The organism is Streptomyces sp. NPDC005435, assembly GCF_040703155.1.
In the GTDB taxonomy this organism is placed as follows: domain Bacteria; phylum Actinomycetota; class Actinomycetes; order Streptomycetales; family Streptomycetaceae; genus Streptomyces.
The window spans coordinates 112065-169735 of record NZ_JBEXEQ010000007.1 but is presented as its reverse complement, the minus strand read 5'-3'; the positions used below and the strand labels follow the sequence as shown (position 1 = coordinate 169735).

Annotated in this window: 43 protein-coding genes, 1 tRNA gene, 1 pseudogene and 4 riboswitches (2 of these 49 cut by a window edge); of the genes and pseudogenes, 31 read left to right on the top strand and 14 right to left on the bottom strand. The window is 73.0% G+C overall.

All coding sequences use genetic code 11. The annotated features are described in order from the left end of the window. The 11 genes from AB0898_RS11205 to AB0898_RS11155 form a co-directional block, all read left to right on the top strand. Positions 1 to 907, top strand: partial view of a permease gene (locus AB0898_RS11205; protein ID WP_366802606.1) — the 3' portion only. 110 nt of this gene lie to the left of the window's left edge; only the last 907 of its 1017 coding nucleotides appear in the window; the start codon falls outside the window, past its left edge; it ends in the stop codon at positions 905 to 907. Further along, positions 904 to 1617, top strand: a complete 714-nt coding sequence (locus AB0898_RS11200) for a TIGR03943 family putative permease subunit (RefSeq protein ID WP_366802605.1) — start codon at positions 904 to 906, stop codon at positions 1615 to 1617. The genes AB0898_RS11205 and AB0898_RS11200 overlap by 4 nt, the downstream gene beginning before the upstream one ends. 133 nt (positions 1618 to 1750) lie before the next feature. Beyond that, on the top strand, positions 1751 to 2899 hold the full coding sequence (locus AB0898_RS11195; protein WP_366802604.1) for an acyl-CoA dehydrogenase family protein: 1149 nt from the start codon (positions 1751 to 1753) through the stop codon (positions 2897 to 2899). Then, entirely contained in the window at positions 2899 to 3753 is an 855-nt protein-coding gene (locus AB0898_RS11190) for a phosphate/phosphite/phosphonate ABC transporter substrate-binding protein (RefSeq protein WP_366802603.1), read from the top strand. The genes AB0898_RS11195 and AB0898_RS11190 overlap by 1 nt, the downstream gene beginning before the upstream one ends. Continuing rightward, positions 3750 to 4955, top strand: a complete 1206-nt coding sequence (locus AB0898_RS11185; RefSeq protein WP_366802602.1) for a ferritin-like domain-containing protein — start codon at positions 3750 to 3752, stop codon at positions 4953 to 4955. Before AB0898_RS11190 ends, AB0898_RS11185 begins: the two co-directional genes overlap by 4 nt. Positions 4956 to 4965: 10 nt before the next feature. Beyond that, a complete protein-coding gene (locus AB0898_RS11180) occupies positions 4966 to 6168 on the top strand; it encodes a cysteine desulfurase family protein (RefSeq protein WP_366802601.1) in 1203 nt (400 codons plus the stop codon). Between the two features lie 88 nt (positions 6169 to 6256). After that, a complete protein-coding gene (gene fdh, locus AB0898_RS11175; protein ID WP_366802600.1) occupies positions 6257 to 9595 on the top strand; it encodes a formate dehydrogenase in 3339 nt (1112 codons plus the stop codon). Further along, positions 9592 to 10677, top strand: a complete 1086-nt coding sequence (locus AB0898_RS11170; protein WP_366802599.1) for a 4Fe-4S dicluster domain-containing protein — start codon at positions 9592 to 9594, stop codon at positions 10675 to 10677. Before fdh ends, AB0898_RS11170 begins: the two co-directional genes overlap by 4 nt. After that, positions 10674 to 11744: an NrfD/PsrC family molybdoenzyme membrane anchor subunit gene (gene nrfD, locus AB0898_RS11165; RefSeq protein WP_366802598.1), complete on the top strand. Its 1071-nt coding sequence runs from the start codon at positions 10674 to 10676 to the stop codon at positions 11742 to 11744. The genes AB0898_RS11170 and nrfD overlap by 4 nt, the downstream gene beginning before the upstream one ends. Positions 11745 to 11860: 116 nt before the next feature. Continuing rightward, positions 11861 to 13225, top strand: coding sequence for an L-seryl-tRNA(Sec) selenium transferase (gene selA, locus AB0898_RS11160; RefSeq protein WP_366802597.1), 1365 nt, complete (start codon positions 11861 to 11863; stop codon positions 13223 to 13225). A 2-nt stretch (positions 13226 to 13227) separates the two neighbouring features. Continuing rightward, positions 13228 to 15009, top strand: coding sequence for a SelB C-terminal domain-containing protein (locus tag AB0898_RS11155; RefSeq protein ID WP_366802596.1), 1782 nt, complete (start codon positions 13228 to 13230; stop codon positions 15007 to 15009). A 110-nt stretch (positions 15010 to 15119) separates the two neighbouring features. Here AB0898_RS11155 and AB0898_RS11150 read toward each other — a convergent pair. Further along, positions 15120 to 15215, bottom strand: a tRNA-Sec gene (locus AB0898_RS11150). A gap of 155 nt (positions 15216 to 15370) precedes the next feature. Here AB0898_RS11150 and selD point away from each other — a divergent pair. Continuing rightward, positions 15371 to 16387: a selenide, water dikinase SelD gene (gene selD, locus AB0898_RS11145; RefSeq protein WP_366802595.1), complete on the top strand. Its 1017-nt coding sequence runs from the start codon at positions 15371 to 15373 to the stop codon at positions 16385 to 16387. 90 nt (positions 16388 to 16477) lie between these two features. Here selD and AB0898_RS11140 read toward each other — a convergent pair whose 3' ends face one another. Next, positions 16478 to 16897 (bottom strand): TOBE domain-containing protein, encoded by a 420-nt coding sequence (locus tag AB0898_RS11140; protein ID WP_366802594.1) that lies wholly within the window; start codon positions 16895 to 16897, stop codon positions 16478 to 16480. A 598-nt stretch (positions 16898 to 17495) separates the two neighbouring features. On the opposite strand from AB0898_RS11140, the gene AB0898_RS11135 reads away from it, so the two are divergent. The 3 genes from AB0898_RS11135 (at position 17496) to AB0898_RS11125 (ending at position 21311) form a co-directional block, all read left to right on the top strand. Then, a complete protein-coding gene (locus tag AB0898_RS11135) occupies positions 17496 to 18665 on the top strand; it encodes an NAD-dependent formate dehydrogenase (protein WP_199582809.1) in 1170 nt (389 codons plus the stop codon). Between the two features lie 292 nt (positions 18666 to 18957). Then, positions 18958 to 19872 (top strand): formate/nitrite transporter family protein, encoded by a 915-nt coding sequence (locus tag AB0898_RS11130; RefSeq protein WP_366802593.1) that lies wholly within the window; start codon positions 18958 to 18960, stop codon positions 19870 to 19872. Between the two features lie 62 nt (positions 19873 to 19934). Further along, positions 19935 to 21311 carry an NAD(P)/FAD-dependent oxidoreductase gene (locus tag AB0898_RS11125; protein ID WP_366802592.1) on the top strand — a complete coding sequence of 459 codons (1377 nt, stop codon included), beginning with the start codon at positions 19935 to 19937 and terminating at the stop codon, positions 21309 to 21311. A 9-nt stretch (positions 21312 to 21320) separates the two neighbouring features. Here the strand turns inward: AB0898_RS11125 and AB0898_RS11120 are convergent, their stop codons facing one another. Further along, a complete protein-coding gene (locus AB0898_RS11120) occupies positions 21321 to 22343 on the bottom strand; it encodes a methyltransferase domain-containing protein (RefSeq protein ID WP_366802591.1) in 1023 nt (340 codons plus the stop codon). Positions 22344 to 22546: 203 nt separating this feature from the next. On the opposite strand from AB0898_RS11120, the gene AB0898_RS11115 reads away from it, so the two are divergent. Next, positions 22547 to 22966: a TOBE domain-containing protein gene (locus tag AB0898_RS11115; RefSeq protein ID WP_366802590.1), complete on the top strand. Its 420-nt coding sequence runs from the start codon at positions 22547 to 22549 to the stop codon at positions 22964 to 22966. Between the two features lie 121 nt (positions 22967 to 23087). After that, a complete protein-coding gene (locus AB0898_RS11110) occupies positions 23088 to 23711 on the top strand; it encodes a sulfite oxidase-like oxidoreductase (RefSeq protein WP_366802589.1) in 624 nt (207 codons plus the stop codon). 16 nt (positions 23712 to 23727) lie between these two features. Here the strand turns inward: AB0898_RS11110 and AB0898_RS11105 are convergent, their stop codons facing one another. Next, positions 23728 to 25191, bottom strand: coding sequence for a prenyltransferase/squalene oxidase repeat-containing protein (locus tag AB0898_RS11105; RefSeq protein ID WP_407078328.1), 1464 nt, complete (start codon positions 25189 to 25191; stop codon positions 23728 to 23730). A gap of 103 nt (positions 25192 to 25294) precedes the next feature. Further along, positions 25295 to 25420, bottom strand: a riboswitch (cobalamin riboswitch). Between the two features lie 90 nt (positions 25421 to 25510). Continuing rightward, positions 25511 to 26098: pseudogene (locus AB0898_RS11100) on the bottom strand (peptidase); the annotation flags it as partial. Between the two features lie 127 nt (positions 26099 to 26225). After that, positions 26226 to 26299: riboswitch (cobalamin riboswitch) on the bottom strand. Positions 26300 to 26412: 113 nt separating this feature from the next. Beyond that, a riboswitch (cobalamin riboswitch) is annotated at positions 26413 to 26549 on the top strand. 124 nt (positions 26550 to 26673) lie between these two features. Between AB0898_RS11100 and AB0898_RS11095 the strand changes: the two are divergent. From AB0898_RS11095 to AB0898_RS11075, 5 genes are read left to right on the top strand one after another with little or no spacing between them, the layout of a single operon-like run. Next, the gene (locus AB0898_RS11095) at positions 26674 to 27648 is read left to right on the top strand and encodes a hypothetical protein (RefSeq protein ID WP_366802588.1); all 975 of its coding nucleotides are present in this window, start codon (positions 26674 to 26676) and stop codon (positions 27646 to 27648) included. A gap of 5 nt (positions 27649 to 27653) precedes the next feature. After that, on the top strand, positions 27654 to 28814 hold the full coding sequence (locus tag AB0898_RS11090) for an energy-coupling factor transporter transmembrane component T (RefSeq protein WP_366802587.1): 1161 nt from the start codon (positions 27654 to 27656) through the stop codon (positions 28812 to 28814). Continuing rightward, positions 28811 to 30436 carry an ATP-binding cassette domain-containing protein gene (locus AB0898_RS11085; protein WP_366802586.1) on the top strand — a complete coding sequence of 542 codons (1626 nt, stop codon included), beginning with the start codon at positions 28811 to 28813 and terminating at the stop codon, positions 30434 to 30436. Before AB0898_RS11090 ends, AB0898_RS11085 begins: the two co-directional genes overlap by 4 nt. Next, on the top strand, positions 30433 to 31332 hold the full coding sequence (locus AB0898_RS11080; protein WP_366802585.1) for an ECF transporter S component: 900 nt from the start codon (positions 30433 to 30435) through the stop codon (positions 31330 to 31332). Before AB0898_RS11085 ends, AB0898_RS11080 begins: the two co-directional genes overlap by 4 nt. Next, positions 31329 to 32414 carry an enoyl-CoA hydratase/isomerase family protein gene (locus AB0898_RS11075; RefSeq protein WP_366802584.1) on the top strand — a complete coding sequence of 362 codons (1086 nt, stop codon included), beginning with the start codon at positions 31329 to 31331 and terminating at the stop codon, positions 32412 to 32414. The genes AB0898_RS11080 and AB0898_RS11075 overlap by 4 nt, the downstream gene beginning before the upstream one ends. On the opposite strand, the gene AB0898_RS11070 is transcribed toward AB0898_RS11075, so the two are convergent. From AB0898_RS11070 to AB0898_RS11055, 4 genes are all read right to left on the bottom strand, one after another. Beyond that, positions 32368 to 35355 carry a phosphatase PAP2 family protein gene (locus tag AB0898_RS11070; RefSeq protein WP_366802583.1) on the bottom strand — a complete coding sequence of 996 codons (2988 nt, stop codon included), beginning with the start codon at positions 35353 to 35355 and terminating at the stop codon, positions 32368 to 32370. The genes AB0898_RS11075 and AB0898_RS11070 overlap by 47 nt on opposite strands. 302 nt (positions 35356 to 35657) lie before the next feature. Continuing rightward, a complete protein-coding gene (gene metE, locus AB0898_RS11065) occupies positions 35658 to 37970 on the bottom strand; it encodes a 5-methyltetrahydropteroyltriglutamate--homocysteine S-methyltransferase (protein ID WP_366802582.1) in 2313 nt (770 codons plus the stop codon). A 161-nt stretch (positions 37971 to 38131) separates the two neighbouring features. Beyond that, positions 38132 to 38283, bottom strand: a riboswitch (cobalamin riboswitch). Positions 38284 to 38395: 112 nt separating this feature from the next. After that, positions 38396 to 38710, bottom strand: coding sequence for a hypothetical protein (locus tag AB0898_RS11060; RefSeq protein WP_366802715.1), 315 nt, complete (start codon positions 38708 to 38710; stop codon positions 38396 to 38398). 406 nt (positions 38711 to 39116) lie between these two features. Beyond that, entirely contained in the window at positions 39117 to 39671 is a 555-nt protein-coding gene (locus tag AB0898_RS11055) for a helix-turn-helix domain-containing protein (RefSeq protein ID WP_366802581.1), read from the bottom strand. Positions 39672 to 39742: 71 nt separating this feature from the next. Between AB0898_RS11055 and AB0898_RS11050 the strand changes: the two genes are divergently transcribed. Then, entirely contained in the window at positions 39743 to 40780 is a 1038-nt protein-coding gene (locus tag AB0898_RS11050; RefSeq protein ID WP_366802580.1) for an aldo/keto reductase, read from the top strand. Between the two features lie 16 nt (positions 40781 to 40796). On the opposite strand, the gene AB0898_RS11045 is transcribed toward AB0898_RS11050, so the two are convergent. Next, complete coding sequence (locus AB0898_RS11045; protein WP_366802579.1) at positions 40797 to 41882, bottom strand: hypothetical protein; 1086 nt, start codon at positions 41880 to 41882, stop codon at positions 40797 to 40799. Positions 41883 to 42285: 403 nt separating this feature from the next. Here AB0898_RS11045 and AB0898_RS11040 point away from each other — a divergent pair, with 403 nt between their 5' ends. After that, positions 42286 to 42786: a universal stress protein gene (locus AB0898_RS11040; protein ID WP_407078327.1), complete on the top strand. Its 501-nt coding sequence runs from the start codon at positions 42286 to 42288 to the stop codon at positions 42784 to 42786. A gap of 14 nt (positions 42787 to 42800) precedes the next feature. Here AB0898_RS11040 and AB0898_RS11035 read toward each other — a convergent pair whose 3' ends face one another. Continuing rightward, a complete protein-coding gene (locus tag AB0898_RS11035) occupies positions 42801 to 45308 on the bottom strand; it encodes a glycosyl hydrolase family 65 protein (protein WP_366802577.1) in 2508 nt (835 codons plus the stop codon). Between the two features lie 165 nt (positions 45309 to 45473). Between AB0898_RS11035 and AB0898_RS11030 the strand changes: the two genes are divergently transcribed. Next, positions 45474 to 46148 (top strand): CBS domain-containing protein, encoded by a 675-nt coding sequence (locus AB0898_RS11030; protein ID WP_366802576.1) that lies wholly within the window; start codon positions 45474 to 45476, stop codon positions 46146 to 46148. Positions 46149 to 46239: 91 nt separating this feature from the next. Next, on the top strand, positions 46240 to 47088 hold the full coding sequence (locus AB0898_RS11025; protein WP_366802575.1) for a universal stress protein: 849 nt from the start codon (positions 46240 to 46242) through the stop codon (positions 47086 to 47088). A 2-nt stretch (positions 47089 to 47090) separates the two neighbouring features. Here AB0898_RS11025 and AB0898_RS11020 read toward each other — a convergent pair whose 3' ends face one another. Further along, on the bottom strand, positions 47091 to 48071 hold the full coding sequence (locus AB0898_RS11020; protein ID WP_366802574.1) for an Acg family FMN-binding oxidoreductase: 981 nt from the start codon (positions 48069 to 48071) through the stop codon (positions 47091 to 47093). 66 nt (positions 48072 to 48137) lie between these two features. Further along, positions 48138 to 49019: a universal stress protein gene (locus AB0898_RS11015; protein ID WP_366802573.1), complete on the bottom strand. Its 882-nt coding sequence runs from the start codon at positions 49017 to 49019 to the stop codon at positions 48138 to 48140. A gap of 1456 nt (positions 49020 to 50475) precedes the next feature. Between AB0898_RS11015 and AB0898_RS11010 the strand changes: the two genes are divergently transcribed. Continuing rightward, positions 50476 to 52875, top strand: coding sequence for a SpoIIE family protein phosphatase (locus tag AB0898_RS11010; protein WP_366802713.1), 2400 nt, complete (start codon positions 50476 to 50478; stop codon positions 52873 to 52875). Between the two features lie 166 nt (positions 52876 to 53041). Here AB0898_RS11010 and AB0898_RS11005 read toward each other — a convergent pair whose 3' ends face one another. Further along, the gene (locus tag AB0898_RS11005) at positions 53042 to 55324 is read right to left on the bottom strand and encodes an FdhF/YdeP family oxidoreductase (RefSeq protein ID WP_366802712.1); all 2283 of its coding nucleotides are present in this window, start codon (positions 55322 to 55324) and stop codon (positions 53042 to 53044) included. 210 nt (positions 55325 to 55534) lie between these two features. On the opposite strand from AB0898_RS11005, the gene AB0898_RS11000 reads away from it, so the two are divergent. The 4 genes from AB0898_RS11000 to AB0898_RS10985 form a co-directional block, all read left to right on the top strand. Beyond that, positions 55535 to 55966, top strand: a complete 432-nt coding sequence (locus tag AB0898_RS11000) for a DoxX family protein (protein WP_366802572.1) — start codon at positions 55535 to 55537, stop codon at positions 55964 to 55966. Between the two features lie 207 nt (positions 55967 to 56173). Next, positions 56174 to 56854, top strand: a complete 681-nt coding sequence (locus tag AB0898_RS10995; RefSeq protein ID WP_366802571.1) for an ABC transporter permease — start codon at positions 56174 to 56176, stop codon at positions 56852 to 56854. Next, positions 56851 to 57522, top strand: a complete 672-nt coding sequence (locus AB0898_RS10990; RefSeq protein WP_366802570.1) for an ABC transporter permease — start codon at positions 56851 to 56853, stop codon at positions 57520 to 57522. The genes AB0898_RS10995 and AB0898_RS10990 overlap by 4 nt, the downstream gene beginning before the upstream one ends. Further along, positions 57519 to 57671, top strand: partial view of an ABC transporter substrate-binding protein gene (locus AB0898_RS10985; RefSeq protein WP_366802569.1) — the 5' end (the start) only. 822 nt of this gene lie beyond the right edge of the window; 153 of the gene's 975 nt are visible here — the first part of the coding sequence; the start codon lies at positions 57519 to 57521; its stop codon lies off the right edge, out of view. The genes AB0898_RS10990 and AB0898_RS10985 overlap by 4 nt, the downstream gene beginning before the upstream one ends.

Below are 57671 nucleotides of genomic sequence, written 5' to 3'. Positions count from 1 at the left end.
CGGCGCGCTGGTGTTCCTCGTCGGGCGGTGGGGCGACGCGCCGGCCGTGCAGGCGTGGCGGACCGTCGCGCTCGCCGTGGTCCTCCAGGCGACGCCGTTCATGCTGCTCGGCACCGCGCTGTCCGGCGCCATCAACGCCTTCGTCCCGGCCTCCGTCTTCACCCGGCTGCTCCCCAAACGGGCCGCCCTCGCGGTGCCGGTCGCCGGGGTCGCGGGCGTGGCGCTGCCCGGCTGCGAGTGCGCGTCGGTGCCGGTCGCCAACAGCCTGATCGGGCGCGGGGTCGAACCCGCCGCCGCGTTCGCCTTCCTGCTCTCCGCGCCGGCCGTCAACCCGGTCGTCCTGACCGCCACCGCCGTCGCCTTCCCCGGCCAGCCGGTCATGGTGGTGGCCCGGCTGGTGACCTCGCTCCTCGTCTCGGCCCTGATGGGCTGGCTGTGGCTGTGGCGGGGCAAGGCGGAGTGGCTGCGGCCCACCGCCCGGCACACCGGACACCACCACGGGCACAGCCGCTGGGCGGAGTTCCGCGCGGGCGTCCAGCACGACTTCCTGCACGCGGGCGGCTTCCTCGTCGTCGGCGCGCTCGCGGCGGCCACCTTCAACGTCGCCGTACCGCCCTCGCTGCTCGACGCGTTCACCGGCTCCGCGTGGCTGGCCGTGCCGTTCCTCGCCGGACTGGCCGTCCTGCTCGCGGTCTGCTCCGAGGCCGACGCCTTCGTGGCAGCCTCGCTCACCGGCTTCTCACCGGTCGCCCGGCTGACGTTCATGGTGGTCGGGCCCATGGTCGACCTGAAGCTCATCGCCCTTCAGGCGGGCACCTTCGGGCGGGCGTTCGCGGTCCGCTTCTCCAGTGCCACGGTCGTCGTGGCCGTCCTGTGCAGCGCGCTGATCGGGGGAGTCCTGCTGTGAAACGTCCCGTACAGGCGGCCCTGCTCCTGCTCAGCGGCCTCGGCCTGCTCCAGACCGCCCTGTTCTCCGACCTGTATCTGCGGTACGTCAAGGCGGGGATGAAACCCCTCCTGATCGCCTCCGGCGTCGTCCTGCTGATCCTCGGCGCGACGCAGGCGTGGACGGCGTACCGCAGCGCCCCGCGCGCGGGCGAACATCCGCCGCCGCGCGTCGCGTGGCTCCTCTTCCTGCCCGCCCTGAGCCTCCTCTTCTACGCCCCGCCCTCCCTCGGCGCCTACACCGCCGCCCGGGAGACCCCGCGCGCGACCGCCGCCGACGTCTCCGACGCGGCCTTCGACCCGCTCCCCGCGACCTCCCCGCTGCCCAGCACCCTCGGCGACTTCACCCACCGGGTGCGGCAGGACCGCACGAAGGCGATCGGCAAGCGCACGGTCCTGATGACCGGCTTCGCCACCCCCGCCGCCAAGGGCGCCGGCTGGGACCTGACCCGCCTCATCATCAACTGCTGCGCTGCCGACGCCCAGTCGGTCAAGGTCCGCATGTACGGCCGTCCTTCGCCGAAGCCCAACACCTGGGTCACCGTCACCGGCACCTGGCACCCCCACGGCCACCTCGGCACCTCCTCCGCCGAAGTCGCCCTGGACGTCCACACCTTGAAGAAGGTCCAGCGTCCGACCAACAGCTACATGGACGCCCTGCTCCCGGGCTGACCCCGCCCAAGGGGAACGCCCTTTCGTCACTTCACCCCTGCCGGTGAAGCCGTTTCCGTTCGCCCAGGAGCTGCTGCTTGACTGCCCGGCGACAGGGAGTATTCAGTCGCTAACCACCCAAGGTGCAGGAAACATGCAGAAGACGGAATCCCCGTACATCCGAACCGAGGACTTCGAGGCCGTGCTCCGCGAGGTCGTCGCGCCGCTCGCCGACGAGGTGGACCGCGCGGGGCGTTTCCCGGGCGAGGGCATCCGGGCGCTCGGGGAGGCCGGGCTGCTCGGGCTGCTCAGCTCGCGGGAGAGCGGCGGGGCGGGGGCGGGGCTGCGGGAGGCCGCCCAGGTGATCGAGCGCATCGCGGGCGCCTGCGGTTCGACCGCCATGGTGCTGCTCATGCACTACGCGGCCGTCACCGTTCTCGACCGGTACGCCCCCGAGGAGGTGCGCCGCGAGATCGCCGCCGGAAACCACCTGAGCAGCCTCGCCTTCTCCGAGCGCGGCTCGCGCAGCCACTTCTGGGCCCCCGTCGGCACCGCCACCCCCGAAGGCGCCGACACCGTCCTCCTGGACGCGCAGAAGTCCTGGATCACCTCGGCCGGAGAGGCCGACAGCTACGTCTGGTCCAGCAAACCGCTGGAGGCCGAGGGCGCGATGTCGCTCTGGCTGGTCCCCAGCGACAGCGGCGGACTCGACGTACGCGGCCCGTACGACGGGTTCGGGCTGCGCGGCAACGCCTCCAGCCCCGTCGCCGCCAAGTCCGTCGCCGTCCCCCGCACCGCCCTGCTCGGCACCGACGGCGAGGGCCTGGGCACCGCCCTCGAAGTGGTCCTGCCGTACTTCCTGGTGCTCAGCGCCGCCTTCTCGCTCGGCGTGACCGAGGCCCTGCTGAACCTCACCGCCACCCACCTGCGCGAGACCCGCCTCGTCCACCTGGACCAGACGCTCGCCGAACAGCCGATCGCCCGCAACCAGTACGCCGCCCTGCGGCTGCGCGCCGACGCGCTGCGCGCGATGCTGGAAGCGACCCTGACCGCCGTGGAGAACGGAAGCCCGGAGGCCACCCTGCGAGTCCTCCAGATCAAGGCCCTCGCCGCCGAGACCGCCGCCGAGGTGGCCGACGGCACCATGCGCCTGTGCGGAGGCGCCGCCTTCCGCCGCGAGACCGGTGTCGAACGCCGCTTCCGCGACGCGCTCGCCGCCCGCGTGATGGCCCCCACCACCGAGGCGCTGCACGACTTCTGCGGCCGCGCCGAGCTGGGCCTGCCGCTGTTCGAGGAGGCCTGATGACCGAGCTGCTCCTCGGCGCCGTCGCCTACGACCCCAAGGTCGTCACCATCTGGTCCGGCTTCCGGGACTGGCTGCGCGAGCAGGGCCTGCCCTTCGACTTCGTGCTCTACGCCCACTACGAACGCCAGGCACAGGACCTCGTCGACGGCCGCATCGACGCCGCCTGGCACTCCCCGCTGGCCTGGCTGCGCACCCGCCGCCTGGCCGACGCCCAGGACACCGGCGTACGCCCGCTCGTCATGCGCGACACCGACCGCGACCTGACCTCCGTCGTCGTGGTCCGCGCCGACAGCGCGATCCGCGAGCCCGCCGACCTCAAGGACAAGACCGTCGCCGTCGGCGCCGTCGACTCCCCGCAGTCCACCCTCATCCCGCTGCACCACCTGGCAGGCCTCGGCCTGGAGCCGGGCACCGACTTCGAGGTGCTGCGCCACGACACCGGGGTCGGGCTGCACGGCGACCACATCGGCGGCGAACGCGACGCGGCCCGCGCCCTGATGGCCGGGGAGGCGGACGCCGCCTGCGTGATCGACGCCAGCCACCTGCTGTTCGGCCAGGAGGGCACCCTCCCGCCCGGCGGCACCCGGATCCTCACCCAGACCGGGCCCTACGACCACTGCGTCCTGGCCGCCGGACCCTCCCTCGACCCCGAACTGGCCGACCGGTTCACGCAGTTGCTGCTCTCGATGTCGTACAGCGATCCCGAGGTGCGCCGCCTGCTCGACCTCGAAGGCCTCACCCAGTGGGTGCCCGCCCGGGAGACCGGGTTCGGGCAGCTCACCGCCGCCGTCGACGCAGGCGGTTTCTACGACCCGGGCGGCCGGATCACCGCCGCCGACTACCGGCCATGACCACCGGCACGGCCCCGGTCGACCTCGGCACCCTCGGCTTCGAGCAGGGCGCGCGGCTGCTGTTGACCCGCGTCCTGCGCCAGGTGCCGCCCGGCACCACCGTCGAGATCACCGGGACCGACCCGGCACTCGCGCTCCACCTCGCGGTCTGGTGCCGTCACGAGGGGCACGAGCTGGAGCGGGCCGACCCGCGCGAGACCCCGGTCGTCGCGCGGGTCCGCCCCGGGCCCGCCGCCACCGCCCGCCTCCACGGCGCCGAACGCGCGGGCGGCCCCGACAGCACCGGGATCGCCGACCGCGCGCCCCTGCACTGGGGCCTGGCCGCACGCGGCGCCCTGGTGGAGGCCGGCGGCCCCGAGATCCCCTTCGCGGTGGCCGACCGCGACATCGCCTGGACCGACCTCGCGCCCCGGCTCTACCGCCAGGCCACCGCCTCCCAGTGGGACCCCGAGACGGCGGTCGACTGGGACGCCGAGTTCGGGCTGCCCGACGAGATCGAGGACGCCGTCGTCCAGGTCATGACGTACCTCGTGGAGAACGAGCAGGCCGCCCTGGTCATCCCCGGACGCCTCCTCGCCCAGGTCCACCCGCACTTCCGCGAGGTGCTGCAACTGCTCGCCGTGCAGGCCGCCGACGAGGCCCGGCACGTGGAGGTCTTCACCCGGCGGGCCCTGCTCGGGGGCGGCGAGATGGGCACCTCCTCGGTCGGCGGCCGCGCCTCGCTGGCCACCCTGCTCACCGAACCCGACTTCTCCATCGCCTCCTTCCTGCTCTCCGTCCTCGGCGAGGGCAGCTTCCTCAACCTCCTGTCCTTCCTGGAACGCCACGCCCCCGACCCCGTCACCCGCCGCATCAGCCACCTGGTCCGCACCGACGAGGCCCGGCACGTCGCCTTCGGCGTCGGCCACCTCGAACACCGGGCCGGCGTCGACCCGCTGCTGCACGGACGGCTGCGCGCCGCCGTCGAGCGCCGGCACGACGCGCTGATCGGCACCGCCGGGCTCAACCAGGACGTGTTCGACTCCCTGGTGCTGCTCGCCGCCGGGTCCTGGGAGCCCGAGGACATCGCCCGGGGCTGGCAGGCGGTCCAGGAACTCCAGAAGGACATGGACGAGGGCCGCCGCCACCGGCTCTCCCGCCTCGGCTTCCCCGACGACGAGGCCGCCGCCCTGTCCGCGCTGCACACCCGCAACTTCATGTGAGGCCCCCGCCGTGAACGGACCGTACGCCGCCCCGCCCGCCCCGACCCGCGACGGCGCACGAGTCGTCTACCTCGACCACAACGCCACCACCCCCGTCGACCCCCGCGTGGTCGACGCCATGCTGCCGCTCCTCACCGGCGGCTTCGGCAACCCCTCCAGCGGCCACGCCTACGCCGCCGCACCCCGCCACGCGCTCGCCAGGGCCCGCCGCCAGGTCGCCGCGCTCGTCGGCGCCGGCCCGGCGGAGATCGTCTTCACCGGCTCCGGGTCCGAGGCCAACAACCTCGCCCTGCGCGGCGCCGTACTCGCCGCCCCCGAGGGCCGGCGACGGATCGTCACCCAGGTCACCGAGCACCCCTCCGTCCTCCAGACCTGCCAGGCCCTGCACCGCCTCGAAGGCGTCGAGGTCACGTATCTGCCCGTCGACGCGCGCGGCCTGGTCGACCCCGCCGACCTCGCCGCCGCGCTGGACGACCGCACCGCCGTCGTCTCCGTCATGGCCGCCAACAACGAGACCGGCACCCTCCAGCCCGTCGCCGACCTCGCCCGTCTCGCCCACGACCACGGTGCCCTCCTCCACTGCGACGCCGCCCAGGCCGCGGGCAAGGTCCCCCTGGACATCGGGGCGCTCGGCGCCGACCTCCTCACCGTCGTCGGCCACAAGATGTACGCCCCGAAGGGCATCGCCGCCCTCTGTGTCCGCCCCGGCGTCCGCCTGGAACCCGTGGTGTACGGCGGCGGCCAGGAGCGCGGGCTGCGCGCGGGCACCGAGAACGTCGCCCTCGCGGTCGCCCTCGGCACCGCCGCCGACCTCGCCGCCCGGGAACTCGCGGGGGGCGAGGCACGGCGCCTGGCGGAGCTGCGCGACCGGCTGCACCGGGCGCTGGAGCGGGCCCTGCCCGGCCGGGTGCGCCTCAACGGCTGCGAGCACCGGCTGCCCGGCACCCTCAACATCAGCGTCGAGGGCACCACCGGGCACGACCTGCTCGCCGCCGCCCCCGGACTCGCCGCCTCCACCGGGTCCGCCTGCCACAGCGGCACCCACACCCCCTCGCCCGTGCTCAGCGCCATGGGGTACGACGACACCCGCGCCCTCGGCGCCGTACGCCTCTCGCTCGGCCGCTGGACGAGCGCGGAGGACGTCGACCGGGCGGCCGCGATCCTGGCCGACGCCACCCACGCGCTCACCACGGCCCGGTCGGCAGCCCTCTGACCAGCGCGTTCACCAGAACTTGCGGGCCGCCCCCCAGCCGGTAGCGTCACATATGAGGCGATGCCCCTGTGCGTGAAGGAGTGGGCGGATGGTCGTCAAGCGGTTGCTGGACATGTGGCCGGTGTACCGGCAGATCACCGGAGCCGACTGGCTGGGCCGGGGCAAGGCCGTCCAGTCCAAGCGCTCCCGCACGCTCAAGCCGCGCGTCGAGGAGGCCGACCGGGTCGTGCACTCGGTCTGCCCCTACTGCGCGGTGGGCTGCGCGCAGAACGTCTTCGTGAAGGACGAGAAGGTCATCCAGATCGAGGGCAACCCGAACTCCCCGGTCAACCGGGGCCGCCTCTGCCCCAAGGGCTCCTGCAGCAAGCAGCTCGTCACCGGGCCGCAGCGCGAGAACTACGTGCTCTACCGGCCGCCGTACGGCACCGAGTGGGAGCGCATGGACCTGGACACGGCCATGGACAAGGTGGCCGACCGGGTCCTGGACGCCCGGCGCCGGGGCTGGCAGGACACCGACGAACAGGGCAGGGTGCTCCGCCGCACCCTGGGCTTCGCGGGGCTGGGCGGCGCGGCGCTGGACAACGAGGAGAACTACCTCATCAAGAAGTTGTTCACCGCCCTCGGCGCCATCCAGATCGAGAACCAGGCCCGTATTTGACACTCCGCCACCGTTCCCGGTCTGGGAACCTCGGTCGGTCGTGGCGGCGCAACCAACTACCCGGAGGACCTGACAAATTCCGACTGCATCATCCTGATGGGCTCCAACATGGCCGAGGCCCATCCGGTCGCCTTCCAGTGGGTCACCGAGGCCAAGGTGCGCGGCACGCGGATCATCCACATCGACCCGCGCTTCACCCGCACCAGCGCCCACGCCAACCAGCACGTGCGGATCAGGGTGGGCAGCGACATCGCCTTCCTCGGCGGAGTGGTCAACTACATCCTCTCCCACGACCTGCACTTCAAGGAGTACGTGCAGGCGTACACCAACGCCACGTTCATGGTGAGCGAGAACTTCCGGGACACCGAGGACCTGGACGGCCTCTTCAGCGGCTACGACCCCGAGACGGGCAGCTACGACAGCTCCAGCTGGGCGTACGAGACCGTCGAGAAGGGCGCCGACGGACGGCAGGGCAGCACCCTCATCTCCGCCACCCCCGCCCAGGCGAAGGGCGGCCACGAGGCACCCCCCGGTCAGCCCGGCACGATCGCGACCGACCCCACCATGACGCACCCGCGCTGCGTGCTCCAGATCCTCAAGCGGCACTACGCCCGGTACACCCCGGAGATGGTCGAGCGGGTCTGCGGCATCACCCGGCAGCAGTTCCTGGACGTCTGCCGCGCCTGGACCGAGAACTCGGGCCGCGAGAAGACCACCGCGCTCATCTACAGCGTGGGCTGGACCCAGCACACCGTCGGCGCCCAGTACATCCGGGCCGGTTCCATCGTCCAGATGCTGCTCGGCAACCTCGGACGCCCCGGCAGCGGCATCCTCGCCCTGCGCGGCCACGCCAGCATCCAGGGCTCCACGGACATCCCGACCCTGTACAACCTGCTGCCCGGCTACATGCCGATGCCCAACGTCACCCACCACACGCTGGAGAAGTTCGTGGAGGACGTGCGGCACGTCTACCGCAAGGGCTACTGGTGGAACGCCGACGCCTACATGGTCTCCCTGCTGAAGGAGTACTGGGGCGACGCGGCCACCGCGGAGAACGACTTCTGTTACGACTACCTGCCACGCATCGACGGCGACCACGGCACGTACCAGACGACCATGGACATGATCGCCGGCAAGGTCTACGGCTACTTCCTGATGGGGCAGAACCCCGCCGTCGGCTCGGCGAACGGACAGCTCCAGCGGCTCGGACTGGCCAATCTGGAGTGGCTGGTCGTCCGCGACCTCGCGATGATCGAGAGCGCGACCGTCTGGCGGGACTCCCCGGAGATCGAGCGCGGCGAGATCGTCACCGAGAAGTGCCCCACCGAGGTGTTCTTCTTCCCCGCCGCCTCCCACGTGGAGAAGTGCGGCACCTTCACCCAGACCCAGCGCATGATCCAGTGGCGTGACGTGGCCGTCGAACCCATCGACGACCGCCGCTCCGACCTGTGGTTCTTCTACCACCTCGGCCGGATCGTCCGGGAGAAGCTCCAGCACTCCACGGACGAGCGCGACCGCCCGGTCCTGGACATGGCCTGGGACTACGAGATGGAGGAGGGCGACGAGCCCTCGGCCGCGGACGTCCTGCGTCACATCAACGGCGTCGACCTCAAGACCGGCCGTACGCTGGACAGTTACGAGTACCTCAAGAACGACGGCTCCACGGCCTGCGGCTGCTGGATCTACACCGGCGTCTACGCGGACGACACCAACCTCGCCCGCCGGCGCAACTCCCGCTTCGAGCACCCGATCTCGGAGGGCGAGTGGGCCTTCGTCTGGCCGCTGAACCGGCGCATCCTCTACAACCGGGCCTCCGCCGACCCCGAGGGACGCCCGTGGAGCGCCCGCAAGGCCCTCGTCTGGTGGGACGCGGAGCAACAGGAGTGGATCGGCGGCGACAAGCCCGACTTCCAGCGGCACAAGCCGCCGGACTTCCGGCCCCCGCCGGGTTCGCACGGTCCGGAGGCACTCTCCGGCGACGACGCGTTCATCATGATGGGCGACGGCAAGGCGGCGCTCTACACGCCGACCGGCCTGGTGGACGGGCCGCTGCCCACCCACTACGAGCCGGAGGAGTCGCCCGTCCGCAACCCCCTGTACGGGCAGCAGTCCAACCCGACGCGGACCATCTACAAGAAGACCTTCAACCCCTACAACCCCTCGCCGCCCCAGCCGCACGAAGAGGTGTTCCCGTACGTGTTCACCGCGTCGCGGTACACCGAGCACCACACGGCCGGCGCGATGAGCCGCACCCTGCCCTACCTCTCGGAGCTGCAACCGGGTCTCACCGTCGAGGTGTCGCCTGAGCTGGCCGCCGAGCGGGGTCTGCACCACATGGGCTGGGCGCATGTGATCACCAGCCGTACCGCGGTGGAGGCCAAGGTGGTCGTCACCGACCGGCTGGCACCGCTGAGACTCGACGGCCGCACGGTGCACCAGATGTGGATGCCCATCCACTGGGGCAACCTCGGCATCACCACCGGTGACGTGACCAACGACCTGATCGGCGTCGTGCTCGACTCCAACGTGCTGATCCAGGAGAGCAAGGTCATGACCTGCGACATCCAGCCCGGCCGGCGGCCCCGTGGCCGCGAACTCCTGGCCTACGTCGAGGAGTACCGGCGCCGCGCCGGGGTCACCCTGGACACCGGCACCCACGAGCTGACGGTCGACTACCCCGAGGACGAGATGTCCCAGGGCGCGCCGGACGGCGAGCAGCCGGGCGGGGGCCGCACCGCCACCCCGGGCTACGGACCGGAGGATTCATGAGCACGGACATGGACCACACGGCCAAGGACCAGGCCGGAGGCACCGCCGGGCAGCCGGAGGAGGGCTGGGACAACAGCTTCTTCGGCCCGCTGGCCGACCCGGCCGGGGACGCCGGCTACCCCGACGACCACCCGCCGAGGATGGGGTTCTTCACCGACACCTCCATCTGTATCGGCTGCAAGGCCTGCGAGGTGGCCTGCAAGGAGTGGAACGCCGTCCCGGCCGACGGCTTCGAGCTGACCGGTATGTCGTACGACAACACCGGCTCGCTCGGCGCCAGCAGTTGGCGGCACGTCGCCTTCATCGAGCAGGACCTCCGACTCGGCGACCAGGACTCCGGTCTGGTCGGCCTGCCCACCGGACCCTCCGGCACCGAGACGGCCGCCGAGACCGTCGCGGGCGCGCTGCGCAAGGGCCACCGCGCGGGCGGCGAACTCGGCACCGAACCGGTCGACCTGGGCTTCCCCAGCTTCGACCTGCCCGGCGCCGGAAGCGGTGAGGAGACCCGGCAGGACTTCCGCTGGCTGATGTCCTCCGACGTGTGCAAACACTGCACCCACGCCGGCTGCCTGGACGTCTGCCCGACCGGCGCGCTCTTCCGCACCGAGTTCGGCACCGTCGTCGTCCAGCCCGACATCTGCAACGGCTGCGGCTACTGCGTCTCCGGCTGCCCCTACGGCGTCATCGACCGCCGCCCCGACGACGGCCGCGCCTGGAAGTGCACCCTGTGCTACGACCGGCTCAAGGGCGGCCTCGAACCCGCCTGCGCCAAGGCCTGCCCCACCGACTCCATCCAGTTCGGCGAGCTGGACGAGCTGCGCGAACGCGCCGACCAGCGGCTGGCCCAGCTCCAGGACGCGGGCGTGAAGTCCGCCCAGCTCTACGGCCGCGACCCCGAGGACGGCGTCGGCGGCGACGGCGCCTTCTTCCTGCTCCTGGACGAGCCCGAGGTCTACGGACTTCCCCCCGACCCGATCGTCACCACCCGGGACGTGGGCTCCATGTGGAAGCACGCCGGAGTGGCCGGCGCGCTCATGGTGGCCGCGACCGCCGCCGTGTTCTTCAAGGGAGGACGCCGATGACCGACGGCCATGGCGCACAGCCTGCCACCGGCAACGGCGGCCGCAAGCGGAGGAAGAAGCACGGCGGCGAGGAACCGATGGTCCCCGACGCCGACTTCAAGTCGTACTACGGCCGCCCCGTCCTCAAACCCCCGGTCTGGGAGTGGATGGTCCCCGCCTACCTCCTCACCGGCGGACTCTCGGCGGGCGCCACCCTGCTCTCCGTGGGCGCGGACCTCACCAACAGGCCCGCCCTGTGCCGCTCCTGCCGCATCGGCGGCTTCGGCGCGCTGCTCGCCTCCAGCTACCTCCTCATCGGCGACCTCGGCCGCCCCCTGCGCTTCCACCACATGATGCGCGTGGCCAAGCCGACCTCCCCGATGTCGATGGGCACCTGGATCCTCATGTCGTACGGCCCGGGCAGCTCCCTGGCCGGGATGGTCGAGTGCCTGCCGAAGTCCTGGCGCACCCACAGCCGCTACGGTCCGCTGCTGAAGTGGGTCGCCCGGCTCAGCGGCATGTCCGCCGCCGTGATCGCGCCCGCGCTCGCCTCGTACACGGCCGTCCTCCTCGCCGACACCGCCGTGCCCGCCTGGCACGGTGCCTACCGGGAGATGCCGTTCGTCTTCACCGGCTCCGCCGCCGCCAGCGCCGCGGGCCTCGCCCTCGCCACGACACCGATCGGGGAGGCGGGTCCCGCCCGCAAGCTGGCCGTCCTCGGCGCGGCGATCGAGATCACCGCCGCCCGCCTCATCGACCGCAAGCCGGACTTCGAGACCTCCACGTTCACCCACGGCGAGCCGCACCATCTGCGCCAGACCTCGGAGCGCCTCACCCTCGCCGGCACGCTCGTCGCCGTCACCCTCGCCCGGCGCAGCCGTATCGCCGCCGTGCTCGGCGGACTCGCCCTCGTCGCGGGCAGCGGCTTCCAGCGCTTCGGCACCTTCGAGGCGGGCGTGGAGTCCACCAAGGACCCCATCTACGTGGTGAAACCGCAGCGCGAACGCCTCGACGCCCGGCGCGCCGAACAGGAACGGCAGCGGCAGGAGGAAGAGGCGCGGACCCAGGGGGAGCAGGGCGGACGGTGACCCCCGGCCGGGGCGGCCCGTGAGGCGTCCCGGCCGGTGTGGCGCGGGTGCCCCGGGGCGCAGGCCGTCGTAGCGTGGCAGGTGCTTCAGCCACCCAGGCCGGAACGAGGGTGCCGATGGACCGCCGTCACGCCTCCGCCACGGACGCCGCCCCGCCCGTCGACGCACGGCGGCGGCTGCCCCGTACCGACGTCCTGCTGGCCGACCCCCGGCTCGACGCGGCCGCGACGCGCCTGGGACGCGACGTCGTCAAGGAGATCGTCGCCCGCGTCCAGGACCGGGCCCGCTCCGGCGAGGTGCCCGTCGCCGAGATCGCCGACCGCGCCGTGGCCGCCCTGCCCGCCACCGCCTCCGCGCTGCGCCCCGTCCTCAACGCCACCGGCGTCCTGCTCCACACCAACCTCGGCCGCGCCCCGCTCTCCGACGCCGCCCGCGACGCCGTCCAGGCCGCCGCCGGCACCACCGACGTCGAACTCGACCTCGCCACCGGCACCCGCTCCCGGCGCGGCCGCTCCGCGCTCGACGCCCTGCGGCGCGCCGTACCCGCCGCCGGGGACGCCCACGTCGTCAACAACGGCGCCGCCGCCCTCGTCCTGGCCGCGACCGCGCTGGCCCAGGGCCGCGAGATCGTCGTCAGCCGGGGCGAGATGGTCGAGATCGGCGACGGCTTCCGCCTGCCCGACCTGCTCGTCTCCACCGGCGCCCGGCTCCGCGAGGTCGGCACCACCAACCGCACCACCCGCGCCGACTACGAAGCCGCCATCGGCCCCGACACCGGCTTCATCCTCAAGATCCACCCCTCCAACTTCCGCGTCACCGGCTTCACCAGCGAAGCGTCCGTGAGTGAACTCGCCGGCCTCGGCGTCCCCGTGATCGCCGACATCGGCTCCGGACTGCTCACCCCCGAACCCGCCCTGCCCGACGAGCCCGACGCCACCACCTGGCTGCACGCCGGCGCCTCCCTGGTCACCGCCAGCGGCGACAAACTCCTCGGCGGCCCCCAGTGCGGACTGCTCCTCGGCGACGCCGACCTCGTACGACGCCTGGCCCGGCACCCCCTCGCCCGCGCCCTGCGCGTCGACAAACTCACCCTCGCCGCCCTGGAGGCGACCGTACGCGGACCCCTCCCCCCGACCGTCGCCGCACTGCGCGCCGACGTGGACGAGCTGCGCGAGCGCGCCCAGCGGCTCGCCGCGATGCTCCGCGCCGACGGCGTCGACAGCCGGGGCGTCGACAGCGAGGCCGTCGTCGGCGGCGGCGGCGCCCCCGGCGTCACCCTGCCCAGCGCCGCCGTCTCCCTGCCCGCCGACTACGCCGCCCGGCTGCGCCAGGCCGACCCCGCCGTCATGACCCGCGTCGAGAACGGCCGCTGCCTGCTCGACCTGCGCGCCGTACCCGAGGACGCCGACGCCCAACTCGCCGAAGCCGTACGGCAGTCCGGGCCCGCCGAGGACACCGTCACCACCGGAACGGGGAGCTGACCGTGTACGTCGTCGCCACCGCCGGACACGTCGACCACGGCAAGTCCGCCCTGCTGCGCGCCCTCACCGGCATGGAACCCGACCGCTGGGCCGAGGAACGCCGCCGGGGCATGACCCTCGACCTCGGCTTCGTCTGGACCCGGCTGCCCGGCGCGGGCGACCTCGCCTTCGTGGACGTACCCGGACACGAACGCCTCGTGGGCAACATGCTCGCCGGAGTCGGCCCCGTCCCCGCCGTCCTCTTCGTCGTCGCCGCCGACCAGGGCTGGCAGCCCCAGTCCGAGGAACACCTCGCCGTCCTCGACGCGCTCGGCGTACGGCACGGCCTGCTCGCCGTCTCCCGCAGCGACCTCGCGGACCCCGAGAAGACCCGCGCACAGGCCCTCGCCCGCATCGCCGAATCCTCCCTCGGCAAGGTCCCGAGCGTCGCCGTCAGCCCGGTCACCGGCCAGGGCCTCGACGACCTGCGCGCCGCCCTGGTCCGGCTGACCGGCGAACTGCCCGCCCCGGACCTCGGCGGCGACGTACGGCTGTGGGTGGACCGCGCCTTCACCGTGCGCGGCCACGGCACCGTCGTCACCGGCACCCTCGGCGCGGGCACCCTCCGCGTCGGAGACCGGCTCCAACTGGCCCGCAGTGGTGGACTGTTGCGGGTGCGCGGCCTGGAAAGCCTGAAGCAGACCCACCAGGAGACCGGCGCCGTCGCCCGCGTCGCCGTCAATCTCACCGGCCCCGGCGCCGGCACACTCCGCCGGGGCGACGCGCTCCTCACCCCGGACCGCTGGCTCACCAGCGACACGATCGACGTACGGCTGCGCGGCGACGACGCCCGCGACCTGCCCCGCGCACTCACCCTCCACGCGGGCTCGGCGGCCCTCCCCGTCACCGTCCGCCCCCTCGGCGAGGACACCGCACGGCTGCGCCTGGCCGCACCGCTCCCGCTGCGCGTCGGCGACGGCGCCCTGCTGCGCGACCCCGGCCGCCACCGCATCCCCGCCGGAGTCACCGTGCTCGACGTCCGCCCGCCCCGGCTCACCCGGCGCGGCGCGGCCGCCGCCCGCGACCTCGAACTGAGCACCACGCCAGGGCGTGCCGACGGCGCCGCCGAACTCCGCCGCCGGGGCCTGATCCGCCGCACCGACCTGCTCGCCATGGGCGTACCGGCCCCCGCCGAACCCGTCGCCGGGGACTGGCTCGTGGACCCCGACCACTGGGCCGCGCTGAAGACCCGCCTCGCCGAAGTGGTCGAGCAGCACGCCGCCCGCCACCCCCTGGAGCCCGGGCTGCCCCCGGAGGAGGCCCGTCACGCCCTCGGGCTCCCCGACCGCGCCCTGGTCGACGCCCTCCTCGCCCAGTCGCCCGGCCTGCGCCGAGGCGAGGGCCGGATCTACGGCGCCGAGGCCCGCCCGAGTCTCCCGCCGGAGGCGGCGGCAGCCGTCGCCCGGGTGCGCGAGGACCTCACCCGTGAGCCCTTCCACGCCCCGGACGCCGACCGGCTGCGCGCACTCGGCCTCACGCCCAAGCTGCTGGCGGCCGCCGAGGCGGCGGGCGCGCTGCTGCGGATCGACAAGGGACTCGTCCTGCTGCCGGGGGCCGATGAACGGGCCGCCGCCGTCCTCGCCCGCCTGGAGCAGCCGTTCACCGCGAGCCAGGCATGCCGGGCGCTGAACACGACGCGCCGGGTCGGCATCCCGCTCCTGGAGTATCTGGACCGGCACGGCCACACCGTGCGCGTGGAGGGCGCGCTGCGGCGGTGCCGGGGTGCGGGAGGGGGCGCGGAATGAGGGGGCGCGGGATGCTGCGACCGCTCCGACCGCTCCGACCGCTCCGACCGCTCCGACCGCTCCGACCGCTCCGGCCGCTCCGACCGCTTCGGCCGGGGGAGCGCGGGGACTGGCGGAGACGGACGGGAATCGAACCCGCCTGCCCGAGTTGCTCGGACACCTCGGTTTTGAAGACCGGGAGGGCCACCAGGCACCTTTACGTCTCCCCGCGCGCCGTCACAGGGCGGATGCCCCGGCCACGCGCACATCGAACCCCCGCCCCCGCCCCGAGTCAACACGCCACACGGCCCACCCCCGAGGACGCGGCATGAACGGCCCTCGGACGCCCCACCCGCAGACGTGAGCGAGGACTGAGACAGCCATGACAGACATCCGCACCACCTCCGAGCGCGACACCGTGCGGCTCACCCAGTACGCGCACGGCGGCGGCTGCGCCTGCAAGATCCCGCCGGGAGAGCTGGAGGACATCGTCGGCGGGCTCACACCCCCGGGCTCGGCCACGGACGACCTGCTCGTGGGCCTGGAGCACGGCGACGACGCGGCGGTGGTCCGGCTCCCGGGCGGGCTCGCCGCCGTCGCCACCGCCGACTTCTTCACCCCCGTCGTGGACGACCCCTACGACTGGGGCCGCATCGCCGCCGCCAACGCCCTCTCCGACGTCTACGCCATGGGCGGCACCCCGCTCGTCGCCGTCAACCTGCTCGGCTGGCCCCGCGACGTGCTCCCCTTCGACCTGGCGCGCGAGGTGCTGCGCGGCGGCATGGACATCGCCACGCAGGCGGGCTGCGCGGTCGGCGGGGGCCACAGCGTGGACGACCCCGAGCCCAAGTACGGCATGGCCGTGACCGGCGTCGTCGACCCGGACCGCCTGCTGCGCAACGACGCCGGAAGGGCCGGGGTACCACTGTCGCTGACCAAGCCGCTCGGCCTGGGCGTGCTCAACAACCGGCACAAGACGACCGGCGAGGTGTTCCCGCAGGCCGTGGAGACGATGGTCGAACTCAACCGCGACGCGGCGCGGGCCGCGCTGGACGCGGGCGCCGTCTGCGCCACCGACGTGACCGGCTTCGGCCTCCTCGGGCACCTCTACAAGATGGCCCGCGCCTCCGGGGTGACCGCCGTCATCGACTCCGCGGCCGTCCCCTACCTCGACGGCGCCGTGGAGGCCGCCCGCGAGGGGTACGTCAGCGGCGGCACGCGCCGCAACCTCGACTGGGTCGCGCCGTACACGGACTTCGGCGACAGCGACGAGGTGACCCGGCTGCTCCTGGCCGACGCCCAGACCTCCGGCGGGCTGCTCGTCGCGGGGGAGGTGCCGGGCGCGCCGGTGATCGGGGAACTGGTGGCGGAGGGGGCGTATCGGCTGGTGGTGCGCTGAGGCCTGGCTTGTGGGCGGGGTCTGCTGACCGGGGTATTGACGGGGCGGGGCCCTGAAGTCTTGAGGGTGGCCTTGCGAGCGGGCCCGTCCTCAGGCGTTGGCCAGGGACACCTCGGTCGACTTGATGAGCGCGATGACGCGCGTACCGGCCGCCAGACCGAGGTCGTCCACCGCGTCCCTGGTGATGGCGGCCGTCAGCTCGCCCGCCTCGACGGCGACCTTCACGGCCGCCATCGAGGGTCCCGCGGTCACCTCGCTGACCGTGCCGGGCAGCTGGTTGCGGATGGAGAGCCCCTCCACCTGGCCGGTGGCGAGCGCGACCTCGGTGGACTTCATCATGGCCCGCACGGCGGAGCCCTCGGTGAGCCCGAGATCCCGGACGGCGTCCTCGGTGATCGCCGCCGTGAGGTCGGGGCCGCTCTCGACCCGTACCTTCACCGTGGCCATCGCCTCCCCGTGCGCGATCTCGGTGACGGTGCCGGGGATCTGATTGCGAATGCTCAGGCTCATGACGTTTCTCCTGTGAATACGGGTGGCGTCCGTTCAACCTAAGCGCGATATGCCGGGGCGTTTTCCGCGTGCTCGCATTCGCTGCCTGTGCGGGCGCAGGAGCCCGGTAAATCAGAGGAGGGCTCCCCCGGTCGGCTCAGGGAGGCCCGAGCGCACTCCTGAGCGGCGAGTGGCGCATCTGCATGGGCGTGACGGCCTTGAAGCTTGCATGTGCGGCTCCTTGTGGCGGTCAACCTGGCATTTGCGTGCGCATGTAGTGCCCGTTCACTGTGTCGTGGGTCACTGTCGTGGGGGTCGTGGGGGTGAGGGAGGGGGCTGATCGGGTGAGTGTCGGGGGGCTCCTCGGGGTGGGGTGTGTGTCGTAGGGCACCCTCAAATCCCTTACTGAGCAGGCCAGTTGCCCGGACGGCGACACCATTTTGGCGCGCGGTCGGGCTCTGCCCGGTTAGTTGAAGTGCGTACATATAGGTAGCTCCTATCAAGCGGTCGAATTCCCTTCTTTGACGGCCTCGGGGGCCCGGGTGGAAGGTTGTTATCGACACGGAAACCGGAAAGGAATTCCGGAGCGAAATTCCGTGGTCTCACACAGGAGGAAATCGTGGCGAAGATTGTCTGTGTTCTGTACCCGGACCCGGTGACGGGTTTCCCGCCGAAGTACGCCCGTAACGACCTTCCGAAGATCGAGGGTTACCCGGGTGGTCAGACCCTTCCCTCCCCGAAGGCGATCGACTTCACCCCGGGCGAGCTGCTCGGCAGTGTCTCCGGTGAGCTGGGTCTGCGCCGGTTCCTCGAAGAGCGCGGCCACACCCTCGTCGTCACCTCGGACAAGGAGGGCCCGGACTCGGAGCTGGACCGTCACCTGCCCGACGCGGACGTGGTCATCTCGCAGCCGTTCTGGCCCGCCTACCTCACCCCGGAGCGGATCGCCAAGGCCCCCAAGCTGAAGCTGGCCCTCACTGCCGGTATCGGCTCGGACCACGTGGACCTGGACTCCGCGATCGCCCGTGGCATCACGGTCGCCGAGGTCACCTACTCCAACTCCATCAGCGTCGCCGAGCACGCGGTCATGATGGTCCTCTCCCTGGTCCGCAACTACCTCCCCTCCCACAAGTGGGCGGCCGAGGGCGGCTGGAACATCGCCGACTGCGTCTCGCACTCCTACGACCTGGAGGGCATGGACGTCGGTGTCATCGCCGCAGGGCGTATCGGTGTCGCGGTCCTGCGCCGTCTGAAGCCGTTCGATGTGAAGCTCCACTACACCGACAAGCGCCGGCTGCCCAAGGAGATCGAGGAGGAGCTGAACCTCACCTTCCACCCCACCGCGCAGGACCTCGCGAAGAACGTGGACGTGGTCTCCATCCACGCCCCGCTCCACCCCGAGACGCTGAACCTGTTCGACGAGAAGCTCCTGAACAGCATGCGCAAGGGCTCCTACATCGTGAACACCGCCCGCGCCCAGATCGTCGACCGCGACGCGGTCGTGCGTGCGCTGGAGTCGGGTCAGCTCGGCGGCTACGCCGGTGACGTGTGGTACCCGCAGCCCGCCCCGGCCGACCACCCCTGGCGGACCATGCCGTTCAACGGCATGACCCCCCACATCTCCGGCACCTCCCTGACCGCGCAGGCGCGTTACGCGGCCGGTACGCGGGAGATCCTGGAGAACTTCCTGGACGGCACCCCGATCCGCGACGAGTACCTGATCGTCGACGGCGGCAAGCTCGCCGGCACCGGCGCCGCCTCCTACACCGCGGGCGACAAGAAGAAGTAAGCCCCACTGGCTGTGACAGGGGCGGACGATACCGGTCTCGCCCGCCCCGGCCACGGTCCCGTCGTCCGGAGTCTCTCCGCCGCCGGTGTGGGCCGGTGTTACTCCGACGCGGACAGGACGGAATTTCCGTCGGCATAAGAGGTCGTTTTCTCCGGGGGTGAAAAACCGGAGGGGGCGACCTCTTGCCGTGTCATCAATCAATTTCCCGAAAGGCGCCGTCCAGCGCCGTCATAACCGTTGCCTATCGAGACGAGTGCCGCTCTCGACGGGCATCAGCACCGAGAGAGTCACCGTGCCCATTCCCCTTCAGCACGCCTTGGAAGAGCAGGCCGCCGCAGCGCGCACCAAGGTGTCCCAGCTCCGCAGCCCCGGCCGCTATCTGCTGCTCTCCGCACTCGCCGGAGCCTTCGTCGGCGTGGCCGGAGTGCTCCTCATCATGGTGACCGGGCCGCTCGGTGCGCAGCACTCCGCCTGGACCAAGCTCGTCCAGGGCGGCGTCTTCGGCATCGCGCTGATCCTCGTCGTCTTCGCCGGGTCGGAACTGTGCACCGGCAACGTGCTGACGATGACCCAGGGAGTGAGCAGGCGGCGCGTGTCGCTGCTCGGCGCCGTCGGCGTCATCGTCTTCTCCTTCATCGGCAACCTCATCGGCTCGATCGTCTTCGCCTGGCTCGTGCACAGCGCCGGTGTCCTGGACATGGCCGGCGTCCCCGGCAAGCCCGCCCCCGGCGCCACCCTGCTCACCGGCATGCTCACGACGAAGATCCACGAGAGCACCGAGGCCCTCTTCTTCCGTGGCGTCCTGTGCAACTTCCTGGTCTGCCTCGCCCTGTGGACGGCAGGCCGGACCCGCTCCGACGGCGCCAAGATCGCCCTCATCTTCTGGTGTCTGCTCGCCTTCATCGGCTCCGGCTTCGAGCACGTCGTCGCCAACATGACGTACTTCTCGCTCGGCCTCTTCCAGCACGTCCCCGGCGTCACGATCGGTGCCTTCGCCCGTGACCTGCTCTTCGTCGGCCTCGGCAACCTGGTGGGCGGCGCTGTCCTGGTCGGCATCGCGTACGGCGTGATCGCCCGCCCGGCCAAGGGAGTTGGCGCGCAGACCGACCCGCAGACCGGAGCGCTCGTCGCTCCGCAGGTGGCCGCTCAGGACGATGCGCAGGCCGGCGCTCAGGCAGCCGTGCCCGCCGAGGCCGCGAAGAGCTAGCGCCCCCGCCCGCCCTCGCCCCGTTCCCCGCCGCTCGCCCCACCCCAGAAAGGCCCTTCCCCATGCCCAGCACCGGCACCGGCACCGGCACCACCAAGCCGCCCCGGATCCTCATCGTCGGCGGTGGCTACGTCGGTCTGTACACCGCCCTGCGCCTGCTCAAGAAGCTGCGCAAGGGCGAGGCCTCCGTCACCGTGGTCGACCCGCGCCCGTACATGACGTACCTGCCCTTCCTCCCCGAGGCCGCCGGCGGCAACATCGCCGCCCGCAATCTCGTCGCCCCGCTGCGCCCGGCGCTGAAGGGTGCGGAGGTCGTCACCGGGCATGTCGTCGCCGTCGACCACCTGGCGCAGACCGCCACCGTCGTGCCCGCGGCGGGCGACGAGTACGAGCTGCCCTTCGACTACCTCGTGGTCGCCACCGGTTCCGTCTCGCGCACCTTCCCCGTCCCCGGTCTCGCGGAGCACGGCATCGGCCTGAAGACGGTCGAGGAGGCCGTCAGTCTGCGCGACCACGTGCTGTGGCAGCTCGACAAGGCCGACTCCACCACCGACCCGGAGGTCCGCCGCAAGGCGCTCACCTTCGTGTTCGTCGGCGGCGGCTTCGCGGGCGTGGAGGCCATCGGCGAGATCGAGGACATGGCCCGGGACGCGGCGGAGAACTACGGCAACATCAGCCGCGACGACATGCGCTTCATCATGGTCGAGGCCGCGCACCGCATCCTCCCCGAGATGGGCCCCGACCTCGGGGTGTGGACGATGCGGAAGCTGGAGGAGCGGGGCATCGAGGTCTACCTCGACACCTCCATGGAGTCCTGCCTCCACCAGCACGTGGTGCTGAAGAACGGCGTCGAGACCCCCGCCTCCACCATCGTCTGGACGGCCGGCGTCAAGCCCAGCCCGCTGCTCGCCGACTTCGGCCTGCCGCTCGGCCCGAAGGGTCACATCGACACCGCGCCCACCCTCCAGGTGCAGGGCATGGACCACGTCTGGGCCGCCGGCGACAACGCCCAGGTGCCGGACCTCGCGTCGGGCGAGGGCGCCTGGTGCCCGCCGAACGCGCAGCACGCCGTACGCCAGGCCCTCGTCCTCGGCGACAACGTCATCGCCCGGCTGCGCGACGACGAGCCGAGGGTGTACCGGCACAAGAACCTCGGGGCGGTGGCCAGTATCGGTCTGCACAAGGGCGTGGCCATCCTGTTCGGCAAGTACAAGCTCAAGGGCCGCCCCGCCTGGTGGTTCCACCGGCTGTACCACGGCAGCCGGGTGCCGACCATGAACCGCAAGCTGCGGGTCTTCCTCGACTGGACCCTGGCCGTCTTCCTGCGCCGCGAGACCGTCGGTCTGCCCGCGATGGCCCACCCGCGCGACGCGTTCGTGGACGCCTCCCTCCCGGAGCCGCTGCTGCGACGCGCCGACCGGGCCAACAGCCTGTCCTAGAAGGGAGGTTCAGTCCGCCCTGCGGACCGCGCGCAGCAGGAAGTGGTGCGGGGCGTCCTCGTAACAGGCCGGGTGCCAGCCCGTCGCGCGCAGGGCGGGGAGCAGATTGTCCTCGGTCAACGGGTCGTCGGGGGCGAGGGGACGGCCGTGGCGGGCGGCCCGTTCGGCGTGGCCGGAGGGGTGGAAGAGCAGCAGGACGCCGTCCGGGGCCGTCACCCGGGCCCATTCGCCGAGCGCCCGGCGCGGGTCGGGGAGATGGTTGAGCAGGCCCGCGCTGAAGACGCCGTCCACCGCCCCGGCCCCGACCGGGAGACGGCAGGCGTCGGCCAGGAGCAAGTGGCCCTGCCCGCCCCGGCCTTGGCGTGCGGCGGCCGTCAGCATCGCGGCCGTGAGGTCGATGCCGGCCACGACGCCCCCGGGGCCGACCTGGTCGCGCAGCGCGGGCGGCACCCGGCCGGTTCCGCAGCCCACGTCCAACACCCGTTGCCCGGACCGGAGTTCCATCCGGCGGGCGGCGGCCGCGTACCTGGGGCCGTTGTGGGTGAACCGCTCGTCCCAGCCCGCCGCCCGCCGGGTGAAGAAGGCGCGCGTGGTGGTCCGTTCGGCCCGGTCCGCGACGAGCGCGGCGAAGCGGCCGTACACACCGTCGGCGTGCGGGACGGGCGTGAACCGCAGCCCCCAGGCGGACGGGCCGATGTGGAGTACGCGTACGTCGTCCTCGTCGTGCGGGACGTGCGAGCGGTTCCCGGCGCCGCCGTCCGCCGCCAGGGCCAGCAGCCGTGCCCCCGTCCCGATGCCGAGCATCGGCACCTCGGCCTCCAAGGCGGCGCGCAGCAAAGCCAGTTGAGCCGCGCGGGCGCGGACGGACGGCGGGCCGTCCAGCACGACCAGGGCGACCATGCCGTCCACCGTGTCCGGCACCCGCTCGCCCGCCCAGACGCGGCAGACCCGTACCGGATGCCCGGTGGCGGCGAGAGCGGCGCCGATGGCGCAGGGGCTCTCCGCCGCCGTGTGCTCGACGATCTGGATCACGGCTCACCACCTCACGCACGACCCGCATCCCGCCGGACGGCGGGGCACACCAGGGGAACGGGTCTCCGAACCTCTCGTTTGCCAGCCTATTACGACCGCGAGGGTGGCGAATGCGAGGGGTGATACGACGCGACCGGCTGTGACGGCTAGCTTGTGCGCGTACACGCACAGGACATAGCCGACCTCTCTCCGTGAGGAGCGCCATGAACTTGAGCATGCGCAACCAGATCCCCGGCACCGTCACCGACATCGCGCACGGCGAGGTGATGGCGACCGTGCAGGTACGCCTCGACGGCGGTCAACGCCTCACGGCGGCGATCACCCTGGAGTCCGTCAAGGACCTCGGGCTGGCCGAGGGGTCCGCCGTGCGGGCCATGATGAAGTCCACCGAAGTGGCGCTCGCCACCGGCCGGGTGCAGGGGCTCTCCATCCGCAACCAGCTGCCCGGCACGGTCACCGGCCTGGCCGTCGGCGGCGCGATGGCCACCGTACGGGTCGCCGTCGACGGGGGCGAGGTGACGGCGGCGATCACCAGGGACGCGGTGCTCGACCTCGGGCTCACGGCCGGCTCGCCGGTCGTGGTGCTGATCAAGGCGACGGAGGTGGCGCTGGCCGCCGAGTGACGCCCGGCCGGGTGTGACGGGCCCCTCCGACCCCCCACCCCGTGCCCCGCTCCACGGGAGCACCTACGCTGCAGTGGTAGGCAGCTGTGCCCCGGGGCACGGGCGGAGAGGGGACAACCACGTGGCCGGCAACGGACAGGGCGCCCCCGCCGGCGTACCCGAGCGGATACCGCCCGGGCAGCGCCTCGTCCACGGCTGGCCCGTCTCGCACTACGGCTCCGTACCCCGCTTCCGCCCCCAGCGCTGGAACCTGCGCGTCTTCGGCGCCACCGCCTCCGGCGAGGAGCGGCAGTGGCTCTTCGACGACCTGACCGCGCTCCCGCACACCACCGTGGTGGCCGACCTGCACTGCGCCACCGGCCCCACCTCCACCGACCACGAGTGGTACGGCATCCCCGCGCGCGCCGTCCTCGACCTCGCCCCGCCCGCACCCGGGGTCAGTCATGTCATGGCCTGGGCGGAGTACGGCTACTCGGCCAACCTGCGGCTCTCCGACTTCGACACCCCCGACACCCTCCTGGCCACCCACCACAACGGCGAACCCCTCACCGCCGAACACGGCTTCCCGCTGCGCCTGGTCGTCCCCCACCTCTACGGCTACAAGAGCCCCAAGTGGCTGCGCGCCATCGACTACCTCACCGAGGACCGCCGGGGCTTCTGGGAGGAACGCGGCTACCACAACATCGGCGACCCCTGGCGGGAGCAGCGGTACTCCTGCCAGGAGGGGCCGGGGGACGGGCCGTGACGCCGGGGCCCGCTCGTCACCGGTGACGGGCCGGCCGGACGCGGGGGCGGCGGGCCGCGGTGACGGTGGCCGCTCCCGTCAGGAGGAAGGCCGCCGCCAGCAGGGTCTGAGTGCCCGCGTCCGTTCCCGTGGCGGCCAGTTCGCCACCGCCGCCGGCGGGCGCGGGAGTGTCCGTCGTCGGCACGGCCGGGGCCGGGGCCGTGGAGGTGTCCGACGGGGCCGGGGTGTCCGGGACGGTGCTGATGGTGGGGGTCGCGGCGGGGTCCGAGGCGGTCGGCGAGGGTTTCCGGGTGGTGGACGCGGTGGGGGAGGGCTTGGGGGACGGGGACCCGGGGGCCGACGGGGACGGCGAGGTCCCCGGGGTGAGGGACAGCGTGCCGAACGAGATCCCCGTCGAGCCGCCCAGCGCCTGCGTGGAGGCGCGGACGTCGGAGCCCTGCTGGCCGTCGGCGGCCACGTTGAAACCGCCGTCCTCGTTCTGCTGGCCGGCGAGGAAGGCACGCGCCTTGGCGATCTCCGCCTTGTAGGTGTCCGCGTCCAGACCGAGGCCCTGCACCGCCAGGCCCGCCGAGTTGGTGGAGTCGCCCGCCGCGCCGGGGAAACCGCCGTCCGCCTTCTGCTGCTTCGCGATCCAGGCCACGCCCTTCGCCACGGCGGCCGAGGCCGACTCGTCGTCGGGGAGGAGCGCGAGGGCCATCACCGCCATCGCGGTGGAGTCCACGTCCGAGTCACCGGTCGAGGGGATCAGGCTCGGCCAGGAGCCGTTGGCGTTCTGAAGCTTCTTCAAGTACGCGACCGGCGCGGCCGCGTTGGCGGTGTCGTCCGCCCTCAACTGGGCCATGACACCGAGGGACTGGGAGAACACCGAGGGCGCGTACGTGTAGGCGCCCGGTGCCGCGCAACTCGTGTCCGCCGTACTCGCCTCGGCGCACACGGCCTTGTCCAGCGCGGCGATCAGATCCTGGCCGCCGAACGCGCGCGGGTCCCTGCCCGCCACCTCCGCGAGCAGCGCCTCCTTGCCGATCGCACCGCCGCTCACGTACGAAGTGCCGATCCCTGTCCAGTCGTTGACCGTCCGCTCGGTGCCGTCGGTCTTCCGCTGGTCCAGGAAGTCCACGATCTTCGTGAAGGCGGCGTCGTTCTTCCGGGTCGCGGCCAGCGCGTACGCCCCGTCGATCGTCAGGCCGAAATCGGCGAACCCGCCGCCGAACGGCTCGTAGTAGTGGCCGTCCGTCAGCTGGGCCGGGGCGACCAGATAGGCGGTGCCCTTGTCCAGGTCGGGAGCCGCGGCCCGCACGGCGGGGGACTTGGCCAGGGGCGCGGCGGACGTGGAGGGAACCGCCGGGACCAGCGGGTCGGCGTGGGCCGGCAGCGCCGCCGTCCAGAGGGAGACACCGGCCGCCGACACCAGGAGGAACGCGGTGGCCGCGGCCGCCGTTCTCCCGCTGCCGCTCGGTCTTCCACTCGGAATTCGGTGCACGAGGCCCCCCTCGGTCGGCCGCGAGCGACGTGTGTGCGGAGACGGGGTCCGGACCGGGGCAACCCGGAGGGCCGCTCCACACCGCAGTCCTCGACGGTGTTGGATCGTGTGACGGTCCCAGCGCAGGTGATCCGGCTCGCCCGTCTCCCGACGGGCCCACGGTTGCGGGTCAGCGCCGGATTCTGACCGGCTTCCCCTGACCGCTGAAACGGAGAGCATCTCACCACGGCCGGGAGGTGTCGTCAACGCGTCACGCGCAGTGCCCGATTGGGCGAGGGAGCCGAGGCCGGCCGTCCCGGCTCCCGCCCGCCGCTCAGTGCGCCCGCACCGAATCCGGCGTGAACTTCGGCTTGCCCGTCGTCCCGTCGATGCTGGTCGAGCCGTAGACCCACGCCTCGACCTCGCCGGCCTTCGGCTTGTCGCTCATGGCGCCGAGCGGGCTGTACGTCCAGGTCGACTGGCCCGCCGGGGCGATCCAGTAGGACCAGTAGGCGGAGGCGGGCGGGGTGAGGACGCAGGCGTCCTGCGCCGGAGTCGGGTACTGGGTCCCGCTGTTGAAGGACGCGTTGCCGATCCGGCAGATGAAGGCGGGGCCGTCGTGCTGCGTACCGGCGGTGGTGAAGCCGCCGTTGTGCAGCAGGTTGTAGCCGGTGGTCGGGCTTGCGTCGCAGCCGCGCACCACCGAGCCGCCCCACGGCCCGAAGTCGACGGCGACGATCGCGCCCTTGGTCGGGGTGCAGCTCGACAGCGGATCGGCCGCCGCCGGGGCGGCCGCACCGGTCACGGCGGCTCCCGTCGCGGCCAGGGTGAGCGCGGCCGCCGCGAGCGCTCGCGGAACGGCGCGTCCGGCAGCGGTGCGTCTCGTGGCGGTGCGTCGCGCGGCGGTACGTCCGGTGGCGTTCTTCATGACAGCCCCTCCAACTCGGCCGTCCGCGACCGGGCGTGGGAGACGGGCGGCGCACGGGGGCAGCCCTGGTGCGGCCTTCCGGTCCACGCCGCAGTCCACGACGGCGCTTCGGTCCTGGCTCCAGCCCAGGTGCTCCGGCTCGCCCGTCCGCCGACGGACCTACGGTTGCGGGACAGCGCCGGACTCCGACCGGCTTCCCCTGAGTGCTGAAGTGAAAGCGCGTCATGCGACCACGTTCGCCCGCTCCGCGTCAATGGGTGCCCTCATCGCCGGGGAGCCGGCCGCTGTCCGCCCCGTCCTGTCCTTGACGACCCTTACGAATCGTGCTCAAATCCGCCTGAGAAGCAACAAGTTCCAGGGGAAGCCGGTCGAAAACCGGCGCTGACCCGCAACCGTGGGCCCACCGGGAGGTGGGCGAGCCGGAATGCCTGGAGCGAGATCAGAGAGCAACTGACGCCGTCGCGGACTGCGGTGTGGTGCCAACAGCTGTCGTACGCCCGGCACTTCGGCCCGGTACGGCAGCCTTGAGCCACGTTCCCGCCCGCGCCGGCCTCGACGCTACGAGGGGGACGGCGATGGGCACAGCGGCGCACGGAGACACCCGCGGACGAGGCAGACTCGCCGGGCTCCTCGCGGCCCTCGGCCTCACGGCTGCCCTGTTCACCACCACCGCCCCGCCCGCGAGCGCCGCCCCGCAGGCCATGGGCCGCTGCACCACCACCTCCGGCGTCGTCCTCGCCGTCGACTTCAGCCACTGGGGCGGCCCGGTCCTGCGCTCCTGCGGCACCACCCCCACCACCGGCTACGAGCTGCTGAACCAGGGCGGCTGGCAGACGGCCGGCACCGGACACGACGGGCCCGCCTTCATCTGCCGTATCGGCTACAGCGGTTACCAGGGCGGCAGGCAGTACCCCACCCCCGCCGACGACGACTGCGTCCTCACCCCGCCCGCCTCCGCCTACTGGTCCTACTGGCACGCCGACCCCGGCGCCGACGACTGGACCTACAGCCAGCTCGGCGCGATGCTCTACCGCCCCAAGCCCGGCAGCGTCGACCTGTGGATCTTCGGCGGCACGAACATCGAGGGCACCCAGGGCCGCCCCAGGATCACCCCCGACCAGCTGCGCGCCCACAACACCGCCCCGCAGGGCGACGCCGGCAAACCCGCCTCCACCGCGAAGGCACCCCCGCTGCCCCCGGACACCGACACCGGCCCGGCACCGCAGCGGCAGCCCGCCCAGCCCCACCGCACGGCGGCCGCCCCGCCGAAGCAGCCGGCGAAGAAGGCCGAGAGCAAGCCCACGGCCAAGCCCAAGCCCAAGCCTTCGAAGAGCGCGAGCGCCACGCCCTCGCCGACCGCCAGCCCCACCCCGGCCGTGTCGGTCAAGGCCGCGCCCACCACCCGTACGAAGGTCGTCGACGCGGCCCCCGCCGCCGACGCCGAACACGACTCCGGGTCGGTCCTTCCCGTCGCCGCAGCGGGCGGCCTGGTCGTCCTGATCGGCGGCGCGGCCGTGTTCGAGGCGCGCCGGCGCCGACGTACCGAGTGACCCCGATGGCCCGTACGACCCTCGCCGCGACGCCCGCCACCCCCACCGGCCCGGCCCCGGACCAGGGAGGACGGCGGCTGCCGCGCACCCTGCACCCCGTGGCCTGGTGGGTGTGGGCGCTGTCCCTCGCCACCGCCGTCAGCCGCACCAACAACCCGCTGCTGCTGTTCCTCGTGCTCGCCGTCCTCGGCTACGTCGTCACCGCGCGGCGCACCGAGGCGCCCTGGGCGCGCGGCTTCAAGTACTACCTGTATCTCGCGCTCACGGTCGTCGCGATCCGGGTGCTCTTCCGGGCCGTGTTCGCCACCGGCATCACCCCGCACGACCACTTCCTGTTCTCCCTGCCGCACATCCCCACCCCCGACTGGTACGCGGGCATCCAACTCGGCGGCCCCGTCTCGCTGGAGGCGCTGCTCTCGGCGGCCACCGACGGGCTGCGGCTCGCCTGCATGCTGTGCTGCATCGGCGCCGCCAACACCCTCGCCAACCCCAAACGCGCCCTGCGCGTACTGCCGGGCGCGCTCCACGAACTCGGGGTGGCCGTCACCGTCGCGATCAGCGTCGCCCCGCAGCTCGTCCAGAGCGTCCAACGCGTCTCCCGCGCCCGGAAGTTGCGCGCCGGACGGACCAAGGGCCTCAAGGCGCTGCGCGGCATCGCCGTACCCGTCCTGGAGGACGCCCTCGAACGCTCCCTGCGCCTGGCCGCCGCCATGGACTCCCGGGGCTACGGCCGCGCCGGCACCGCCACCCGCCGCTCCCGGCGGATCACCGGCGCGCTGATGCTGCTCGGCATGTGCGGCCTGTGCGCCGGGGCCTACGGGCTGCTCGACGCGAGCGCGCCCGCGTTCCTGGGCCTGCCCTCGATGGGTGCGGGAGCCGTGCTGTGCGTGGCGGGCCTCCGCCTCGGCGGCCGCCGGGTCACCCGCACCACCTACCGGCCCGACCCCTGGCGCCTGCCCGAATGGGCCGTCGCCGGCAGCGGCGTGCTGTCCGCCGTCCTCCTCTTCGCCAACCTCGGCTACGACCCCGCCCAGCTCAACCCCACCTACTATCCGCTGACGTGGCCGGGCCTCCCGCTCGTCCCCACCGCCGCCATCCTCCTCGCCGGTACGGCCGCCTTCGCCGCGCCCCCGCCCCACCCGCTCCGGAAGGCACCCTCCGCGTGATCACCTTCGACCAGGTCACCCTGCACTACGACGACATGCCCGAACCCGCCCTGCGGGACGTCGACCTCACCGTGGAGGAGGGCGAACTCTGCCTGGTCGTCGGGCACACGGGCGTCGGCAAGTCCACCCTGCTCGGCGCCGTCAACGGCCTCGTGCCGCACTTCACCGGCGGCACCCTGTACGGCCGCGTCACCGTGGACGGACGCGACACCGCCCACCATCCGCCCCGTGAACTGGCCGACGTGGTGGGAGTGGTGGGCCAGGACCCGCTGGACGGCTTCGTCACCGACACCGTCGAGGAAGAACTCGCCTACGCCATGGAACAGTTGGCGATCCCGCCCGCGACCATGCGCAAACGCGTCGAGGAGACGTTGGACCTCCTCGGCCTCGCGGACCTGCGCCACCGCGCCCTGCACGAACTCTCCGGCGGACAGCAACAGCGCGTCGCCATCGGCTCGGTGCTCACCGCGCACCCCCGCGTGCTCGTCCTGGACGAACCCACCTCCGCGCTCGACCCCACCGCCGCCGAGGAGGTCCTCGCCGCCGTCACCCGGCTCGTGCACGACCTCGGCGTCACCGTACTCATGGCCGAACACCGCCTCGAACGCGTCGTGCAGTACGCCGACCGCGTCATCCACCTCCCCGGCGACGGCCGCGCCCGCATCGGCACGCCCGCCGACATCCTGCGCACCTCCTCCATCGCACCGCCGATCGTCGAGCTGGGCAGACTCGCGGACTGGTCCCCGCTCCCGCTGTCCGTCCGCGACGCCCGCCGCGCGGCCGCGCCCCTGCGCGCCCGGCTCGCGGACGTGGTCCCGGACCCCGTCCGTACACCCCCGGCCACCACCCCGGCCACGCTGCTCACCGCGCGCGGCGTCACCGTCGCCTACCGGGGCGTACCCGCCGTCCGCGAGGCCGAACTCGACCTGCACGCCGGGCAGGTGACCGCGCTGATGGGCCGCAACGGCTCCGGGAAATCCTCCCTGCTCTGGGCCTTGCAGGGCTCGGGACCGCGCCGCTCCGGCACGGTGAGGGTCGAGCACGCGGGCACCTCGACCGATCCGCACACCGTGCCCTCCGCCCAGGCCCGGCGGCTGGTCGGCCTGGTCCCGCAGACCCCCGCCGACCTGCTCTACCTGGAGAGCGTCAAGCAGGAACTCGACCAGGCCGACACCGAGTCGGGCACCGGGACACGGGCCCGCGAGCTGCTCGACCGGCTCGCGCCCGGCATCGACGACGCCACCCACCCCCGCGACCTCTCCGAGGGACAGAAACTCGCCCTCGTCCTCGCCGTCCAGCTCTCCGCCGCACCCGAGATCGTCCTCCTGGACGAGCCGACCCGGGGCCTGGACTACCGGGCCAAGGAACAGCTCATCGCCATCGTGGACGCGCTCGCCGCCGAGGGCCGTACCGTCGTCATCTCCACCCACGACGTGGAGTTCGCCGCCCGCGCCGCCGACCGCGTGATCGTGATGGCCGAGGGAGACATCGTGGCCGACGGCCCCACCGCCGAAGTCATCGTCTCCTCCCCGGTGTTCGCCCCCCAGACGGCCAAGATCCTGGCACCCGCACCTTTCCTGACGGTCCATCAAGTACGCGCCGCCGTGGGGGAACCGGCATGACGCCGCACGCCATCCGGCTCACCCCGCGCGTCGGCGTGGTCATGGTCCTGGCCGCCTTCCTCGGAGTGGTCGCCTTCTTCTGGCCGTTCGTCGTCGCGCCCGGCACCTTCGGGTCCAGCTACGCGCCGCCGCTGATCTTCGGCGTCCTGCTGGTCCTGGTCCTGTGCGTGGTGCTCTCCGAGATCGCCGAGGGGGGCATCGACTCCAAGGCGCTCGCCATGCTCGGCGTCCTCTCCGCCGTCAACGCGGCCCTGCGCCCCCTCGGCGCCGGCACGGCGGGCATCGAGACGGTCTTCTTCGTACTGGTCCTGGCCGGACGCGTCTACGGCCCCGGCTTCGGCTTCACCCTCGGCTGCACCTCCCTGTTCGCCTCCGCGCTCATCACCGGGGGAGTCGGGCCCTGGATGCCGTACCAGATGTTCGGCTGCGCCTTCGTCGGCATGCTCGCCGGGTTCCTGCCGCGCGCGAGCGGCCGCCGCGAGGTGCTGATGCTCGCCGTCTACGGCTCGCTCTCCGGCTATCTCTTCGGCTTCCTCCTCAACCTCTCCTTCTGGCCCTTCTCCCTCGACCCCAACAGCTCGATCGCCTACCTCCCCGGCCTCCCCTTCACCCAGCAGTGGCACCGCTACATCGCCTTCGACCTCGCGACCTCCCTCGGCTGGGACACCGGCCGCGCCGTCACCAACTTCGTGTGCGTGCTGCTCGCGGGACCCGCCGTGCTCACCACGTTCCGCAGGGCCGCCCGGCGGGCGCGCTTCCGGGCGCCGGTACGCTTCGCCGCACCCGATCGTCCCCGACCGGCGCGGCCGGCGAACCGCGCCCACCGAACCCTGGAAGGAACCGACGAGATCATGCGAGGCACCCCGGCCCGTGGCCTGACGGAGGACAACGGATGAGCGGCGACGAGGAGCCCGTACTCCTGCGCACCGCCGGGCGCGCCGGCCACGTCGTACTCAACCGGCCCCGCGCGCTCAACGCGCTGAACCACACCATGGTCCGGCTCGTCGACGACGCGCTCACCGCGTGGGAGGACGACCCGGCCGTCGAGACCGTCGTCGTCACCGGCGCGGGGGAACGCGGGCTGTGCGCCGGGGGCGACATCCGCGCCGTCCACGACGACGCACGCGACGGCGACGGCACCGCCTCCGCCGCGTTCTGGCGCGACGAGTACCGCCTCAACGCCCGGATCGCCCGCTACCCGAAGCCGTACGTCGCCCTCATGGACGGCATCGTGATGGGCGGCGGCGTCGGGATCTCCGCGCACGGCAGCGTCCGGGTCGTCACCGAGCGGTCCCGGGTCGCGATGCCCGAGACCGGCATCGGGTTCGTCCCCGACGTCGGCGGCACCCACCTGCTCGCGCGGGCGCCCGGCGAACTGGGGACGTACCTCGCGCTCACGGGCCTCCCCGTCGGCGCGGGCGACGCCCTGCTGTGCGGACTGGCCGACCACTACCTGCCGTCCGGGTCGGTCCCGGCGTTCCTGGACGACCTCGCCGCACTGCCCGCCGAAGAGGCCGTCGCCCGGCACGTCCAGCCCTCTCCGGCAGGGGAGTTGGCGGGCCACCGGGAGTGGATCGACGCCTGCTTCGCCGCCGGCACGGTCGAGGAGATCCTGCGCCGGCTGCTCGCCCACGACGACCCGGCGGCCAAGGAGACGGCGCAGACGCTGCTCACCAGGTCACCGTCCGCGCTCAAGGCGACGCTGGCCTCGCTGCGCCGCGCCCGGCGGCTCGGCACCCTGGAAGCGGTGCTGGACCAGGAGTTCCGCGTCTCCTGCGCCCTTCTCACCCACCCCGACCTGGTGGAAGGGGTCCGCGCCCAGATCATCGACAAGGACCGCGACCCGCACTGGTCGCCGGCAACCCTGGCCGAGGTCACCGACGCCGACGTGGAACGCCTCTTCGCGCCGCTCGGTGAGCACGAGCTGGGGCTCAGCGACGCAGGGGCCGCCCCTGGACGTCCACCGGGACGCCGTTGACCACGAGGTGACGGTGCGGACCGGCGACGGTGACCTTCGCGGCCATCGCCGCCGCCAGGTCCAGGCGCTGCCAGCTGCCGCCGTCGCCCTCCTCGTCCAGGACATGGCCCGAGGGCAGCCCGGTGGCCGCCAGCACCGTGCGCCGCTGCGCGTCGGTCAGATGCGGGAACGAGGTCAGCAGCAGGTCCTCCGCGCCCGCCGGCACCCTGGCCGGCGCATCGCCCGCGCCGATGCGGGGGAAGCCGTAGGTCAGCCGCTGGTGGTAGACGCTCAGGGCGCGGGACGTGGGCAGATAGGGGCGCTGGCCGTCGACGCACCGCGCGAGCGTGTCGCCCGCCCCCGCCTCCCGGCACTTGCGCGTCAGCACCGTCTCCAGCTCCGCCTTCGCGTCCTTCAGCAGGGCGCGGAACTCGGGGTCGGACCAGCGCAGTTGAGCGGTGTTCTCGCCGACCATGCGGCCGCCCATGATGTCGGTCGGGTAGTGGAACGCCAGCAGAATCCGGTTGTCGGCGTAGTCCGCGGTGCGCGCGAGGATCTGCGGGGCCAGCCGTGGCAGCAGCGTGGCGAGCACGATCCCCTGCGCGTAGGCGTGACTGGTGTGACCGCTGGGGAAGGAGCCGTCCCCGGCGAGCCCGGCGTAACCGCCCGCCGAGTCCCACTGCTTGATCAGCCCGCCGTCGCCCGTGAAGCCCATGCGCACGAACGGCCGCTTGTACCGGTAGGTGTTCTTCGCCGTCTGGTACCAGTCCGCCGACGAGGTCGCCGTGTGCTCGACGCGACCGCTCAACAGCGCCTGCGTCTTGGGAAGTTCACCATTGCGCAGCGCCTGGGTGTACAGCCGTCCGACGGTGGCGCCGAGGCCGTCGGCCATCGTCCGGTACGGGCTGCCCGCGCCGTCGATCAGCGCCTCGCGCACCTGCGGATCGGTGGCATCCTCGGGCGCGTTGTTGATGTCGGCCACGACTTTGTCGTCGAGCGCGGTGAGCTGGTCGTAGGTGGTGCCGCTCGGCAGTACGGCGTTGGGGCCCATGACGGACGGGGTGTTCGCCGCCTCGGTGAAGGAGCGCAGCGCCCAGGTGAAGTAGTCGCCGCCGCCCGGCGGGACCGGCAGGGTGTCGGAGGCGTAGGAAGTGCCGAGCCGGGCGGCCTCGAAGGGCAGCGAGTCCGAGGTCTGGGCCAGCTCCGGCAGCGCGAAGTAGGCGTCCGAACTGGTGCCGTTGCACTGATGGACCTCCACCGCCACCGTGTTGACCCCGGCGACCAGGCCGGAGACCGGCACGGCGAAGCTCCGGCGGACCGGATCACCGGCACCGGAGGAGCCGCCGGGCGTCTGGTACTGGAGGTTCCGGGTGACGCCGTCGTCGTTCCAGCCCGCCACGCGGCGGCCGTTGACGTAGACGGTCGCCGTGTCGTCGAAGACCACCGACCCGACCAGACCGGTGAGCGTGTCCAGGGTGGCACGGCCGAGGGTGAACGACGTACGGAAGAAGTACGCCTCGATGTCGTCGCCCGAGCCGTCGTCCTTGCGCAGGGCGAGCTTCGTCGTCACCGGGAAGCCGCCGCCCAGGTCGGTGCCGTCGCCCTTGACCCCGAACGGCCCGGCGGCGCTCTTCCACGGCACGCCCGCCGTGGCGGCCCCGGTCCGGGTCCAGGCGGTACGGTCGGCGGCGCCCGCCGCCGGGTCGACACCCGCCGCGTCGAGATAACTCCAGGCGGCGGCGGACGTCACGGCCGCACGGCCGAGCCTGATGTCGTCCACCCACCCGGAGACGGTGGCACCGGCGGACGCCGCCGGGTCGTCGTAGTCGAGCAGCACCGCGCGCACGCGCGCACCGGCCAGGGACCCGAGGTCCACCGTCACCCGGTTCCAGACGCCGGGTGTGAGGCTCGTCCCGTGGGCCGCCGCGCCGAGCGGGCGGCCCGCACCGTCGCGCAGGGCGCGCAGCGCGGTCAGCCGGCGCACATGGCGGCCCCGCGCGTCGGTGTAGACGACGTCCACGGCGGCGTGGGCCGAGGCGGCGTCCGCCGGCCGGATCGCGTAGCCGAAGACCGCGCCCGGTCCGACCGGCACATCGAGCCCGGAACGCAGCACCACCCGGGAATGGGCGTGACCCCGGCCGAGGACCCGGCCCGCGTAGCGCAGGGCCGCGCTGCCCTCCGCCGCGCCCACCGACCGGGCGTCCTCGACGGACACGCCCAGCGGAGCGGCGGCGGCACCGGCGGAGCTGCGCAGCGTCCAGTCGGCCAGCTGGAACTTGGTGGCGTCACCCGCCGAACCGGCGCACCGCTCCGCGCAGTTGCCGGTGACCCGCAACTGGTAGTAGCGGTACGCGGCCGGGTGCCCGATGCCCTGGAACTCCGTCTGGCCACGGCCTTCGAAGCGCCGGTCCTCCTGGGTGTCGAGCACGGTCCACGACGGGTCGTCGGCGTCGTGCGCGGCCGCCACGCTGTTGCTGCCGAGCACGGTCCAGTCGGCGGGATCGCGCGGTGGCGCGTCGTTGCCGGAGGTCAGCGAGTAAGTGGTGACGGCGGCGGCCTTCTTGAGGGTGTACACGGCGGACACGGGATGGTCCACGGACGGTCTGCCGCTGCCCGCGGCGTACCACTTGGTGGAACCGTCGCCGTCGGCGAGACTCGCGACGTTCTCGGTCGGGCTGGCGCCGTTGGCGAAGCCGGAAGTGACGTCCTGGACCGTGGAGTTGACCTCCGCCGTCTCTCCGCGCACATGTGCGGCGGCGCCGTCGGCGGGGAAACCGGCCGGCCGCGCGGTGCCCGGCTCGAAGGACGTGGCCCAGTAACCGCCCACGTCCCTGCCGGTGTTGGTGCTCGCGGCCGTCGCGCCGGGGGTGGCGGCCTGGGCGTACGGGGTGACGAGCACGGTCATCAAGCCGGACGCGGCGAGCACCGCGATCCGTCGGCAGCCTGAGCGGAGCAGACGCACGTGGCGTTCCCTTCGTCGTAGAAACGGTGCGCGCGGGAGCGTTCGGGCGGGACCGGCGGTGAGCGTCCGGCCCGGGTGGGAGACAACGTTGTCAGGTGCGGTGGCGGCTTCCAGGGGACCGGAAGGTGGTGGGCATGTCAAGAGTGTGGGCGGTGAGCGCAAGTCGCGTGGCCCTGACCGGACGTGGAGCGGGCGGCGGAGACGATCACGGTCGTCTCCACCGCCCGGCTGCCCGGAAAGGGCAGGTCAAGTGGTGCCGGTCAGGGTGTGGTGGTCAGCGTGTGCCGGTCAGAGTCTGCCGGTCACGGCGCGGTCAGCTCGTCCCGCACCGTCCTGGCCGCGAGGACCAGGCTCTCCAGGGAGGCGCGGGTCTCGGGCCAGCCGCGGGTCTTCAGACCGCAGTCGGGGTTGACCCACAGCCGCTCGGCGGGGATGGCCTTCAGCCCCGCGCGCAGCAGACCGGCGGCCTCCTCGGTGCTGGGGACGCGCGGGGAGTGGATGTCGTAGACACCCGGTCCGGCCTCGCGCGGGTAGCCGTGGGCGGCGAGTTCGCGCGCGACCTGCATGTGCGAGCGGGCGGCCTCCAGGCTGATCACGTCGGCGTCGAGGTCGTCGATGGCCTGGACGACGTCCCCGAACTCGGCGTAGCACATGTGCGTGTGGATCTGGGTGTCCGGACGCACCCCGCTGGTCGTGAGCCGGAACGCCTCGGTCGCCCAGTCGAGGTAGGCGGGACGGTCGGCGGCGCGCAGCGGCAGCGTCTCGCGCAGCGCGGGTTCATCCACCTGGATGACGGAAGTGCCCGCCGCCTCAAGGTCGTTGACCTCGTCGCGCAGGGCCAGCGCCACCTGGCGGGCGGTCTCGCCCAGGGGCTGGTCGTCGCGGACGAAGGACCAGGCGAGCATCGTGACCGGACCGGTGAGCATCCCCTTGACGGGCCGGCCGGTCAGCGACTGGGCGTACGCCGTCCAGCGCACGGTCATCGGCTCGGGGCGCGAGATGTCGCCGGCGAGGATCGGCGGCCGGACGTAACGGGTGCCGTAGGACTGGACCCAGCCGTGCCGGGTGGCGAGGTAGCCGGTGAGCTGCTCGGCGAAGTACTGGACCATGTCGTTGCGTTCGGCCTCGCCGTGCACCAGGACGTCGATGCCCGCCTTCTCCTGGAAGGCGATCACCTCCTGGATCTCCGCCCTGATCCGGTCCTCGTACCCGGCCGTGTCGATCCGGCCCGCGTTCAAGTCCGCGCGTGCGGTGCGGAGTTCGGCGGTCTGCGGGAACGAGCCGATCGTGGTCGTCGGCAGCAGCGGCAGCCTGAGATGCGCGCGCTGCGCGGCCGTCCGCTCGGCGTAGGGCTGGGAGCGGCGGGCGTCCGCCTCGGTCACGGCGGCGGCGCGGGCCCGGACGGCGGGGTCGTGGGTGATGGGGGAGGTCGCCCGGGACGCCAAGTCGGCCCGGTTGGCGGCCAGTTCCGCCGAGATGGCACCGGTGCCACGGGTCAGTCCCTTGGCGAGGGTGACGACTTCCGCGGTCTTCTGCCGGGCGAAGGCCAGCCAGCGCAGGATCTGCGGGTCGATCTCCCGCTCGGCGGCCGCGTCGAGCGGCACATGCAGCAGGGAGCAGGAGGCGGAAACATCCACCCGGTCGGCCAGGCCGAGCAACGTCCCCAGAGTGGACAGGGACTTGGCGAGGTCGTTCACCCAGATGTTGCGGCCGTCCACGACTCCCGCGACCAGCCGCTTGCCGGGCAGCCCGCCCACGGCCGCGAGGTCCTCCAGGCTGCCCGCCCGGGTGAAGTCGAGGGCCAGTCCTTCGACCGGCGCCTTGGCGAGCACCGGCAGGGCCGCGCCGAGCCGGTCGAAGTACGAGGAGACCAGCAGCTTCGGCCGGTCGGTACGGGCGCCCAGCTCGCGGTACGCCCGCTCGACGGCGTTCAGCTCGGCCGGGGTGCGGTCCTGCACCAGGGCGGGCTCGTCCAGCTGCACCCACTCGGCGCCCGCCGCGCGCAGATCGGCCAGCACCTCGGCGTAGACCGGCAGCAGACGGTCCAGCAGGGTGAGCGGTTCGAAATCGGCCGGGGCGCCGGGCGCGGGCTTGGCCAGCAGCAGATAGGTGACGGGTCCGATCAGGACGGGACGGGCGGACAGGCCCAGGGCGAGAGCCTCCTTCAGCTCGCCCACCTGCTTGGCCGAGTTGGCGGTGAAGACGGTGTCCGGACCCAACTCCGGCACCAGATGGTGGTAGTTCGTGTCGAACCACTTCGTCATCTCCAGCGGCGCGACCTCCTGCGTGCCGCGCGCCATCGCGAAGTAGCCGTCCAGGGCGTCGGCTTCGACGGCGTCGCGGTGCCGCTCCGGGATCGCGCCCACCATGACGGTGGTGTCCAGGACGTGGTCGTAGTACGAGAAGTCGCCGGCCGGGACCTCGTCGATACCGGCGTCGGCGAGCTGCCGCCAGTTGCTCCGCCGGAGTCCGGCGGCCGTGTCCCTGAGGGCGCCCGCGGTGACGCGGCCCTTCCAGTAGCCCTCGACGGCCTTCTTCAGTTCCCGGTTCGGGCCCTGGCGGGGGTAGCCGTACACGGTGGACCGTGCTGCCGCGGCTGCGGACTTGGCTGTCACGGAGATCTCCTTCGCGAGATGAATCCCTGAGATCCCGGGAACACCGCGAACGCGCGAAGGGGTGACGGACCGCACGGCGGCTGCCGTTCGGTCGCCTACGCCGACCCGCCCACGAGGTCACCGGGATGTCCGCGCACGAGTGGTCGCGCGCGGGCAGTGGCAGGTCTTCGGACTCGCGGGCACGTCCCCCTCGTACCGGAGGACACCTACTGGCCGTCGCTTCCCAGGCCCGCTGCGGACCCAGTGCGTATGACGGCGGTCGTTCCCGCTCACCGCTGCGGGGCAGTCCCGGATTCCCACCGGGTTCCCTCTTGCGACGCCCCCGCCTGGCGGACGGGTCGAACCAGCTGCACGGGCCAGCCTAGGGGGCGGGGGCCGGGTTCGGGGGGTGACGTCCACCATTCGGATGGGCCCGCGGGGAGGTGCTACCGCCTCGGCGGCGGGAAGGCGTACAGCCCGAGGATCTCCGGCAGCGGCGCCACGCCCGGGCCCCCGGCCCGTACCCACTCGGTGATGTCCTCGGTCGCGGCGGGGTCGTTCACCAGGCCCAGCCAGACCGGTCGGCCCCCGGCCGCCCGCCCGGCGGCGGACGGCTGGACGACGATGACGTTGGCCCGCTCGCACACGTCGAGACACTCCGAGACCCGCACGGGCACCTCGGCACGCAGCCGCGCGGTCTGCGCCGCGTGGTCCACCCCGGGCACCTTGGCGGTGCCACAGCAGCAGTCCCGGCAGACCACGACCCGGCACGGCACGGGGTGCCCCGGGGCGCTCGCCACTTCGGCGGATGGCTCGGGCGGCCCGGCCGATGCCTCGGATACCTGGGCGGATCCCTCGGACACTCCGACCGGCGCCTCGGATACCTGGGCGGATCCCTCGGACACTCCGACCGGCACCTCGGATACCCGGGCGGATGGCTCGGGCACCCGGGCCGGTGCCTCGGGCAGCCCGACGGGCGCCTCTGGCACCTGGGTGGATGCCTCGGACACCCGGGCCGGCGCCTCGGGCAGCCCGGCCGGCGCCTCGGACACCCCGGCGGATGCCTCGGGCACCCCGGCCGATGCCTCGGACACGCGCGACCACCCCTCTCCCCGGCTGCTCCGATCATGATCGCAGAACCGGGGGGGCGTCCCCCAGGGCCTGTCTTCAGATTCCCGTCTGCCCCGCGAGTCCGGCCGGAGCCCCGGCGCCCCGCAGCAGCGTGTCCACGACGCGGGTGGCGAGCGCGTCCGTGTCGCCGCCTTCCGCGTTCTCCTTGGCCGCCTCGTGGATGAGGGCGTAGTAGACACGCCGGGTCCAGTCGAGGTCGATGCCGGGGCGGAGCACGCCCGCCTCCTGGGCGCGGCGGAGGAGCCGGGCGCAGGTGGCCCGGACCTCGCCGTAGACGCGGGCCGCCTCGGGGTGGGCGTCGTCGGCCGCGCGGTTCATGGCGAACGACCAGTCGGTCTTCACCCGGAGAACGTTGGCGGTGACCTGGCAGAGGGCGACGAGTGGCGGGGCGGCGTCCGGGCGGGCGGTGGCGACGGCGTCCGCGAACTGGCGGGCGGCCCAGCCGGTCAGCTCGTCGAGGAGCGCCTCACGGGTGGCGAACCGGCGATGGACCGTGGTCCGGGCGACGCCGGCGGCCCGGGCGGCTTGCTCCATGGTCGCCGCCGGGTTGGCGGCCAGGACGCGTTCGGCCGCTTCCAGGATCGTCCGCATGGTCCGTTCGGTGTCGGCCCGCAGGGGCCGATTCGTCCGCGGGGAGAGACGACATCGAGGAGCAGTGAGTGATGCAGCAGAGGAAGCTGGGCCGCACCGGCATATCGGTCGGTAAGTTCGCGCTGGGCACCCTGCGCCTGGGCGCGTGGGGGAACATGGATCACGACGACGCGGCCCGGCTCATTCACACGGCTCTGGACGCCGGGATCAGCCTCATCGACACCGCGGACCAGTACTCCGGCGGCGAGGCCGAGGAGATCGTGGGCAAGGCCGTCCGGGACCGCCGCGACGAGGTCGTGCTCGCGACGAAGGGGCACTTCCCGGTCCGTTACAAGGACGAGGACCCCAACCGGCAGGGAAACTCCCGCCGTTGGCTCACCAGGGCCGTCGACGACAGTCTGCGCCGCCTGGGAACCGACCGCATCGACCTCTACCAGGTCCATCGCCCGGACCCGAGCACGGACATCGACGAGACGCTCTCGGTCCTGTCCGACCTGGTGCGCGCGGGCAAGATCATGGCCATCGGGACCTCAAACTTCCCCGCCGAACAGCTGGTCGAGGCCCAGTGGACCGCCGACCGCCGCAACCACATCCCCTTCCGCACCGAGCAGCCCCCGTACTCCGTCCTCGTGCGCGGGATCGAGGCGGACGTGCTGTCCACCGCGCGGAAATACGGACTCGGCGTGCTGACCTGGAGTCCCCTCGACAGCGGCTGGCCGGCCGGGCGGTTCCGCCGTGGCGAGCCGATCGAGATGAACGGGTCCCGGCAGGCCATCCCCCACAAGTTCGACCTCGGCCTGCCGGGCGACCAGCGCAAGATCGACGCCGTCGAGCGCCTGTCGGCCGTGGCGGACGAGGCGGGAATCTCCCTGACACACCTGGCGCTCGCCTTCGCGTCGGCCCACCCGGGCGTCACCTCGGTGATCCTCGGTGCCCGCACGGTCGGGCAGCTCACCGACCAGCTCGCCGCCGCCGAGGTCCGGCTCGACGACGAACTCCTCGACCGCATCGACGAGATCGTCGCCCCCGGCGTCACGCTCAACCCCGCCGACATCGACTACAGGCGCCCGGCGCTGACCGACCCCGGACAGCGCCGCAGGCCCGCGTGACACTCGAAGGCGACGCCTAGCGGTGGGAGTGGGCGACGAACACGTCCGAGACCTCGTTGGTGTCGCCCGGCACCAGGTCGCCCGCGGTGGAGGTGAAGACGGCCGCGCCCCCGTTCCCCGTCACCGAGCCGGGCAGCGCGGTGGCGGACCCGGCCGGGGCGACGGTGCGCTGCCGGCCGGTGCGCAGGTCGCGCAGGACCAGGGAGCCGTCGTCGGTGAGCAGGACGTGCCGCAGCGAGGCGTCTCCCGAGGCGGCGGGGCCGTCGGCGATCCGGCGGACCTCGCCGGTGCGGAGGTCACGCAGGTAGGCGACCCACACCCCGTCCCCGAGATGGACGTTGAACAACACCCTGTGGCCGTCGGCGGAGAGCTGGACCAGATAGGCCTGGGTGCCGGTGTCGACACGTCGGGTCGTGCCGGTGTGGCGGTCCTTCACATAGATCTCACCGTCTTCGGCACCCGAGGTGAGACTGTACGCGAGGGTGCGGCCCTTCGCGTCGAGCGAGGCGCGGTTGATCATGGAGGAACGGTCCAGCTTGATGATCTGATCGTCCGCGCCGCTGGCCAGGTCGCGGACGTACAGCACGTTCGCGTACTCCAGGCCGCTCCGGTCGCCGAGCGTGTACGCGACACTGCGGCCGTCACCGCTGATCGCCGCCGTCTCACCCAGCTCGTACGAGCCGGCGTCGGCGGGCCACAGCAGCTGGGTCTCGCCGGTCACCCGGTCGTACACGTACGGCTTGGGATAGCGGTTGCTGTCGGAGTACGCGAGGCGGCGGCCGTCCGCGCTGAGCCCGGTGACCATGGTGTACACCAGGTTCTCCGGCACCTTGGTGAGCCTGCCGGTGCGCAGGTTCTTCAGGTACAGCAGCTTGTCGATACCGCCCGCGGGGTCGTTGCTCAGGAACGCCGCGTACCGTCCGTCGGCGCTGACGACCCCGCTCGCCGACGCCTTCGGCAGCTGGCTTCCGTCCGACCCCGTGCTGATCCGCTCGACTCTCGTCCCGGCAGAGTCGGCCGAGTGGGCGGGGGCCGCCACCGCGGTACCCGCCCCCGCGAGCACCAGCACGGCCACCAAGGACACACGCACAGCACTGGACATGCTTCCCCCCGAAACCCCCTGTGCCCCCGGCCCCTCACCGAGGACTCCTGGGGGATGGAACCGCACGCCCAAGTCGTGGGTCAACCGCACGATGTGCGTACAACCCGGGCGCTTGATCGGGTGTCCGCGCGCGGTGATTCCCGGCGGGTGCCGGAAAAGTCCGGTGGGGGCACGTGGGGTCGCTCCACATGGGGCTGTTCCACACGGGGTCGCTCCACATGGGGCTGTTCCACATAGGGCCGCCCCACATGGGGTGACTACACATGTGGTCACCCCACATGTTCTCGCCGCACACCCCCGAGTCGCCGGGCGCGAACCGCGGCCGCGCGTCACCATGGTCTGGACGACGGCGCGGCCGCACGCCCCGCCGCGCAGTGGAGTGCCGGAGGACTCGGAGGACACCGTGGCCGTTCATCCCGATCACAGACCCCGGATCGTCGTGGGCGTGGACGGCTCGGAGTCGTCCACGCGGGCGCTGCGCTGGGCCCTGCGGCAGGCGGAGGCGACGGGCGGCACGCTGGAGGCGGTGACCGCCTGGGAGTTCCCGCAGATGTACGGCTCGCTCGGCTGGATGCCGCCCACCGGCGCGGAGGCCGACTTCGAACGGGTGGCGGCCCGGATCGTCGCCGAGGCACTGGAGGAGGCGGCCGGGCCGGAGCCCCGGGTGGAGATCCACACCAAGGTCGCCTACGGCCCCCCGGCCGGGGTCTTGCTCGCCGCCGCCGATGGCGCCTCCCTCCTGGTCGTCGGCAACCGCGGCCACGGCGGCTTCGCCGGCGCCCTCCTCGGCTCGGTCAGCCAGCACTGCGTCCAGCACGCCCCGTGCCCGGTGGTCATCGTCCGGCCCACCACCGAGGTGCCCGAGGCGCCGGACGGGACCGGCGCGTCCGCCGGCCGGAGCTGAACGGCCGCTCCCCGTCAGTCCTCCGCCACCTCCAGCACGCACGTGTCCCCGGGAGTGATCGTCACCTCTTGATCCGCGAGCACCACGCGGATCGGTGACTGGTCCGACCTCGGTACGGCTATCTCCAGCCGGCCGGGGCTGCGGTGGAGGGTGATGCCCCAGTGGCCGCGGTAGTGCAGGGAGAAGCTGTAGGCGGAGAGGGCGGGGAGCGGGACGGGGTCGAGCCGGAGGGCGTCCTCGCGGGTTTCGAGGCCGGTCAGGCCGCGCTGGACGAGGGCCAGGGTGCCGGCCATGGCGCCGAGGTGGATGCCCTCACCGGTCGTACCGCCCTGGATGTCGGCGATGTCCGCCTCCAGCGCGTCGCGGACGTACCGCCAGGCGTCGGCGCGGCGGGCGCGGGCCAGGACCAGGCCGTGGACGAGCTCGCTGAGGGTGGAACCGTGGCTGGTGCGGGCCAGGTAGTAGTCGACGGTGCGGTGCCAGAGGCCGTCGTCCAGGTCATGGCCGAGGCGCCGGAAGAGGGCGCGCAGTTCGGCGGGGGAGAAGAGGTGGCCGAGCATGAGGACGTCGGCCTGTTTGGACGCCTTGTAGCGGTTGACCGTGTCGCCCTCGGCCTCCAGGATGCGGTCGAGCCGGCGGATGGAGCCGTAGCGCTCGCGGTAACCGTCCCAGTCCAGCTCGGCGAGGCCGTCGTAGCCCGCGAACTGGCTGATCACGCCCGCGTGGAACGGTATGTGCAGCCGGCGGGAGATCTCGTCCCACCGGGGCGGCTCGGCGGCGTCCAGGCGGACCCGTTCGAAGAGTTCGCCGCGGCGCCAGGCGGGCAGATGGCGCAGGACGTGGAGGGTGCGGGCGAGGACCCAGGCGGCGGTCACGTTGGTGTACGTGTTGTCGTCCAGCCCCGGCCGCTCCGCGTCCGGATAGGCGTCGTGGTACTCGTCGGGGCCCACGACCCCGCGCAGACGGTACGCCCCCACGTCCGCGTCGTACTCCGCGCGGTCCGCCCAGAAGCGGGCGATCTGGAGCAGCATCTCCGCGCCCTTGGTGTGCAGGTACTCCGTGTCGCCGGTGGCCTCGCAGTAGTCGACCACGTTGTAGGCGATGGCCGAGCCCACGTGGTGCTGGAGGCGGGAGTGGTCCGGGAGCCAGCGCCCGGAGCGGGGGTTGAGGTGCCACCGCTGGGTCTCCTCGCGGCCGTCGCTGCCGCTCTGCCAGGGGTACATCGCCCCCGCGTGCCCTGCGTCGGCGGCCTCGCGGCAGGCGCGGGGGAGGCGCCGGTGGCGGTAGTCGAGGAGAGCCCGGGAGACGTCGGGGAAGTGCAGGGTCAGATAGGGCAGCACGAAGAGTTCGTCCCAGAAGACGTGGCCGCGGTACGCCTCGCCGTGCAGCCCCCGGGCGGGTACGCCCACGTCCAGGTCGGCGGTGTGCGGCGACAGCGTCTGGAGCACATGGAAGAGGTGCAGGCGCAGGATGCGGCCCGCCTCGCCCGGGACCTGGATGTCCGCGCGCCGCCAGAGCCGTTCCCACGCGGCCGTGTGCGACTCCAGGAGCGCGGGGAAGGGCGCGGCCGTGGTCGCCCGGTCCAGCGCCGCGCCCAGCGGATCGCTGATCGCGGCGTCCCGGGAGGTGTGGAGCGCGACCGTCTTGTCCACGGTGACGGGCCGTCCGGCCGTGACCGGGACGACCAGGCGGTGCACGGCACGGCGGCGGCCCGGACGCAGCTCCGACGACACCGGGGCGCGGGCCGCGTCGACGGTGGTACGGGCGGCCAGGGCGACGGCGACGCCGGACGCGCTCGTACGGCAGTGGAGCCAGACCGTGTCCGGTTCCCGGGCGCCGGTGTGTACGTGGGCCACATGGTGGCGGTCGAGGGTGCCGTAGCGGTGCACATTGCCGTTGACCACCTCGCCGTCGAGGCAGCTCTCGATCTCGATCTCGCCGGACCAGCCTTCGGAGGTGAATACCGTCTGCAGGGCGGCTGTATGGGGGTCGTCCATGTGGACGAGACGGGTCTGCTCGACTTTCAGCATGGGGGCCGCAGCCATGTGCGCCGCACCCATGTGGGCCGCACCTGTGTGGGCCACACCCATGTGGAGTGGGGCCGTGTGCGCCGCACCTGTGTGGTCGGCACCCATGTGGGCCGCCCCCATGTGGTGGGTGAACGTCCTGGTGAGCGTGGCACGGCGCAGGTCCAGGACATGCCTGTGGTCCGCCACCGTGTGGGGACCAGGGGCGAACCACGGCCCCCACGTCTCACCCGCCCGGCGCAGCCGGAATCTCAGGAGCAGCCAGTTCGGCAGATTGACCATGTCCTCGTTGACCACATGGCGCCCCGCCACAGTCGATTCCAGGCGGTTGTAGCAGCCGGCCACATAGGTGCCCGGGTAGTGCACACCATCGGCCCGGCACTCGGGCAGCGCGCCACGTGTGGCGAAGTACCCGTTCCCCAGCGTGCACAGGGACTCGCGCAGCTGCTCGGCGGCGGGGTCGTACCCCGTCCACTCCCATGTCCATTCCGACATCCGGCGGGCACCTTCCCTGGCGTCCGGTCCCCGAGGCGTGGGTTCGCCTGATCGCCGCCCTCTCCTCAGAATGGTGCCTGTATCCAACCTGCCACGCGGGCCACACCGCCGCACGGGCGGCAGACCCGCTTCCGCGAGGCCGGCGGAACGCATCCGGGAGGCACCATGCACCACCGAACGGTCGAGGAGCTCATGAGCCGGGACGTCGTCCGGGCCCGCCGCGACACGCCGTTCAAGGAACTCGTGCGGCTCCTGACGGAGAACGACGTCACCGCCCTGCCCGTGGTCGACGAGCTGGACCGGCCCGTGGGCGTGGTGTCCGAGGCCGACCTGCTGCGCAAGAGCGCGGACCGGGCCGACCCGTCCGGCCACATGCCCCCGCCGCACCTGGAGGCGTGGGAGCGGGCCAAGGCCGAGGGCGCCCTCGCGGAGGAGCTGATGTCGGCCCCCGCCGTGTGCGCGCGCCCCGAGTGGAACGTGGTCGAGGCCGCCCGGCTCATGGAGGCGCGGAACGTCAAACGGCTGCCCGTGGTGGACGAGGCCGGCCGGCTCGTGGGCATCGTCAGCCGCGCCGACCTGCTGCGGGTCTTCCTGCGCCGCGACGACGCCATCCGCGAGGAGATCACCGCCGATGTGCTGGGACGCACCCTCGGCTTCGACCCGAGGGACGTGACGGCCGAGGTGCACGAGGGGCGCGTCGTCCTCCTCGGCACCGTCGAGGACGCCGGCCTGATCCCTGTCGTGGAACAGCTCTGCCGCGGGGTCGACGGCGTCGTGGCGGTCGACTCCCGGCTCACCGGCGGCGCGGGAGGCGCGCGGCGCTCTCCTGAGGCGTACTGAAGGGGCCGCACCCCCAGCCGCGCCCCCGCACGGCCCGTACACCCCACACACCCCACACGAAAGCACGCCCACACGAAAGGCGGTGGCCGGCATGACCCTCCCCCTCGTGGTGGGAGTCGACGGCTCGGACTCGTCCCTGGCCGCCGTCGACTGGGCCGTGGACGAGGCCGCGCGCCACGGTCTCCCGCTGAAACTCCTCTACGGCTCTCTCTGGGAACGCTACGAGGGCGGACTGCCCGCACCGGGCGGGGACAGCCCCTCCGAACAGGCGCCGGCCGAGCACATCGTCGCCTCCGCCGCCGAGCGCGCCCGGCGCCGCGACCCCGACGTGAAGGTCACCACCGAGATCGTGCCGCAGGAGGGCGCGGACGCGCTGGTGCGGGCGGGCGACGACGCCTTCGCGGTGGTGACGGGGGCGCGCGGCCGGGGCCCGCTCACGGCCATGCTCCTCGGCTCCGTCGGCCTCGCGGTGGCGGGCCGGGCGTCCTGCCCGGTGATCGTGGTCCGGGGCGACCGCGCGGGCCTCGCGGGCGAACACGAACGGATCCTCCTCGGCCTCGGCGGGGCCGACACCGGCACGCGGGCCCTGGAGTTCGCGTACCGGGAGGCGCAGACGCGCGGCTGCGGCCTGGACGTCGTACGAGCCTGGCGGCGGCCCGTCCACGACAGGTCGGGCGCCGGGTACGAGGAGCGGGCCGCCGCGCTGCTCGCCGCCTCCGTGGAGGCGCCGTCCGCCGGGTTCCCGCGCGTGCGCACGTACCCGGCCGTGGTCGAGGGGCCCGCCGCGAAGGTGCTGGTGGACCGGTCGGCCGCCGCCGACCTGGTGATCGTCGGGGCGCGGCACCGTACGGAGCGGTTCGGGCTCCAGCTCGGCCGGGTCGGGCACGCCCTGCTGCACCACGCCGCGTGCCCGGTCGTGGTCGTACCGGAGCGGCCGTAGCCTCACACGATGTCGAGCACGTCCTCCACCGGACGCCGGGGGCTCGCGGCGCCCTGCGGCCCGTAGCCGATGCGGAGCACCATCTGCACCTGGGGCATGGCGGAGAGCGGGTCGCGGGTCGCCCAGCGCAGTTCCGGCCACTCCAGGGGCTGGGAGGTGACCGAGGCGACCAGGCCGTCGGCGGTGACGCGCAGCAGGACCCGTTCCAGGGCCTGTCCGGCGCGGAGCCAGTCGGCGGGGCCGTCGTGGGCCGTGCCGAGCAGCGCGATGTTCGGGCGCTCCTCGAACGACGCCCAGGGGCGGTCCGGCATCGGGCGGCCCACGGCGAAGTCGCGGATCGAGGACGTGGCGCGGCGCGGGCGCGGGCCGAAGGCCTCGGCGGGGATGCCGTCGGGCGCGTCCCCCGGGTCCGTGTGCGCCCACCGGGCCATCTCCTCGCGCGCGCCGGCGTCCATCAACTCCCGTTCCTCCGCGTCCCGTACGAGATCCAGCACCGAGCGCACATGCCAGATGCCGGGGAACAGCAGCTGCGCCTCCTCCGCGCGGGCCGCCTCGTACAGGCCCTCCCGTATGGCGGCCGGGATCTCCTGGTCGCGGTAGGGCAGCCGGCTGGAGTGCCGGCGGCGGATCTCGGGGTGCAGCGCGGCCAGCGCCGGGTCGGGGGGTCCGGTGCCGCGCAGGCGCACCTCGGCGAGCAGGTCCGGGTCGGACGGGTCCGGGAGCAGCCGGACCTCCGGGGCCAGCCCGGCAGCGGCGGCGGCGACGCGGAGGTTGAACAGGGCGGCGCCGCAGCCCACGTGCAGTCCCCGGTTGTCCGGATCGCCGTGCGGCAGGACGCGTTCGGGGTCGGCGTACAGGCGCAGCACGCCGGGTCCGCGCAGATGGCGGAACCGCCAGGGCTGCGCGTTGTGCAGCGACGGGGCCGCCGTGGCGTCCGCCACGAGTGCGGTGACGGTCCGCTCGTCGACGGTTTCCTCGGACACGGTGACCTTCCCTTCCACGGGCGCCGGCGTACGGTCCGCTGTGCGCGCCGGCGCCCGGTGCGTGCTTCAGGCCGCCGCGGCCGGTACGGCGATGACCGGGCAGCGCGCGTGACGCAGTACGCCCTGGCTGACCGATCCCAGCAGCGCGCCCGCGACGCTGCCGTGCCCCCGGGTGCCCACGACCAGGGCCAGCGCGTGCGCGGCGGCCTCCGTGAGCACCTTGACGGGTTCCCCTACGACCAGTTCGTGGCGCAGCACCACATCGGGGTACTGGGCGCCGCGCCCGGCCACGATCTCGGAGAGCAGACGGCGGCACTCCTGCCGCGACCCGTGCTCGTCGAAGACGCGGAGCGTGGTGGGCTGCCACACGAACAGGACGTGCAGCTCGGCGCCGCGCAGGGCCGCCTCCTCGAACGCCACGTCGACCGCGGCGGCGGACTGCTCGCTGCCGTCGATCCCCACGACGAGGTACGCCGGGAGCTGTGTGACGTGCTCCGGCTCGGGCACGACCACCACGGGGCAGTGCGCCTGGGCCATGAGCGGTACGGCGACCGCCTCGTTGCCGAACACCTCCTGGGCCCTGCTCAGATGCCGGGAGCCCAGGACGACGGCCGTGGCGTCGTGGCTCTGCTCGCCGAGCACCCACACGGGCTCGCCCTCCGCGAGCAGCGCGTCCACCTCCAGGCGGGGATGGTGGGCCGTGGCGAACCCGGCGGCCTCCTCCAGCACCCGCTCACCCTCCTCGTGCAGCGGGTCGTTCCACCCCTCCCAGGACGGCGGGACCTTCCGCTCCCGGTCCCCCCTGGTCGGCACACCCTCGGCCAGGACCGGCCGCAACGGCACATGCCGCCGGGCCGCCTCGTCCGCCGCCCACGCCAGCGCCCTACGGTGACCGGGACCGGGGTCGATCCCGACCACGACCGGCCGCGGCTCACCACGCCGCGACACGACCGGCTCCGGGGGCGGTCCGCACGGCCGGCTTCCGTGCTGCGGCGGGGGGCGGCGCGCCTGCGTCGTGGCGCATCGCGCGCGTGTCGTGGGGCATCGCGCGTGTGCCGTGGAGTACCGCGCCTGCGTCGTAACGCATCGCGCCCGTGCCATCGGGTCTCGCGCCTGCCCGATGGGGCATCGCGTGAACGGACATCGCCCTCGCCTCCTCCTCCACGGTGGCGCACAGGGCCACCGCGCGTGTCGACAGCCGCCGACGCCATCGTCCCTTTCTTCAGTCTGCCGGGCCACACGGGGGAGAAAAGGGACGTGAGGCCCTGGATACGGGCTGTTCGGCCCCCGGGTCACCTTCTTCGAACTCCCCACCGGACACTGGCCGATGCTCTCCGCCCCGGGTCAACTGGCCGACGTACTGCTGCGGGCAGCCGCCGGCGAGGGGCACCGGATCACCGTGGACCCCGGCGAACAGCACCTGTATCTATGCCCGTTCGTGCTGGACGTACCCGAGCGGCCGCGCGAGCGGACGGGCCGGGTGGACCTCCGTCTGCCCGACGCGCCGTCGGACAGCCCGGCCGGCTCCCCGCGCGAGACGGACGCGGACGCACCCCGGCCCGCCGTCGTGTTCGTGCACGGCGGCCCCGTCCCCGCCGCCCAGCGGCCCACCCCACGCGACTGGCCGCTGTACACCGGCCACGCCCGGTACGCGGCGAGCCAGGGTGTGGCCGGTGTGACCGTGGACCACGGTCTGCACGCGCTCACCGACCACGCGCGGGCCGCCGCCGACCTCGGCGCCGCCGTCGAGCTGGTCCGGGCGCACCCCCGGGTGGACGCCGACCGGATCGCCCTGTGGTTCTTCTCGGGCGGCGGCCTGCTCCTGAGCGACTGGCTCGCCGCCCCGCCGCCCCGCCGCCCCGCCGCCCCGCCGCCCCGCCGCCCCGCCGACCCGCCGCGCTGGCTGCGCTGTGTCGCCGCGAGTTACCCGGTGCTCGCGCCGCTGCCCGGCTGGAACGTGGTCGACGCCCGCTTCCGTCCCGTCGCGTCCGTCCGCTCGGCCGGGAAGCTGCCGGTCGTCCTCACCCGCGTGGGCCTGGAGCACGACACGATCGCGGCCACCGTGACGGAGTTCCTGGCCGCGGCACGGACGGCGGACGCGCTCGTCGAGACGGTCGACATCCCCTCGGGCCACCACGGCTTCGACGTGGCCGACCCCACGGACGAGTCCCGGCGGGCGGTGGCGTCCGCGCACCGCCTGGTGCCGAGCCGTCTGACGGCCCGAGCGCCCCCGTACGCGCTGCGGGACCCACAAGGCGTGGCCCAGGCGGAGGCCGCCGGGGCCGCCCCCGTACGCGCGGTGGCCCGCACCGCACCGAGGCTCCGGGCAGCCCGTCGCGGAAAGCGCGCCCACCCCGTTGGCCGTACCGTGGGAGAGGCGGGGGCGCCGAGCCGGAGGAGCAGGATGGGCGGGTTCAGCGCCGGTGCCGAGAGGCATGTGTTCTCGTTCGCCGGAGTGGCGACGGCCGTGCTGGACGACCGGGGCACCGTGGTGCGCTGGTCGCCGGCGGCCGCCGAACTGCTGGGACGGACCGCCGAGGAGGTCTGCGGACGTCCGCTGCGCGAACTGCTGGCCCGCGACTGTCCGGGCATCGACGACGACGGGGCCGTCCCGGCGGACGGAAAGGCCCTGCTGCGCCACCGCCGGGGCGAGGCGGTCGCCGTCAGCTTCCGCGTCCTGCGGACCGAACCCGGCGCCGAGTCCCTGATACTGCTCGCCCCCGCCCGGCGCGTGAGCCACTGGGAGGCGGACGCCAACGTGCTGCGCGCCCTGCTGTCCCAGGACCGGCTCGGCATCGGGATGCACGACACCGACCTCACCGTGGTGTGGACCAACATCACCGCCGGCATGTTCGGCGGCTCCGCCCTCCCGCGCGGCAGCCGGCTCACCGACGTACCCGCCCTGAAGGACGCCAAGGACGCCGAGACGGAGCTGCGGCAGGTGCTGGAGACCGGCGAGCCGCTGGTCGGCAAGACCCTGCACATGCGCGCGCCGGACGACCCGGACCGCACCCTCGTCCTGTCGCTGTGCGCCTTCCGGGTGGAGGACGACGACGGCACCCCCCTCGGCGTCGTCACGATGTTCGCCGACACCCCCGAGCAGCAGCGGGCGCGCAGACGGCTGGACGTGCTGCACACGGCCGCCGACCGCATCGGCGCCTCCCTCGACGTCACCCGCACCGTACGGGACCTGATGGACGTGCTGGTCCCCGACCTCGGGGACGTCGGCTGGGCCGACCTCGCCGAGGCCGTGCTCAACACCGACGAGCCGGCCAAGCCCGCCGCCGGCGGGGGAGACCTCCATCTGTGCCGGGTCACCGTGACCCCCGAAGAGGGCACCGCCGCCCTCTTCCAGCCCGGCGAGGCGATCCCCCGGCTGCCCTACACCCCCGAACTGGGCGACATCCAGCGCGGCAGACCCGTCGTCCTGGACCCCGAGACGGTGACCGACGTCCTCGGCGACCCCGCCCTGGTGCACCGGTTCGTCCCCGAGGGCGGCCGCTCCGGCCTGTGGGCGCCGCTGTTCGCCCGCGGACTGGTCCTCGGCTCCGTCACGGTCTGGCGCACCGGGGAACGCGACCCCTTCGAGCCCGAGGACGCCGAACTGCTCGGCGAGATCGCCTCCCGCGCCGCCCTCAGCGTCGACAACGCCCGCCGCTACACCCGCGAACGCCGCACCGCCCTGACCCTCCAGCGGCGCCTGCTGCCCCCGGCCACCACCGAGGGCCCGGCCGCCGAGACCGCGGGCATCTATCTGCCCGCGGGCGGCGGCGCCGACATCAGCGGCGACTGGTACGACGTCATCCCGCTGCCCTCCTTCCGCGTCGCCCTGGTCGCCGGGGACGTGGTCGGGCACGGCCTGGACGCCAGCGCCGCCATGAGCGGCCTGCGCACCGCCGTACGCACCCTCGCCGACCTCGAACTCGACCCCTCCGAACTCCTCACCCACCTCGACGACCTCGTACGGCGGCTCGGCCAGGACACCGAGTGGGGCAAACCGGCCGGCGCCACCTGCCTGTACGCCGTCTACGACCCGGTCGCCCGCCGCTGCGTCATCGCCGGGGCCGGGCATCCGCCGCCCGTCGAGGTACGGCCCGACGGCACGACCCGGATGCTCCGCTTCTCGCCCGGGCCGCCGCTCGGGGTCGGCGGGATGCCCTTCGAGACGGTCACCGCCGACGTGGAACCCGGCAGCGTCCTCGCCCTCTACACCGACGGCCTCCTGGAACGGTACGGCGGCGACCTCGACGCGGGCCTGCGCTGGCTCACCCACCGGCTCGCCACCTCGTGCCGTCCCGGCCAGAGCCTCGTGGACGCCAGCCGGCTGCTCCAGGCCGACCTCCGCCAGACCCCGCCGCGCGACGACGTCGCCCTGCTCCTGGCCCGCGCCCGCGCCATCCCCGAGGACTCCGTCGCCAGCTGGGAATTCGGCGCGGACGAGTCCGTGGTGGGCGACGCCCGCCAGGCCGCCAGACGGCAGCTGACCGAGTGGGGCCTGGACGACCTCGTCTTCACCACCGAGCTGATCGTCAGCGAGCTGGTCACCAACGCCGTCCGCTACGCCGGAGCCCCGGTCGGGCTCCGCCTCATCCGGGACGACGTCCTCGTCTGCGAGGTCACCGACCCCAGCAACACCCAGCCCCGCTTGCGCCGGGCGGGCCTCAGCGACGAGGGCGGCCGCGGCCTCTTCCTCGTCGCCCAGCTCTCCGCCCGCTGGGGCAGCCGCTACGGGCGCAACGGCAAGACGATCTGGTCGGAGCAGCGGATGGTGCCGGAGGAGGTGGACTTCGAGGCGCTTATGTGAGGGGCCGACGTATGGGCACCGCACACGTGGGCGGCCCACATGTGTGAGTCCGACATGTGCGAGGCCCACACGTGAGCGATCCACACGGGCGACGCCCACACATGCGGGGCCCACATATGGGCGGCCCACACCTGCGTGGCCCACACGTGGGCCGCCCACACAACAATCAGCCGGCCGCCTCGATCGTGACATCCAACTGCTTCATCAGCGGCTGATCGCTCTGCGCGCTGTAGTCGCTGATCGAGATCAGCCGGTTCAGCTCCGGCATGTACCCGGCGGCGACACCGCGCGGGATGTCGTGCTCGACCGCGAGGAACCCTCGCAGCGTGCGTTCGGTGCCGTCCTTGGCGTGGGCCGTGATCAGGGTCGGCTGGAACTCCTCCAGACCGCGCTCGCGCATGTCGTCGCCGTTCATGAAGACGAGCGTGCGGAGGTTGCGGATGCCCCGGTAGCGGTCGTTGTCGGTGTAGATCGTGGTGTTCCACTGGTCGTGGGAGCGCATCGCGCCCAGCACGAGCCGTCCGACACGGGGCACCACGTCGGGCAGCGGGGCGTGCGAGAACTCGGCGCGCCCGGACGGGGTGAGGAAGACCAGCTCACGGGCGGGCTGCTTGATCCGGAAGCCCATCGGCAGCCGGACCCGCCGGTTGAAGTCCTCGAAGCCGTACAGGACGTCCGCCATGGTGTCGCGGATGCGGTCGTAGTCCTCGACGTACCACTCCCACGGCGTCTTCGAGTCCGGCAGCGCCGCCCGGGCGAGACCGGCGATGATCGCGGGTTCGGAGAGCAGCTCGGGGGAGGCCGGATGCTGGTTGCCCTGCGAGAGGTGGACCATCGAGTCGCCGTCCTCGACGGAGATCCGCTGCAGTGTGCCCCGCTGCATGTCCTTCTCGGTGCGGCCCAGGCACGGCAGGATCAGCGCCCGCTTGCCGTGCACGAGATGGCTGCGGTTGAGCTTCGTGCTGACGTAGACGGTCAGGTCCACCTTCCGCAGGCTCGCGTAGGTGAACCGGGTGTCGGGCGAGGCCAGCGCGAAGTTGCCCGCCATGCCGACGAAGACCTTGATGTCGCCCCGGTCCATCGCCTCGATGGTGCCGACGACGTCGAGCCCCTCCGCGCGCGGCGGGTCGATCCCGCAGACCTCGGCGAGCTTGTCGAGGAACTCAGGGGTGGGGGTGTTGGTGATGCCGCAGGTGCGGTTGCCCTGCACGTTGCTGTGGCCCCGGTTGGGCGCGGCGCCGGCGCCCTCGCGGCCGATGTTGCCGCGCAGCAGCAGCACGTTGACGATCTCGCGGATGGTGTCGACGGCGTGCTCGTGCTGGTTGACGCCGAGGCCCCAGGTGATGATCGACCGGTCGGCCTCGCGGTAGATCGCGGCGGCCTTGAGGATCTCCGTCTTCGCCACGCCCGACTGGTGCACGATCTCGTCCCAGGAGGTCGCCTCGACCGCCCTGCGGTACTCCTCGAACCCCTCGGTGTGGCGCTCCAGGAACTGCCGGTCGATCGCGTGCTCGTCGCTCTCCGCCAGCTCCAGGGTGGCCTTGGCGATGCCGCGCATCAGCGCCATGTCACCGGCCGAGCGCGGCTGGATGTTCAGGTTGCTGGTGGGGGTGGCGTGGAAGGTCGCCATCGCCAGGATCTCGTGCGGGATGATCGTACGGGTGGCACCCGCCTCCACCTGCGGGTTGATGTGGACGACCTTCTTGCCCCTGCGGTAGAGCTGCGCCAGCGGGGTGAGCATCCGCGGGGCGTTGGAGGCGGCGTTGATGCCGACCACGAAGACGGCGTCCGCGGCCTCCCAGTCCTGGAGGTCGACCGTGCCCTTGCCGGTGCCGAGCGAGGCGAGCATCGCGCGGCTGCCGGCCTCCGTGCACATGTTGGCGCAGTCCGGCTGGTTGTTGGTGCCCAGCTCGCGGGCCATGAGCTGGTAGAGGAAGGACGCCTCGTTGCCCAGCCGTCCCGAGGTGTAGTACGCGGCCTGGTCCGGGCTCTCCAGGGCCCGGACGCTGTCGCCGAACAGCTTGAAGGCGTCCGCCCAGCCGATCGGCACGTAATGGTCGCTCTCCGGGTCGTAGACCATCGGCTCGGTCAGCCGGCCCTCCGCCTCCAGGTCGTGGTCGTTCCAGTCGAACAGCGAGGTGACGGAGTGGCTCGCGAAGAACTCGCGGGTGACACGCTTGCGCGTCATCTCCCACGTGGTGTGCTTGATGCCGTTCTCGCACAGGTCCAGCGCCAGACCCTTGGTGTCGGGCCACGCGCAGCCCGGACAGTCGAAGCCGCCGCTGTCCTCCTGGTTCATCTTCAGCATCTCCAGCGAGCCGAGCACGACCTCGCGCTCGTCGACCAGCACCTCGGTCACGGCCTTGGCCGCGCCCCAGCCCGCCGCCGGATGCGTGTACGGCTTCGAGACCGGCGGCCCCTTCGGCACCGGGCCCACCCGTGGCTCCAGCGGCTGGCCGGCGGCTGCCCGCTCCTGCCGTCGGGTCTCGGCGTCGTCCTCGAACAGTCCCTGATCGCTCACGACTATTCCCCTTCGCGCTGATTTCCGACCTTTCGAGGCTATATCTCCGCTGGACGAGGGGCGCGGGCAGCGGGTGGGCGACGGCGCGAACGGGTCTGCGTAGCATGAACGTCCGTACCCCCAGGGAAAGTGAGTGGCATGAACATCCTCGGCAGGCTCGGTGGCGCGTTGCTCGGTGGGTCCTTCGCGGTGTTCGGCTCCGGTGCCGTGCGCGAACCCGCCGCCCTCGCGAAGCTCGCCGGTCCGACACTGGAGCAGTTCCGCACGGTGGTCCCGCTCCCCAAGGACGACGAACTGCTCGTCCGTATCAACGGCGCCGTCCAGACCGGCGCGGGCGCGGCGCTGGCCATCGGCCTCTTCCCGCGCACCTCCGCCCTCGCGCTGGCCGGATCGCTGATCCCGACCACCTACGCCGGCCACGCCTTCTGGACCGTCGAGGACCCCGCCCAGCGCAAGGCCCAGCGCACCCAGTTCCTGAAGAACGCCGTGATGCTCGGCGGCCTCCTGGTCGTCGCGGGCACACGCCGCAGCACCGGCACCCCGTCCGGCACGGGGATCTCGGCCGGCTAGGCACCGGGCGGGCGGGTCCTGGCGGTGCCCGGAGGAACGGCGCGCCGCCAGGACCCGGCCTTTGGCCGTGATACGTGCTGCCGGCCGGCCGGGCCGGGTGTCGGTGGGGTGTGAGAGTCTCCGGGCTTGTGGACCGCCCGTGGTCACGGCCCCTCGTCCGGCCCACCTCAACGAGCCGCCCCGCCCCCCGCCCGCTCCAATGGACAGGTGGCCGCGCCCCCCGACGACTGTCTCGCGCGTAACGAGTGGATCTGTGGTGCCTATCTGAGCAGCCGCCGGCAGGTCCTGGTCGACGCGGTCGTGCAGCATCTTGAGCTGACCGTGTTGTCCGTGGTGATCGGGCTCGTCATCGCGGTGCCGCTGGCCGTGGTGGCGCGGCGGTGGGGGTGGGCGGCCGGGCCGGTGCTGGCCGTCACGACCGTGCTGTACACGATTCCGTCGCTGGCGATGTTCTCGTTGTTGCTGCCGGTTTACGGGCTTTCGGCGACGCTTGTTGTGGCCGGGCTGGTGCTGTACTCGCTGACCCTGCTCGTGCGGAACATCCTGGCCGGGCTGCGGGCCGTGCCGGAGGAGACGCGGGAGGCGGCGCGGGGGCTGGGGTACGGGCCCGTAAGGCTGTTGCTGACCGTCGAGCTGCCGCTCGCGCTGCCGGCTGCGATGGCCGGGCTGCGGATCGCGACCGTGTCGGCGGTCTCGCTGGTCACGGTGGGGGCGATCGTCGGGTTCGGCGGGCTCGGGAATCTCATCTACTCCGGGATGAACACCTTCTTCAAGGCCCAGGTGCTCACCGCGTCCGTGCTGTGCGTGCTCATCGCCGTCGCCGCCGACCTGCTGCTGCTCGGCGTGCAGTGGCTGATCACACCCTGGGTGCGCAAGGGGCGGGCGTGAGCACCCTCGCCGCCACCTGGGACTGGCTCGCCGACCCCGCGCACTGGAGCGGGGACGACGGGGTGTGGCACCGGCTGCTCCAGCACCTGGTGCTCACCGTCGTCTGTCTCGTCGTCAGCTGTCTGATCGCGCTGCCCGTCGCGCTCGTCCTCGGCCACATCGGCAGGGGCGGCGCGCTCGCCGTCAACATCTCCAACGTCGGCCGGGCCGTCCCCACCTTCGCCGTACTGGTGCTGCTCCTGCTGACCCCGGTGGGGAAGTGGGGCGAGGGCCCCACCGTGGTCGCGCTGGTGCTGTTCGCCGTACCGCCGCTGCTCACCAACGCCTACGTCGGGATGCGCGAGGTCGACCGGGGAGTGGTCCAGGCGGCCAAGGGCATGGGGATGACCGGACGGCAGGTCCTCGTGCGGGCGGAGCTGCCCCTCGCGCTGCCGATGATCCTCAACGGGGTACGGATCGCCGCCGTGCAGCTCGTCGCCACCGCCACCATCGCCGCGCTCGCGGGCGGCGGCGGACTCGGCCGGATCATCACCGCGGGCTTCAACCTGGCCAGCACCCCGCAGGTGGTCGCCGGTGCCGTGCTCGTGGCCGGGTTCGCGCTGATCGTGGAGGCCGTCTTCGAGATCGTGGAGCGGCTGGCGCCCGCCCGGACCCGGGCCGGCCGATGAGACTCCGTACGGCGGGACTCCGTACGGCGAGACTCCGTACGGCGGCGGCCGCCACGGCCCTGCTCTGCACGCTCGCGGGCTGCGCCTCGGGACCCTCGCTGGAGAACCGCGGTCAGGTCACCGCCTCACCCGGCGACAGCCACCACCTC

Bases quoted from the DNA above. Each gene is read 5' to 3' on its own strand.
- AB0898_RS11195 (WP_366802604.1), top strand. From the start codon at position 1,751: ATGCAGAAGACGGAATCCCCGTACATCCGAACCGAGGACTTCGAGGCC.
- AB0898_RS11190 (WP_366802603.1), top strand. From the start codon at position 2,899: ATGACCGAGCTGCTCCTCGGCGCCGTCGCCTACGACCCCAAGGTCGTC.
- AB0898_RS11185 (WP_366802602.1), top strand. From the start codon at position 3,750: ATGACCACCGGCACGGCCCCGGTCGACCTCGGCACCCTCGGCTTCGAG.
- AB0898_RS11170 (WP_366802599.1), top strand. From the start codon at position 9,592: ATGAGCACGGACATGGACCACACGGCCAAGGACCAGGCCGGAGGCACC.
- nrfD (WP_366802598.1), top strand. From the start codon at position 10,674: ATGACCGACGGCCATGGCGCACAGCCTGCCACCGGCAACGGCGGCCGC.
- selA (WP_366802597.1), top strand. From the start codon at position 11,861: ATGGACCGCCGTCACGCCTCCGCCACGGACGCCGCCCCGCCCGTCGAC.
- selD (WP_366802595.1), top strand. From the start codon at position 15,371: ATGACAGACATCCGCACCACCTCCGAGCGCGACACCGTGCGGCTCACC.
- AB0898_RS11140 (WP_366802594.1), bottom strand. From the start codon at position 16,897: ATGAGCCTGAGCATTCGCAATCAGATCCCCGGCACCGTCACCGAGATC.
- AB0898_RS11125 (WP_366802592.1), top strand. From the start codon at position 19,935: ATGCCCAGCACCGGCACCGGCACCGGCACCACCAAGCCGCCCCGGATC.
- AB0898_RS11115 (WP_366802590.1), top strand. From the start codon at position 22,547: ATGAACTTGAGCATGCGCAACCAGATCCCCGGCACCGTCACCGACATC.
- AB0898_RS11095 (WP_366802588.1), top strand. From the start codon at position 26,674: ATGGGCACAGCGGCGCACGGAGACACCCGCGGACGAGGCAGACTCGCC.
- AB0898_RS11090 (WP_366802587.1), top strand. From the start codon at position 27,654: ATGGCCCGTACGACCCTCGCCGCGACGCCCGCCACCCCCACCGGCCCG.
- AB0898_RS11080 (WP_366802585.1), top strand. From the start codon at position 30,433: ATGACGCCGCACGCCATCCGGCTCACCCCGCGCGTCGGCGTGGTCATG.
- AB0898_RS11075 (WP_366802584.1), top strand. From the start codon at position 31,329: ATGAGCGGCGACGAGGAGCCCGTACTCCTGCGCACCGCCGGGCGCGCC.
- AB0898_RS11055 (WP_366802581.1), bottom strand. From the start codon at position 39,671: ATGCGGACGATCCTGGAAGCGGCCGAACGCGTCCTGGCCGCCAACCCG.
- AB0898_RS11050 (WP_366802580.1), top strand. From the start codon at position 39,743: ATGCAGCAGAGGAAGCTGGGCCGCACCGGCATATCGGTCGGTAAGTTC.
- AB0898_RS11045 (WP_366802579.1), bottom strand. From the start codon at position 41,882: ATGTCCAGTGCTGTGCGTGTGTCCTTGGTGGCCGTGCTGGTGCTCGCG.
- AB0898_RS11035 (WP_366802577.1), bottom strand. From the start codon at position 45,308: ATGTCGGAATGGACATGGGAGTGGACGGGGTACGACCCCGCCGCCGAG.
- AB0898_RS11030 (WP_366802576.1), top strand. From the start codon at position 45,474: ATGCACCACCGAACGGTCGAGGAGCTCATGAGCCGGGACGTCGTCCGG.
- AB0898_RS11025 (WP_366802575.1), top strand. From the start codon at position 46,240: ATGACCCTCCCCCTCGTGGTGGGAGTCGACGGCTCGGACTCGTCCCTG.
- AB0898_RS11010 (WP_366802713.1), top strand. From the start codon at position 50,476: ATGGGCGGGTTCAGCGCCGGTGCCGAGAGGCATGTGTTCTCGTTCGCC.
- AB0898_RS11000 (WP_366802572.1), top strand. From the start codon at position 55,535: ATGAACATCCTCGGCAGGCTCGGTGGCGCGTTGCTCGGTGGGTCCTTC.